The sequence below is a fragment of the Levilactobacillus humaensis genome, assembly GCF_024345185.1.
GTDB lineage: Bacteria > Bacillota > Bacilli > Lactobacillales > Lactobacillaceae > Levilactobacillus > Levilactobacillus humaensis.
Genome location: NZ_BROB01000005.1, coordinates 57,672 through 112,942, shown reverse-complemented (window position 1 = coordinate 112,942; position 55,271 = coordinate 57,672). Strand labels below are relative to the sequence as shown.

The 55,271-nt window shown below is 48.1% G+C and carries 45 protein-coding genes (1 of these 45 only partly in view); 16 read left to right on the top strand and 29 right to left on the bottom strand.

Annotated features, from left to right (window positions below):
• Window positions 1-143 precede the first annotated feature (143 nt).
• Window positions 144-593: a DUF2628 domain-containing protein gene (locus OCU14_RS02885; RefSeq protein WP_261809724.1), complete on the top strand. Its 450-nt coding sequence runs from the start codon at window positions 144-146 to the stop codon at window positions 591-593.
• A gap of 403 nt (window positions 594-996) precedes the next feature.
• On the opposite strand, the gene OCU14_RS02880 is transcribed toward OCU14_RS02885, so the two are convergent.
• Window positions 997-1,740: an SDR family oxidoreductase gene (locus OCU14_RS02880; RefSeq protein WP_261809723.1), complete on the bottom strand. Its 744-nt coding sequence runs from the start codon at window positions 1,738-1,740 to the stop codon at window positions 997-999.
• Window positions 1,741-1,930: 190 nt separating this feature from the next.
• Between OCU14_RS02880 and OCU14_RS02875 the strand changes: the two genes are divergently transcribed.
• On the top strand, window positions 1,931-2,788 hold the full coding sequence (locus OCU14_RS02875; RefSeq protein WP_261809722.1) for a DUF368 domain-containing protein: 858 nt from the start codon (window positions 1,931-1,933) through the stop codon (window positions 2,786-2,788).
• Between the two features lie 190 nt (window positions 2,789-2,978).
• Here the strand turns inward: OCU14_RS02875 and glpK are convergent, their stop codons facing one another.
• The 3 genes from glpK to OCU14_RS02860 form a co-directional block, all read right to left on the bottom strand.
• Window positions 2,979-4,493 carry a glycerol kinase GlpK gene (gene glpK, locus OCU14_RS02870; RefSeq protein ID WP_261809721.1) on the bottom strand — a complete coding sequence of 505 codons (1,515 nt, stop codon included), beginning with the start codon at window positions 4,491-4,493 and terminating at the stop codon, window positions 2,979-2,981.
• Window positions 4,494-4,630: 137 nt separating this feature from the next.
• Entirely contained in the window at window positions 4,631-5,278 is a 648-nt protein-coding gene (locus tag OCU14_RS02865; protein ID WP_261809720.1) for an endonuclease III domain-containing protein, read from the bottom strand.
• A 73-nt stretch (window positions 5,279-5,351) separates the two neighbouring features.
• Window positions 5,352-5,597 (bottom strand): hypothetical protein, encoded by a 246-nt coding sequence (locus OCU14_RS02860; protein WP_261809719.1) that lies wholly within the window; start codon window positions 5,595-5,597, stop codon window positions 5,352-5,354.
• A gap of 158 nt (window positions 5,598-5,755) precedes the next feature.
• Between OCU14_RS02860 and OCU14_RS02855 the strand changes: the two genes are divergently transcribed.
• Both OCU14_RS02855 and OCU14_RS02850 read left to right on the top strand, forming a co-directional pair.
• The gene (locus tag OCU14_RS02855; RefSeq protein WP_261809718.1) at window positions 5,756-6,490 is read left to right on the top strand and encodes a gamma-glutamyl-gamma-aminobutyrate hydrolase family protein; all 735 of its coding nucleotides are present in this window, start codon (window positions 5,756-5,758) and stop codon (window positions 6,488-6,490) included.
• Between the two features lie 78 nt (window positions 6,491-6,568).
• On the top strand, window positions 6,569-7,225 hold the full coding sequence (locus OCU14_RS02850) for a YczE/YyaS/YitT family protein (protein ID WP_261809717.1): 657 nt from the start codon (window positions 6,569-6,571) through the stop codon (window positions 7,223-7,225).
• 200 nt (window positions 7,226-7,425) lie between these two features.
• On the opposite strand, the gene OCU14_RS02845 is transcribed toward OCU14_RS02850, so the two are convergent.
• On the bottom strand, window positions 7,426-8,322 hold the full coding sequence (locus OCU14_RS02845; RefSeq protein ID WP_309296917.1) for an alpha/beta hydrolase fold domain-containing protein: 897 nt from the start codon (window positions 8,320-8,322) through the stop codon (window positions 7,426-7,428).
• Between the two features lie 613 nt (window positions 8,323-8,935).
• On the opposite strand from OCU14_RS02845, the gene OCU14_RS02840 reads away from it, so the two are divergent.
• The 3 genes from OCU14_RS02840 (at window position 8,936) to OCU14_RS02830 (ending at window position 11,981) form a co-directional block, all read left to right on the top strand.
• Window positions 8,936-9,730: a tyrosine-protein phosphatase gene (locus OCU14_RS02840; RefSeq protein ID WP_261809715.1), complete on the top strand. Its 795-nt coding sequence runs from the start codon at window positions 8,936-8,938 to the stop codon at window positions 9,728-9,730.
• A 73-nt stretch (window positions 9,731-9,803) separates the two neighbouring features.
• Complete coding sequence (locus tag OCU14_RS02835; RefSeq protein WP_261809714.1) at window positions 9,804-10,763, top strand: alpha/beta hydrolase; 960 nt, start codon at window positions 9,804-9,806, stop codon at window positions 10,761-10,763.
• A gap of 384 nt (window positions 10,764-11,147) precedes the next feature.
• Entirely contained in the window at window positions 11,148-11,981 is an 834-nt protein-coding gene (locus tag OCU14_RS02830) for a hypothetical protein (protein WP_261809713.1), read from the top strand.
• Between the two features lie 94 nt (window positions 11,982-12,075).
• Here the strand turns inward: OCU14_RS02830 and purB are convergent, their stop codons facing one another.
• The gene (gene purB, locus OCU14_RS02825; RefSeq protein ID WP_261809712.1) at window positions 12,076-13,371 is read right to left on the bottom strand and encodes an adenylosuccinate lyase; all 1,296 of its coding nucleotides are present in this window, start codon (window positions 13,369-13,371) and stop codon (window positions 12,076-12,078) included.
• A gap of 275 nt (window positions 13,372-13,646) precedes the next feature.
• Between purB and OCU14_RS02820 the strand changes: the two genes are divergently transcribed.
• The gene (locus tag OCU14_RS02820; RefSeq protein ID WP_261809711.1) at window positions 13,647-14,933 is read left to right on the top strand and encodes an adenylosuccinate synthase; all 1,287 of its coding nucleotides are present in this window, start codon (window positions 13,647-13,649) and stop codon (window positions 14,931-14,933) included.
• Between the two features lie 21 nt (window positions 14,934-14,954).
• The gene (locus tag OCU14_RS02815) at window positions 14,955-15,941 is read left to right on the top strand and encodes a GMP reductase (protein WP_261809710.1); all 987 of its coding nucleotides are present in this window, start codon (window positions 14,955-14,957) and stop codon (window positions 15,939-15,941) included.
• Between the two features lie 73 nt (window positions 15,942-16,014).
• On the opposite strand, the gene OCU14_RS02810 is transcribed toward OCU14_RS02815, so the two are convergent.
• The 3 genes from OCU14_RS02810 to OCU14_RS02800 form a co-directional block, all read right to left on the bottom strand.
• Window positions 16,015-16,449: a universal stress protein gene (locus OCU14_RS02810; protein WP_261809709.1), complete on the bottom strand. Its 435-nt coding sequence runs from the start codon at window positions 16,447-16,449 to the stop codon at window positions 16,015-16,017.
• Window positions 16,450-16,630: 181 nt separating this feature from the next.
• Window positions 16,631-17,062: a universal stress protein gene (locus tag OCU14_RS02805; protein ID WP_261809708.1), complete on the bottom strand. Its 432-nt coding sequence runs from the start codon at window positions 17,060-17,062 to the stop codon at window positions 16,631-16,633.
• Window positions 17,062-18,651: an Nramp family divalent metal transporter gene (locus tag OCU14_RS02800; RefSeq protein ID WP_261809707.1), complete on the bottom strand. Its 1,590-nt coding sequence runs from the start codon at window positions 18,649-18,651 to the stop codon at window positions 17,062-17,064. The genes OCU14_RS02805 and OCU14_RS02800 overlap by 1 nt, the downstream gene beginning before the upstream one ends.
• Window positions 18,652-19,029: 378 nt before the next feature.
• Between OCU14_RS02800 and OCU14_RS02795 the strand changes: the two genes are divergently transcribed.
• Window positions 19,030-19,683 (top strand): metal-dependent transcriptional regulator, encoded by a 654-nt coding sequence (locus tag OCU14_RS02795; RefSeq protein ID WP_261809706.1) that lies wholly within the window; start codon window positions 19,030-19,032, stop codon window positions 19,681-19,683.
• 44 nt (window positions 19,684-19,727) lie between these two features.
• Here OCU14_RS02795 and nhaC read toward each other — a convergent pair whose 3' ends face one another.
• Together nhaC and OCU14_RS02785 are read right to left on the bottom strand one after the other, a co-directional pair.
• Entirely contained in the window at window positions 19,728-21,167 is a 1,440-nt protein-coding gene (nhaC, locus tag OCU14_RS02790; RefSeq protein ID WP_261809705.1) for a Na+/H+ antiporter NhaC, read from the bottom strand.
• Window positions 21,168-21,524: 357 nt separating this feature from the next.
• Window positions 21,525-21,935 carry a GNAT family N-acetyltransferase gene (locus tag OCU14_RS02785; RefSeq protein ID WP_373875066.1) on the bottom strand — a complete coding sequence of 137 codons (411 nt, stop codon included), beginning with the start codon at window positions 21,933-21,935 and terminating at the stop codon, window positions 21,525-21,527.
• Window positions 21,936-22,404: 469 nt separating this feature from the next.
• On the opposite strand from OCU14_RS02785, the gene OCU14_RS02780 reads away from it, so the two are divergent.
• Window positions 22,405-22,794, top strand: a complete 390-nt coding sequence (locus OCU14_RS02780) for a hypothetical protein (RefSeq protein ID WP_261809703.1) — start codon at window positions 22,405-22,407, stop codon at window positions 22,792-22,794.
• Here OCU14_RS02780 and OCU14_RS02775 read toward each other — a convergent pair whose 3' ends face one another.
• Window positions 22,795-23,658 (bottom strand): aldo/keto reductase, encoded by an 864-nt coding sequence (locus OCU14_RS02775; protein WP_261809702.1) that lies wholly within the window; start codon window positions 23,656-23,658, stop codon window positions 22,795-22,797.
• A 206-nt stretch (window positions 23,659-23,864) separates the two neighbouring features.
• Here OCU14_RS02775 and OCU14_RS02770 point away from each other — a divergent pair, with 206 nt between their 5' ends.
• Window positions 23,865-24,461, top strand: a complete 597-nt coding sequence (locus OCU14_RS02770) for a hypothetical protein (protein ID WP_261809701.1) — start codon at window positions 23,865-23,867, stop codon at window positions 24,459-24,461.
• 45 nt (window positions 24,462-24,506) lie between these two features.
• On the opposite strand, the gene OCU14_RS02765 is transcribed toward OCU14_RS02770, so the two are convergent.
• A complete protein-coding gene (locus OCU14_RS02765) occupies window positions 24,507-25,337 on the bottom strand; it encodes a potassium channel family protein (RefSeq protein WP_261809700.1) in 831 nt (276 codons plus the stop codon).
• A 166-nt stretch (window positions 25,338-25,503) separates the two neighbouring features.
• Window positions 25,504-26,658, bottom strand: coding sequence for an ArgE/DapE family deacylase (locus tag OCU14_RS02760; protein ID WP_261809699.1), 1,155 nt, complete (start codon window positions 26,656-26,658; stop codon window positions 25,504-25,506).
• Window positions 26,659-26,846: 188 nt separating this feature from the next.
• On the opposite strand from OCU14_RS02760, the gene OCU14_RS02755 reads away from it, so the two are divergent.
• A complete protein-coding gene (locus tag OCU14_RS02755; RefSeq protein WP_261809698.1) occupies window positions 26,847-27,359 on the top strand; it encodes a YbhB/YbcL family Raf kinase inhibitor-like protein in 513 nt (170 codons plus the stop codon).
• A gap of 33 nt (window positions 27,360-27,392) precedes the next feature.
• Window positions 27,393-27,911, top strand: a complete 519-nt coding sequence (locus OCU14_RS02750) for a universal stress protein (RefSeq protein WP_373875065.1) — start codon at window positions 27,393-27,395, stop codon at window positions 27,909-27,911.
• A gap of 45 nt (window positions 27,912-27,956) precedes the next feature.
• Here the strand turns inward: OCU14_RS02750 and OCU14_RS02745 are convergent, their stop codons facing one another.
• The 10 genes from OCU14_RS02745 to pglZ form a co-directional block, all read right to left on the bottom strand.
• Window positions 27,957-28,331 carry an iron chaperone gene (locus OCU14_RS02745; protein WP_261809697.1) on the bottom strand — a complete coding sequence of 125 codons (375 nt, stop codon included), beginning with the start codon at window positions 28,329-28,331 and terminating at the stop codon, window positions 27,957-27,959.
• A 139-nt stretch (window positions 28,332-28,470) separates the two neighbouring features.
• Window positions 28,471-29,841, bottom strand: coding sequence for a sugar porter family MFS transporter (locus OCU14_RS02740; RefSeq protein ID WP_261809696.1), 1,371 nt, complete (start codon window positions 29,839-29,841; stop codon window positions 28,471-28,473).
• A 184-nt stretch (window positions 29,842-30,025) separates the two neighbouring features.
• The gene (locus OCU14_RS02735) at window positions 30,026-31,396 is read right to left on the bottom strand and encodes a sugar porter family MFS transporter (protein WP_261809695.1); all 1,371 of its coding nucleotides are present in this window, start codon (window positions 31,394-31,396) and stop codon (window positions 30,026-30,028) included.
• Window positions 31,397-31,606: 210 nt separating this feature from the next.
• Window positions 31,607-33,124: a xylulokinase gene (xylB, locus tag OCU14_RS02730; protein WP_261809694.1), complete on the bottom strand. Its 1,518-nt coding sequence runs from the start codon at window positions 33,122-33,124 to the stop codon at window positions 31,607-31,609.
• Window positions 33,125-33,217: 93 nt separating this feature from the next.
• A complete protein-coding gene (gene xylA / locus OCU14_RS02725) occupies window positions 33,218-34,573 on the bottom strand; it encodes a xylose isomerase (protein WP_261809693.1) in 1,356 nt (451 codons plus the stop codon).
• 163 nt (window positions 34,574-34,736) lie between these two features.
• Window positions 34,737-35,936 carry an ROK family transcriptional regulator gene (locus OCU14_RS02720; protein ID WP_261809692.1) on the bottom strand — a complete coding sequence of 400 codons (1,200 nt, stop codon included), beginning with the start codon at window positions 35,934-35,936 and terminating at the stop codon, window positions 34,737-34,739.
• Window positions 35,937-36,211: 275 nt separating this feature from the next.
• Window positions 36,212-36,631, bottom strand: coding sequence for an arsenate reductase (thioredoxin) (gene arsC, locus OCU14_RS02715; protein WP_261809691.1), 420 nt, complete (start codon window positions 36,629-36,631; stop codon window positions 36,212-36,214).
• A gap of 54 nt (window positions 36,632-36,685) precedes the next feature.
• Complete coding sequence (locus OCU14_RS02710) at window positions 36,686-38,020, bottom strand: replication-associated recombination protein A (RefSeq protein ID WP_261809690.1); 1,335 nt, start codon at window positions 38,018-38,020, stop codon at window positions 36,686-36,688.
• Between the two features lie 56 nt (window positions 38,021-38,076).
• Window positions 38,077-39,459 (bottom strand): branched-chain amino acid transport system II carrier protein, encoded by a 1,383-nt coding sequence (gene brnQ, locus OCU14_RS02705; protein ID WP_261809689.1) that lies wholly within the window; start codon window positions 39,457-39,459, stop codon window positions 38,077-38,079.
• Window positions 39,460-39,818: 359 nt separating this feature from the next.
• On the bottom strand, window positions 39,819-42,359 hold the full coding sequence (gene pglZ, locus OCU14_RS02700) for a BREX-1 system phosphatase PglZ type A (protein ID WP_261809688.1): 2,541 nt from the start codon (window positions 42,357-42,359) through the stop codon (window positions 39,819-39,821).
• Between the two features lie 117 nt (window positions 42,360-42,476).
• Between pglZ and pglX (OCU14_RS02695) the strand changes: the two genes are divergently transcribed.
• Window positions 42,477-44,531, top strand: a complete 2,055-nt coding sequence (gene pglX / locus OCU14_RS02695) for a BREX-1 system adenine-specific DNA-methyltransferase PglX (RefSeq protein ID WP_261809726.1) — start codon at window positions 42,477-42,479, stop codon at window positions 44,529-44,531.
• A gap of 54 nt (window positions 44,532-44,585) precedes the next feature.
• Window positions 44,586-45,674: a site-specific integrase gene (locus OCU14_RS02690; protein WP_261809687.1), complete on the top strand. Its 1,089-nt coding sequence runs from the start codon at window positions 44,586-44,588 to the stop codon at window positions 45,672-45,674.
• 56 nt (window positions 45,675-45,730) lie between these two features.
• On the opposite strand, the gene pglX (OCU14_RS02685) is transcribed toward OCU14_RS02690, so the two are convergent.
• From pglX (OCU14_RS02685) to OCU14_RS02665, 5 genes are all read right to left on the bottom strand, one after another.
• Entirely contained in the window at window positions 45,731-49,357 is a 3,627-nt protein-coding gene (gene pglX, locus OCU14_RS02685) for a BREX-1 system adenine-specific DNA-methyltransferase PglX (protein WP_261809686.1), read from the bottom strand.
• A 32-nt stretch (window positions 49,358-49,389) separates the two neighbouring features.
• Window positions 49,390-53,025, bottom strand: coding sequence for a BREX system P-loop protein BrxC (gene brxC, locus OCU14_RS02680; RefSeq protein WP_261809685.1), 3,636 nt, complete (start codon window positions 53,023-53,025; stop codon window positions 49,390-49,392).
• A 12-nt stretch (window positions 53,026-53,037) separates the two neighbouring features.
• Complete coding sequence (locus OCU14_RS02675; RefSeq protein WP_261809684.1) at window positions 53,038-53,616, bottom strand: DUF1788 domain-containing protein; 579 nt, start codon at window positions 53,614-53,616, stop codon at window positions 53,038-53,040.
• A gap of 1 nt (window position 53,617) precedes the next feature.
• On the bottom strand, window positions 53,618-54,211 hold the full coding sequence (locus OCU14_RS02670) for a DUF1819 family protein (RefSeq protein ID WP_261809683.1): 594 nt from the start codon (window positions 54,209-54,211) through the stop codon (window positions 53,618-53,620).
• A 382-nt stretch (window positions 54,212-54,593) separates the two neighbouring features.
• Window positions 54,594-55,271 carry the end of a GmrSD restriction endonuclease domain-containing protein gene (locus OCU14_RS02665; protein WP_261809682.1) on the bottom strand. It continues 1,098 nt past the right edge of the window, so only the last 678 of its 1,776 coding nucleotides appear in the window; its start codon lies beyond the right edge, outside the window; the stop codon is at window positions 54,594-54,596.

The window sequence follows — 55,271 nt, the reverse complement described above, 5'->3', positions numbered from 1 at the left end:
AAAGTAGACTTACTCATAGAGGTTCTCCTTTGATAGTGTTGTGGTAATTCTATTAAAGGCCTCTATGGGCTTTTTTGTCTACAAGTGTTCGGTTATATTTTACAATCTCCCGTTTTTAATTCTGTAGAAAGTTGGCAAATGACATGCAAGATCCTTTCAAGGGCTTTAACGATGATGATCAAAATAACCAAAATGATAACGGCCCTCAAGGACTGCCGTTACCGCCAAATTACGCAACCGTCGTTAACCCAGAGACGGGGAACATGCGAATTGCCAAGGTCGGCTTTTCCTGGACCATGTTCTTCTTCCCCCCGTTCCCGACGATCTTTCGGGCCGACTGGTACAACCTGCTATGTATCATGGGCATCGAACTGGGAAGTGCCATGCTCCTGACCATGGTGTTAACCCCCGCGCAACTCACTGAGTTCGTGGCGATTGGCTGGCCCATCGTCCGCAGTGTTCTCTGGGGGTCTCTGTACAACCTCATGTACTTCAAGCACCTATTCAGCCGCGGCTTTGTCCCCGCTGACGTGCGGTCCCGTGACCTACTAGGTCGGGCACACTACTGGTCCCAACCGAAAAACAAAGATTAGCTTTGAAACCCACCGTGACTCGGTGGGCTTTTTATTTGGACGGCCGATCGCGCCTGCGGTGGGTAGGGATGACGACCTGTGGGGCACGGGGCAAGCCTAGAAAACGGTCTTGCCCCTCGCTTTAAGCCCCACTAAAAACGTGGGTCTTAAAGTCGTCCCAGGCTGTAAGGCCGGGACGGCCCACCCGACCTAACAGCCTCGACACAGGTCGACATCCCTACCCTCCTCCGGCTTTAATCGTCCAAACTAAAACCATCGGCTGTTTTTAAATAGTTGCCGTTAAATTTGCTGTCTTCAATTTCCGAGCATTTTCAACTTATAGCTGTTACTATCCACTTCAAACCGCATTCAAACAAAAAGACCCGTGATCTTCTCTAGATCGCGGGTCTTTTAAAACCATAACTTAGGCTTGTTTCGTCGGGTAAATCGTAAATTCATTAACATTGACTTCGGCTGGTTGGTCGATAGCAAAGTTAACTACACGGGCAATGGCATCGGGGGTAATTCCGACAGCGTCGTACAGCTGATCCATGCCTTGCTTGGCATCCTGGTCAGTAATGGTGTGGAGAAGTTCCGTGTTGATGGCTGCTGGGTAAAGCGTGGCCGTCCGGATGTTGGTCCCCTCTTGCGCACTCTCCATGCGGATAACTTCCATCAAGTTACGAACGGCAAATTTCGTGGCCCCGTAGACCCCGGAACCCGGGAAACTCTTAATCCCAGCAACGGAAGACGTCGTCACAATTTGTCCGTGTTTCTGTTTCGTAAAGGTTGGCATAACCGCTGCGACCCCGTTGAGAACCCCGCGGAGGTTAATGTCGATCATGTCATTCCACTCCTGAACGTGAAGCGCACTGATGGGAGAGCTTGGCATGATACCGGCATTGTTGAAGATGACGTCCAGCCCGCCAAACGTGGCCTGTGCCAGGTCGACTAAGCCTTGTACCTCGGCAGCATCCCGCACATCAGTCACCTGGTAAGTGGCTTGACCACCAGCGGCCTTAATCTCATCAACTAGGGTTTGCAGGCGTTCTTCACGACGAGCACCGAGCACCACCTTGGCCCCATTGCTGGCAAGCAGCTTGGCAGTGGCCTCGCCAATGCCGGAAGAAGCGCCCGTAATTACAACTACTTTGTCTTTGACTGTCATTTATAAATCGCTCCTATCTGATTGAATAGGCACAGTCTACCTGCTTAGAGTTACTCTAAGTCAAGACAACTTACTCACTTTTTTCAAATTATCCTTAAGGTTTTGACCCAACATTCTGATTTAGTTGCCTTTTCCAGTGGGATTTGCTAATTTGAAAGCTAACGACTGACTCACATAAAAGGAGAGCCATATGCCAACAACTCGATCCGACACCCCAATGAAACGATTTTTCAAGGGCGTGATTATTGCGTTAGGTTTTATCCTCCCCGGAGTATCCGGTGGGGTTCTCGCCGCCATCCTGGGTATTTATGAACGACTACTCGGCTTCATGGCCCACTTTCGACAAAATTTCAAACGCGACTTCTGGTACTTCGTTCCGGTCGGCATCGGTGGTATCGTTGGGATTGCCTTGTTGTCGGCCCCGCTAGAATTCCTCTTAGCGCATGCCCAAGTTGTCGTCCTCTGGGGCTTCGCCGGGGCCATCATTGGGACCCTCCCGGCATTGACGCAAACGGCCAGTTCTAAGACCCCGCGCGATGGCATCGACCTGGTCTGGTTCTTCGCCACACTGATTATTAGTGGCGGGCTCTTGTGCTTCATGAGCGATCTCTTCGGTCCACTGCCCGCGAACTTCGGGGGCTTCATGGTGGCTGGTGCCCTGATTGCCTTAGGTGTCCTGGTGCCCGGACTGAGCCCCTCTAACCTGTTACTGATTCTCGGGCTCTTCACGCCCATGCTAACGGGCTTCAAGAACTTCGACCTCCTCGGCGTGTACCTGCCCATCGCCCTCGGGGGAATTCTCTCGATGGCCCTTTTCTCTAAGGGAATGGACTACCTGATCCACCGCTTTCACTCGCGCGTGTATCACTTCATTCTGGGAATCGTGGTGGCCAGTACCATCCTGATCCTAATTCCCAACAGCCACGCCGCGGAAAGTATCTCTTATGCGGGCGCGACTACCGGAACCTTGCTGGCTAGTGCGGCGGCCCTTGTGGCTGGCATTGCCTTGGGGTACTGGATGAGTCAATTGGAAGAAAAATACAAATAGATCAAATAACCGTTAGGGATCGTGTCGATCCCTAACGGTTATTTTTAATCTGCAATCTTATCTAGCTGAAACGTGCGACAAAAGGCAGCTGGCTCCGCTTAAACCTGATAACCAAATAATCCAAGACCAGGATTATCCGGTTATCAGCCTTAATGCTCGCCAGCTAACCGCCTTTCGTCGCACTCTTATTTTATAAATCAGGTTTAAAAGCTCGAGTTGCCGCCACGGCCTGTTGCCAGCCGGCGTACAACCGTGCCCGGCGATCTTCAGCCATGTTCGGCGTGAATAAACGTCCAGCACTTCGGATTTCCTTAATCTCGTCGAGACTCTGCCAGAAGCCCACCGCTAAGCCAGCCGCAATGGCGGCTCCCATGGCAGTTGTCTCTTCATCGGCCGCCCGTTGGACGGGAGTTGCCAAGATATCGGCTTGGAACTGCATCAGGTAGCGGTTCCGTGAGGCCCCACCATCGGCCATCAATTCCGAGATATCAATCCCGGTATCCTGCTTCATGGTATGGAGAACGTCTCGTGTCTGGTAGGCAATCGACTGGAGCGTTGCCTTCACGAAATCATTTCGATTGGTTCCCCGAGAGAGACCGAAGACGGCCCCTTTGGCATCAGGATCCCAGTAAGGCGCTCCGAGTCCGTTAAAGGCTGGCACCACGTAAACTTCGTCGTTATCCGTGGAAGCCATCGCCGCCTGGCGGGATTCCGGCACGTTGCTGATAATCTGCATGCTTTCGTGTAGCCAGGCCAACGCGGTACCGGCCACCAGAATTGACCCTTCGAGGGCGTAGGTAACTTCGCCATTCATCTTGTAAGCAATCGTCGTCAACAAGTTATGCTCGGAGGTTTGCGGTTCCTTCCCGGTATTCATCATGACGAAGGCCCCATCCCCATAGGTGTTCTTCACCTTACCGGGTTCGATGGCCAGTTGCCCCAAGAGTGCGGCCGATTGGTCACCGATAATACCGGCGATTGGCACCTCCACTCCGTAGAACTGGAAGTTCTGGGTCACCCCATAGACTTCGGAACTGGACTTCACCGTTGGCAACATGGCTGCTGGAATGTTGAGCCAGTTCAAAATATCCGTATCCCACTTCAACTCATGGATGTTAAAGAGCATGGTCCGGCTAGCATTACTGTAGTCGGTGACATGAATCTTTCCACCAGAGAGTTTCCAAGCTAACCAACTGTCAACGGTCCCAAATAACAGGTCACCGTTCTCAGCGCGCTCCTGGGCCCCAGGAACGTGGTCGAGAATCCAACGAACCTTGGTGGCACTGAAGTAAGCATCAACCACGAGTCCGGTCTTATCCTTGATCGCTTCGGCTTTACCCGCCGCAACCAGGTCCTTGGCCATCGACGCCGTCTGTTGACTTTGCCAACCAATGGCGTGATAGATCGGTTCGCCGGTAACCTTGTCCCAAACGATCGTGGTTTCCCGTTGGCTACTAATTCCAATGGCCTCGATGTTTTCGGGGTGAATGGAGGCGTCGATCAGGGCGCTAGCAATCACCGACAGAACACTGTTCCAAATTTCATTGGCGTCGGATTCAACCCAACCCGTATGCGGATAGTATTGGGGAACTTCCTTATAGGCCTCGATAACCTTACGGCCGGTATGATCGAAGATAAGTGCTCGGGTGCTACTAGTCCCTTGGTCAATCGCCAAGAGGTAATTTTCTGGCTGTTTTAATGCCATATGTAATGTCTCCCTCCAACTAAAACACCGCTAAAATCGAAAGCGGTTTCAATTTCAATGCACTAATCATAGCATGTTCCCCGCCAAATCCCGCAGATTTTGCCCACCCACGGCTAGATTTGGCAGATTCTTAAGCTTTAAATACTAAGATGTTGACCCGCTAAGAAGGATTGTTCGAAATCTGCTGAGGACTTAATTCGTTTACCAAATTCATCGATCAACGCATGAAATTCTTGAAAATCCGTCAGGGTAAAGGCCAGCTGTGGGAGCACCTTGCGTTGAAAGGCCGGATAGGTCTTGGGCATGGTCGCGCCCAACCACGTAAAGAGTCGGCGGGCATAGGTATCCACCATGAAAGTCCCATGATCCAGCGTGTACATCAAAATATAGTCGGCCGTTTCATTGCCAATTCCGGTGATCGCCAAGAGATCCTGGCGTAGGCTAGCCCCGTCGCGTTGGCGCAGTGCCGTTAGGTCATCGTTAGCGGTTCCCAGCCAAGCGGCCAGCGCCAAAATAGCCTCGCTCTTGCGATGGTAGAACCCACTGCTCTGAATCAATGGCACCAGGGTTTCTGGCGTATACGTCCGTAACTTAGCCGGTTCGAATTGCGTGGCGGCCTTGATCTTAATCAACGATGGTTCTACGTTACGCCAGTTCGTATTCTGAACCAGAATCGCCCCTAGCATGATTTCCACCGGCGTCTCCGCCCACGGCGTCCCTGGCCGAAGCCACGGTTGAGGCCCCATTTCTTTGGCCATCAAATGATAGAGTTCCATTAGAGTCATGTGCGGATCTCCTTTCCAAACAAAAAGGTCAGCCACCTGAGTGACCGGCCATTAACTTCTTATTCTGTGACGCTTAGCTCCGCTTGATGACCAAACGGATATCACCGTCGCCATCAGGATTGATGTCTTCATGATAATCGAAGTTGGCACTCTGGAAGTACTTCTTGATCTCTTCGTTGAGTGTTTCGATTGGCCGCACGTCTTTGTCTTGTTTCTTTAATAAAAGCGTGTATTCCCTAGAATCTTCATCGACGTTTTCAAAGCTGTATTCAACCGCTTCGGAATTCAAAATTTCTTGAATCAATTGCCGTTCTGTCATCTTGTTTACCTCGCTTTATTTTATTCCACCTCTCTACTATAAGATTAATCCGAGATTTTGTGAACTATTTCGTCAAGGTTAGGCAACACAATGATGACAAACGCCTGATCAAGTGGGTATACTGGGCGTTAAACAACTGTCTGAAAGGAAGCGACGCCATGCGCCCACGAATTGCTTTACCCGCCGACACCCTCGACGAGGCTACCAATATTATTAACGAACGAAACGCCGCCTTTGCCCCCCGACCCGCCGTCGAGGCCATCGTCAAAGCTGGTGGTTTACCGATCATTCTTCCTAGCGTCGATCCCGGCGACGTCGCGGATTACCTGCCATTATTTGATGGCGTGGCCTTTCTCGGTGGATTCGACGTCGACCCCACCTTCTACAATGAAGAACCTCACTTGCGGCTAGGCAAGACCTACCGGAAGCGTGACCTCTTTGAAATCGAACTGTTGCGCCAATCCGTCGCACAAAACAAGGCGATTCTCGGCATCTGTCGTGGTCTCCAACTGATTAACGTCGGCCTCGGTGGGACACTCTACCAGGACCTCAGCGAAGATCCAACTGCCGAGTTAAAACACAGTCAAGCCGCCATGGGTAACCAACCCAGCCACCACATCACTGTCGACCCCACTAGTATCCTAAGTGACCTGATGGGTGTGCGGCCCTACGTTAACTCCCGGCACCATCAGGCTGTCAAAGACGTGGCCCCGACGCTGACCGCCATCGCCAAGGCCGACGACCAAGTCATCGAAGCCCTGGAATCCACCAATAGCGACCAGATCGTGGCCGTGCAGTGGCATCCGGAAAACATGTACAAACATCACGAAGAATCCCGCCAGATCTTCGTCAACTTCATCCAACGCGCTGCCAAGCGTACCCCTAAATTGTAAAATTACAGTAAAGGGCTTTCACTTCGCCGCAACTTCCTCTACACTGGTAAGTAGACTGAATTAGGAGAGGGTGAGCTTGTGGCAAAGATGAAGGATTACGGCCAACGAATGCGTTTTTTAGGGCTTTCTATCCTATTGAACTCTGCCGCAAACGCGCTCACCATCTCTACTAACCTGGGAAGTGCCGTCTGGACCGGGTCATCGGTCAACCTGTCGAACTGGATTCACGTGCCACTGGGAACGACCCTTTTCCTATATGGGATTGCTGTGACGCTGTTGAATCAGGTTCTGTTAGGTAAATTCGACCGACGCCGCTTCGTGTCCAACCTGCTGTACATCCTGCCCTTTAGCTACCTGGTTGAATGGTTTGGCTACTTCTGGAACTGGCTGGGCGTCAATCAACTCAACCTGACCGGCCGCATCATTGTCGATATCATTGGCCTCTTCGGGGTTGCCTTCGCCGTGTCGATCTATCAACGATGCAATATCATCATGCATCCCAACGACGACCTGGCCTACATCCTGCGATTTAAGTACCTGCGGGGGTCGGCAGTTCTGGCCCAATGGGTAAGCTACCTACCACCTCTCACGATTATCGTGTTGTCCTACCTATTTACCGGTGACCTACACGCGATCGGCTTCGGGACAGTCTGGGCGCTCATTACCCAAGGGATCGTCATGGCCTGGGCGGACTTCCACGTCTTCCCTCGACTGAAGCACCACATTGATGTCTAACTAAATTTGATCGAAGAAGGGCCTGAGACAAAAGTCTCAGGCCCTTCTTTCGCTCCGAACGTCTATAGTCGAAACGTGTGACAAAAGGCAGTCAACTCCGCTTAACCCCGATAGACAAACAATCCAAAACCGGGATTATTCGTCTATCGACGTTAATGCTCATTGACTAACCGCCTTTTGTCACACTCTCTTTGTTTGTGTTAATTTAGTTTTCCCGTCAGTACAAACTGTTTAATCTCTTTCAACGTCCGCTTGGTCTCCGGCAAGTGCGGCCAGAGAATATAATCATGAAGCATGGACGCCATGACGTGCGCGGTAAAGGGCGTGCCCTCTGCGGCCGAGAGCTTTTGCAAGAGTCGCTCATCATCAGCCTGAAGTAACTCATTCGTGCCAAAATACAACTTGATCTTGCCTAAGTGATCGAAGTTGCCATAGATGGGACTGACCAAGGGATCCGTGACCGGATACTTACCCGCATACTCGTACCCAATCCGTTTTAAAGTTTCCAAGGTCAGAAATGGGTCGTGCTTGGCTGCGGCCGTTAAATCAGGATTCATCATGCTCAAGTCGGTCCACGGCGAAATCAAAATGGTCCCGGCCGGCATTGGCTCGTCGTGCAACGCTAATTGTTGCAGTAACGTTAACGCCAAGCCACCCCCGGCGGAATCCCCCATTAGAAAGAATTCATCGTCTGGGTACTGGGCGAGCAAATAGCTATAAACGTTCATGACAAACACCACGGTTTCCTCAACCGTGGCTTCCGGAACCAAGGGATAATCCACATAGGTTATCCGCACGTTGGCCTGTTCAATCAGAGACACCATCATTTGCCGGTGACTCGTGGTGCCCTCCATCGTATACGCCCCACCATGAAATAACATGATGTGTTGGGGTTGTGGGGCACCGGAACCCGCAGTCAAGAGACGGCCACCAAAAATAGTCCGTTCCTTAGTAACAATATTAGCCGGAAATTTTTGGGGAACAACGGCTTGGTTGCGCCGACTAGGCTGTAAAAATGCCTGCTGCATCTGTTGCTTGAGTTGACTATGCTTGGTCTTGAAGAGTAGCCATTTCCCACGCAAACTCACGACTATCACCCTTATCTTTAAACCTTCATCAATTCTCAAAACTCTCTCGTGTTATAGTGTTATACACCGCCTGCGGCCAGCAGACGCCACCCTGTGAGGCAGACCTGAAGCCTGAGAAGCGGTCTTCAGGGCAACCTTGAACCTCGAAAGATCCGAGTTTCAAAGTTGGCCGTGCTCTAAGTCGAGACAAAACCTCGACTAAGACCACCGACACGGGGTTCTGTCTGCTGGCCTCCGGCTGAGTGAGCCGACAAGTCTTGATACCTGCCAACTTAGCCGTAAGCGGTCGAGGGGTGTCATCCTATGTCGATGCTGTTAGGCCGGCGACTTATCCGGTCTTACAGCATGGGCCAGTTTTAAGACCCACGCCCCTTGTGGGGCTTGAAGCTGAGTCCGAAGACCGCCCTTTGGCTTCGGGCGTGCCTCATAGGATGACACCCCTCGACCGCTGTAGGCGATCTAATTTTTCAGCCTCATCACGGCAAAACTGACCCGAACTCATAGTGTCAGTATACAGCGTTTGGGGTCAAAGCGCCTCCCCCAGAATCAATTACTAGGTAATTTCTTGAAAAACCGGTAGAATGGGACGGGTAACAAACAATATTTGAAAGGGTGGGAACACATGACAAATAACCGAATGCTGGATGTGACCGGAGGGATTAACTTCCGCGAATTAGGAGGGTACCCCACGATTGATGGGCACACCGTTAAATGGCATAAATTAGTTCGAACCGCCGGCTTAGCGGATCTCACCCCCGCTGACCAACAACACCTCAGTGACTATGGGGTCATTACCGACGTTGATTTCCGTTCCAAGGATGAGCAACGCCAAGCCCCCGATAAGGTTCCAGCCGGTGTCACCTATCGTTTTCTGCCGGTCTTCCCAGCCGATGACGAGACCGACGCCTCTGCTAGTCAGGAAGAATTAGCTGCCCGTTTTTCTAAAAACGATCAGGCCGGCCACCTGCACATGCTGGACGTTTATCGCCAGATGATTACCTTGCAGACCGCCCAAGACGCCTATCACGACTTCTTTGCGACCCTGTTGGCTAACGATCAAACCGACCAGTCCGTCCTCTTCCACTGTACAGCGGGTAAGGATCGGACCGGAATTGGGGCCTTCTTTGCGATGAGTGCCTTAGGCGTCGATCCTCAAGTCATTCGGCAAGACTACCTGTTAACCAATCAGGCCGTCGCCCCTCGTGTGGACCGTCAGGCCGCCGAGGCCAAGGCACAAGGCTTGAACGAGACCTTTGTCACCAACATGCGCGCCTTGTATACGGTTAACGCGGACTACTTCGATGCTGCCATGAAGATCATCAACACGCAGTACGGTGGCACGCAAGACTATTTACACGATGTCCTCAATGTCTCCAACGGGGATATCAAGGATTTGAAGAAACTCTATTTAGACTAAACGAGCGCCAGGCTAACCGCAGTTTACGGGTAGTCTGGTTTTTTAACCCCCTCGCCAGAAAGGACCTGATTAGATGAAAAAGAAAACATTGACTTGGGCACTGCCCCTTGCCGGATTGGCCGCAACCTCTTTAATTGCCAGTGAACGCCTGTTTAACTTTGCCTTCAAGCGGGTCAACTACGTTCCCGAAACCTCGGCTGATAAGCAAAAATACGCGGATGCCTACTATGCCTACGTCGACTGGTTTAAGCAGGTTAAAAAGGAAAAGTGGTATCTCCACGAACACGACCCTAAAAATAGAATGGTGGCCGAATATATCCCGGCGGAAACACCGAGTCACAAGACGGTTATCATCTCCCACGGATACAAGGGAAATGGGGAAACCATGGCGAACTTCGCTCAGATGTATCACCAATTAGGCTTTAATGTTCTCCTGCCCGATGACCGTGGTCACGGGGAAAGTGCCGGCAAGTACATCAGCTTCGGCTGGCTTGACCGCTTGGATTATCTCCAATGGATCCAACAAGTCATCGATCGGGCCGACGCTAACGTCAAAATTCTCCTCTTCGGTGTCAGCATGGGTGGGGCCACGATGGAGATGCTCTCCGGCGAAACGCTACCTGCTCAGGTCAAGGCGATCATCGCCGACTGTGGTTATTCCAGTATCGAAGCGGAACTGACCTATCTCCTCAAGCGCCAATTTCATCTACCAAAATATCCGATCGAGCCGCTGGTCAGCACCATTTCCAAGCGCCGCCTCGGCTACTACTTGGGTGACGTCACGGCCACCGATCAATTAAAGAAAAACAAGCGTCCCATTCTCTTCATTCACGGGGAACAGGACGTCTATGTGCCGGTGGGGATGGCCTATGAGAATTACGCTGCCACCCATGCGCCCAAGCAACTCTGGATCGTCCGCAATGCCTCGCATGCCGAGAGCTTCTGGATCAATCCAGACCGTTACCGGGCCCATGTGACGGAGTTCTTAAAGACCTACTTTGACAACCCCATCGAAGAAAATTCACAGGTTTAGACTTCCTTTAACAAATGATCAAAAAGTCATCACAGTCTGCCCCCTTTTCTCGTCACAAAGTCCGGGTATAGTTATCATCATAGTAATTAGCCAATAACTGTTACTAGTCAAATTCTATATCCAATCCCTTTTAGATTCTCTCCCCCAAAGAGAATCTGATCATTGGTTAGGTTCCCTCAAGCCTAACCACTCCTCTAACTGAGTGTCACTCCCCCTAAGTGACCTCACTCCTCAATAAAAAACGCCGCATGCTCCTCCCCGGAGTGTGCGACGTTTTTTGCGTTCGCAGGTGGTATACTTAACTTATCAGTCGAGTAAATCGTTATTAGACGAAACTAATTAATGGCCATCTGTGTTGGACAAGCCGAGATAAGAGGCACTTCTATGAATAAATTAAAATCAACCATTCTCACCCTAACCGCCATCCTGGGATTGGGTATCATCGCACCAGCCATCCCCGCTATTAACCACCCCGTCACGGCACAGGCATCTGCCAAGGTCGTGACCGTCAAAATCAAATACTGGGCCAATGCTGATGTTGAAGTCGGCATGGAGTCCTGGTTGTATGCCACCTTCAGTAACAAGATTGCCAAAGCGATTATTGTGAAGGCGGACGTTGCCTACAACAATACCTATGCCAAGACCAAATCGCCACGAGCAGCCCTGATCGCTATGATGGCCACCATCAAGCACTACACTGGCGTAAAATTTAAAATTATTCGCAACGACTACGTCAACGGTTCAAACGCTATCGACCGGTCGAAAGCCAAAGCAGCCTTGAAGAATACCGCCACAGCGGCGCAGGTCTCGGCCGCTGTCGCTCCCGAGGTCAATCAAGCCGTTAGAAATTTCAAAGTAAAGCAGGCCGCCTATGCTTACAAAGTTTCTAAGCTGACCTCGACGAAAACCAAGTCTAATCAGGCCGTAACGGTCATGGGAACCGTCGCCGTCCACAATCGGGCCAACGCTAAAAAGTCTCACGCCAAATGGGCCCGGATCACCACCTACAAGGGCTACAAGTTCGTCCGTCTGAGTCAACAGGGAACTTTTAAGGCCACGATCAAGGCTCCTAAGGCCAAGAAGACCTGGGCCAGAGCTGGCTACTACACGAAGAAAATGAAACGCGGTCAAGTCGTTAAAAAGAACGGCAAAATTGTTTACATCTTCCATTTGCTTTCAGGTCAGAAGAAAGTCACGGTTCAACCATACAAAGCTTAGAAATAAGCGGGGGAAAATAATATAAATTCAGAGATAAAAGATAGAGACCAGGACAATTGTCCTGGTCTCTATCTTTGTCTTCATAAACTGGCTGTTAGTCTAAGCCCAGTCGTTTAAAAATCAAATCGATTCGCCGTAAGTGATAATGGTAGTCAAAGGCATCGGCGATCTGGTCCGACGTCAGCCGAGCGGTAATGTCCGCGTTGGCCTCGACCAGTGGTCGGAACTGAATCTGTTGGTCCCAAGCCTGAGCCGTCAACGGCTGAACCAGGTCATAGGCATCCTCACGACTCAACCCAGATTCAATCAGCTTCAATAGGAGTCGTTGGCTGTAAATCAGGCCATAGGTCCGGTTCATGTTGGCCAGCATGGTCTCTGGGAAAACGTCCAGGTTGGTCAAGATCCGGTTGATCCGGTGCAACATGTAGTCCAGTAACGTGGTACTTTCCGGTAAAATCATCCGTTCGGCGGAGGAATGTGAGATGTCCCGTTCATGCCAGAGGCTGACGTCTTCATAGGCCGTCACCATGGTTCCTCGCAGAACTCGTGCCAGACCAGTCACATTTTCAGAACCGATCGGGTTCCGCTTGTGTGGCATCGCCGACGATCCCTTTTGGCCGGGGTTGAAATGTTCCTCAACTTCATGAATCTCCGAACGTTGTAGGCCGCGAATCTCCGTCGCAATATTCTCCACACTCGTGCCAATCAAGGCCAAGGTCGCTACATAATCAGCATGAAGGTCCCGTGGGAGCACCTGACTGGCAATCGGCTGCGGTGTCAGCCCTAATTGGTCACAGACATAGGCTTCGACTTCGGGTGGGACGTTGGCAAACGTTCCGACGGCCCCGCTAATCTTGCCAGTCTCAACACCGGCAGCCACTCGGTCAAACCGATCCAGGTTACGCTGCATCTCCGCGTAGAAACGGGCAATCTTCAAACCAAACGTTGTCGGTTCGGCTTGAACGCCATGGGTCCGGCCAATCATGACCGTCTCCTTATATTGGCGCGCCATATTGCCAAGCGTTTCAATCAGTGTCGTCAGGCTCTGCCGAATTTGCACATTGGCCTGCTTTAGCCGTACGCCCTGTGCCGTATCCACGACGTCGGTACTCGTGACCCCAAAGTGAATCCATTTGCGTTCATCCCCAAGGGATTCGGAGACGTTGCGGGTGAAGGCGACCATATCATGGTGGGTAACGGCTTCAATTTCAGCGATCCGATCGACATCAAACGTCGCGTGTTCCCGAATCCTCTGGGCATCGGCGACTGGCACCTCGCCGACCTGAGCCCAAGCCTCATCAATGGCGACCTCGACAGCCAACCAGGATTGATATTGATTCTCTAATGACCAAATTTGGCCCATTTCCGGACGGGTATAACGTTCTAACATGCGTTTCCTCCTATATTAGAAAAGAATTAAAAGACGAACATTTATTTTATAATCAGCGTATTACTCCGCTAGCTATCATATCATATTTTGTCCCAATTTAGCCACCTTTTGACCATTATTTAAGGGGATAATTCGTTTCCTGACTGAATATTCAGAACTTTTATTGCCATTTATTTAAAAATAGTTCGTGTTTCGCTTGCTTTTTAAAACCGAACTTGGTACACTGAATCTTGCTGGGCGTTCGGCTCAGTAAAATAAAGCGATGAGGTGTTGTTATGTCATCAACAGTAGTAGTTGGTAGTCAATGGGGCGATGAAGGTAAAGGAAAGATCACGGATTTTCTGAGTGAGAAGGCTGATGTCATTGCCCGCTACCAGGGTGGTGATAACGCCGGTCATACCATCGTCTTTAATGGTCAGACCTTCAAGTTACGCTTGATTCCTTCGGGGATCTTCTACGCGGATAAATTGAGTGTCATCGGTAACGGCGTTGTCGTCAATCCCAAGTCACTGATTGAAGAACTGACTTACCTCCACGAAAATGGCGTCTCGACCGATAATCTTCGGATTTCCGATCGGGCTCACGTGATTCTGCCTTACCACATCCTGTTAGACCAGGCCCAAGAAAAAGCCAAGGAAAATAAGATTGGGACCACCAACAAGGGAATCGGCCCGGCTTATATGGACAAGGCCGAACGAATTGGGATTCGGATTGCGGATCTGCTGGATCACGACATTTTCGCCGACAAATTACGTCAAAACTTAATTGAAAAGAATAACGTGTTAACAAAACTCTATGACGTCGCACCACTCGATTTTGACGACGTCTTTGACGAGTACTACGCCTTGGGTCAACAAATCAAGGGTCACGTAACCGACACGTCCGTGGTCATCAACGATGCCATCGACGCTGGTAAGAATGTCCTGTTTGAAGGGGCCCAAGGGGTCATGCTGGATATCGACCACGGGACTTACCCCTTCGTCACGTCCTCAAACCCCGTTGCCGGTGGGGTAACCATCGGTGCCGGTGTCGGTCCAACCAAGATTGACCACGTCGTCGGCGTCTGCAAGGCCTACACATCTCGAGTTGGTGACGGCCCATTCCCAACCGAATTATTCGATGAGATCGGTGACACCATTCGAGAAACTGGTCATGAATACGGAACGGTTACGAAGCGTCCTCGCCGAATCGGTTGGTTCGACAGTGTGGTTCTCCGTCACGCCAAGCGCGTCTCCGGACTGACGACCCTGTCCCTCAACTGTCTCGACGTCCTGACCGGTCTCAAGACCGTCAAGATCTGCAAGGCTTACAGCTTAAATGGGGAAACCATTTACCACTATCCCGCTAGCCTGACCGCCTTAGCCGCCTGCGAACCCGTTTATGAAGAACTCCCAGGCTGGACTGAGGACATTACCCACTGCAAGTCTATCGAAGAACTCCCAGCCAACGCGCAGAACTACGTGAAGCGCCTGGCCGAACTCGTCGGCGTCGACATTGCGACCCTGTCTGTCGGTCCCGACCGTGAACAAACCAACGTGCTCCAACCCATTTGGAACGCCTAACCTTATCAAGGAGTGATTGCCATGCACCCAACCGAAGTATTTGACTACGAAGATATTCAACTCGTTCCCAACAAATGTGTCATCGATAGCCGTTCCGAGGCCGATACCAGTATTGAATTTGGCCCCCATCGGTTCAAGATTCCGGTCGTGCCTGCCAATATGGAGACGGTCATTAACGAACCGTTAGCCGTTTGGCTCGCGCAAAACGACTACTTCTACGTGATGCACCGTTTCCAGCCGGAAGAACGGCGCGGATTCATTGCCCGGATGCATGAAAAATCACTCTTTGCGTCCATCAGTGTCGGCGTTAAGCCCGACGAACACGCCTTTATCGACGAGCTGGCGGAAGCCGATCTGGTTCCCGAATACATCACGATCGACATCGCCCACGGGCACAGTGATTCCGTGATCCGAATGATCAAGAAGATCAAGACGACCATGCCCACGACCTTCCTGATCGCCGGTAACGTGGGGACACCCGAAGCCGTGCGGGAATTGGAAAATGCCGGGGCGGACGCTACTAAGGTCGGCATTGGACCTGGTAAGGCCTGCATCACGAAGCTCAAGACTGGTTTTGGTACCGGTGGTTGGCAATTAGCCGCTCTGCGTCTCTGTGCCAAGGCTGCCCGTAAGCCAATCATTGCCGACGGTGGGATTCGCTACAACGGCGACATCGCCAAGTCCGTGCGTTTCGGCGCCAGCATGGTCATGATTGGTTCCATGCTCGCCGGCCATGAACAATCCCCTGGTAGCCTGCTGACTATCGACGGCCGGACCTTCAAACAATACTGGGGTTCCGCTTCCGAGAAGCAAAAGGGCGCCTACCGTAATGTCGAGGGTAAGCAGATGTTGGTCCCATTCCGTGGTGACATTGCCAACACCTTGAATGCCATGCATGAAGACCTGCAGTCTTCCATCTCCTATGCTGGTGGGCGTAACCTGCTCGACATTCGCACGGTGGACTACGTCATCGTGAAAAGTTCCATCATGAACGGTGACAGTTACTAAAACTGAAGTTAACGAAATTCCCACGAAGATCCTTGCTGATCTTTGTGGGACTTTTTACGATACCGCTTGGGTATTAGTGTCGCACCACCATCACCGAAATCGGTGCATATTTTGCCATGTAGGCCGCTTGACTCCCGAAGTGGCGACTGACGCCCTTCTTAGCCAGCGACCCGATAATCAGGAGATCTGGTTTCACGTCCGGGATAACATCCTTCACGATGGTCTCGCCGGGTTCCCCTTCTGCCACCATCATGCGAACGTCAACCACCCCGGCGGATTCTGCCGCCTTCTGGTATTCGCGCACGTGTTCCTCCAGTTCGTCGAACTCGCCATGAATATAATCCTTATCCAAGGCCTCATAAATATTCATCTTGTCGGCCTCAAGTACCGACACAATCACGAGCTCGGCATCATCTCGTTTCGCCTGTTGAATCGCGTAACGAAACGCCAGCAAGGCATCTTCCGAGTCATCGACTCCCACCAAAATCCGTTTAAATATGGTTGTCATGAAAATTCCCCCTACTCCTAGTTCACTAACGGTAATCTGGCCCCTAGTTAGTCACAGTGTACCGTATCCGCGCTTAGTAGCCCCGAATTCTAGTCCTGTTGCGTCAAGCACCTAATTATCCGGGGTGCACAAAAGGCCCCCGCCATAACGAGGGCCTTTCATGAATAGAATCCATTTTATTTTAACGAACAACCATCACAGAAATCTTGGCATACTTCGCCATGTAGGCCGCCTGGCTCCCAAAATGCCGGCTGACACCCTTCTTAGCGATTGAACCGATAACCAATAAGTCTGGTTCAACGTGAGGAATCACGTTCTTCACGATAGTTTCTCCAGGTTCGCCTTCCGCAATGACCACTTTAACAGCGGTCAAACCGGCATCTTCGGCCTGCTTCTGATAGGTCTTGATGTGGGCCTTTAAGGCATCGCGTTCGCCATGGACGTAGTCACTGTCCAGTGCCTGGTAAATGTTCATTTCGTCGTTCTCCAGCACGGACACAATCACTAATTCCGCCTGATCGCGCTTGGCCTGATGGATCGCATAATCAAAGGCCAGGAGAGCATCTTCAGAATCATCAACTCCAACTAAAATCCGTTTAAAAGTCGTTGCCATTATTTGGCCTCCTTGTCTGTTGTGCCTTTAGCATCCGCAGCCAATTGGGCTTCTAAGCGTTGACTCCCCCGATGTAGTTCCCAGATCGTCCAAGCTAACAGCGCTACAATTGCGGCATCCAAACCGTAGGCAATGCTGTTCGCAATGACGGTCTGACTGGCCGTAATGCCGTCCCCGTAAAAGGCTTGAACGGAAGCTGGCATATTAATCAGGTTAAGACCCGTTAGAGAAAGGACAGAGATCCATCCCAAGACCTTAATCCACAGCGAGTTCTTGAAACGCTTCCCCATTTCAACCTTGCTGTCCGTCATCATCAAGAGCGGCAACATCGAGAATGGTAAGGCAAACGCCAGGAAGACTTGTGAATTATTCATCAGGTCATTCAGCGCCTCATGTTCATCAATGGCACTCTTGCCACTGGTCAACATGACACAGACGACCACCGGAATTACTGAAAGTAACCGGGTAACCAAGCGCCGTAACCACAGTGGCATCCGCATGTGAACGAAGCCTTCCATGATAACTTGCCCGGTCAGTGTCCCCGTAATCGTTGAGTTTTGACCTGAGGCCAGTAAGGCTACGGCAAACAGGGTTGAGAGAACCCCGGTCCGTGCAACGCTGGCCAAGACACCATTACTCATGGTGCTGGTATCAGACAAGGCTTGGAACAACCCGAAGAACGAAGGATCCTTGACAGAACCACTCTTGAACACGGCAACCCCCATGACCAAGAGAAGGGCATTGACGAAGAACGCCAGCGTCAGTTGGATGTTAGAATCCCAGCTGGTGAAGCGAACCGTTCTTGCCACGTCTTCTTCGTCGTTGTGGTCAATCTCCCGCGTTTGTGAAATAGCGGAATGTAAGTACAAGTTATGTGGCATAACCGTCGCCCCAATGATCCCTAAGGACCCACTGAGTGGCGTTTGTCCGCCAATTTGTGGCGTGGATGAGATAGTCTTCATGCTTGGAATCAAGCCACCGAAAACGCCACCCCAGTTAGGTGATGACAAGGCCACTTCGTAGGCAAAGACGACCAGGATCACCAGAATTAAACAAACCACAATGGCTTCGATCTTCCGAAAACCAATCTTGGTTAATAACAATAAGAGCAAAACATCTAAAACCGTAATAAATACCGCAATGATTAACGGAATGTGGAACAGCAGGTACAGGGCAATCGCCGCCCCAATAACTTCGGCAATATCCGTTGCCATGATGGCAAATTCCGTCATGATCCATAAGACGATCCCGAGGGATTTGCTGGTTCTGGCCCGAATAGCTTGGGCCAAGTCCATCTGACTCACGATACCAAGTTTAGCTGCCATGTATTGCAATAACATCGCAATCAAACTTGAGATCAAGATAATCGACATCAATAGGTATTGGAAGTTTTGACCACCGGTAATTGACGTTGACCAGTTACCTGGATCCATATACCCCACTGCGACTAATGCGCCAGGCCCGGAATACATAAATAATGTTTTCCAGAATCCTTTACCCTTCGGTACTTTGACTGTACCGTTGATTTCTTCGAGTGACCGCCCATTGGCGTACTCAATGAGCTTGTGCTTCTTTGGTTCATCGCTCATAACTAAAACCCCCTTCTATCTCCTACACAGATCATTGTACCTTAATGTTCAGGTAAATCAAATAGAATTTTAGGGTAACATAACATTTGTTTGTCCAGATATTAATAAAATAATATTAAGATATAGCGCTTTCATCGTGATGTCCTGACGTTTCGGCCTTCACATTTTGACACTGAATTTTAGATTAAAAGTTCGCAAAATTTAATAACCAACGCCGTTATATCAGCCATTTGGTTTTGGACAACTAACTTTTCCAAAATGAATATCACCTATTTAAAAAAAGAGTTGCTTTTTCAATCAGCAATCGTTAAAGTTTTAAGTGAGAATTATTTTTTTAGGGATACTTAAACTTTCAACAACTTGGGGGAGTTGATGAACATGTTACGCCAACAAAATAAATACCTGCGAATCATTGCAGAGTGCAACTTTGCCCGACCACGTGTCAGCAATAAACAAATCATCCGTTTCGCTCAGGTATCGCCAGCATCCGTCACGGAAATGACCCGCCACTTACAACTGGCCGGCTGGGTCCACCGTCGCCGATATACCGGCGTGACGCTGACCACCAAGGGTCAAGCTCTGGCGGGCGAACTCCTCGTGCGTTATCGGCTCTGTGAGGTCCTCTTAGCCCAACAGCTTAAGCTACCCTTACCACAGATTCCCGGACAGGCCTGGGCGATGGCGGCAACACTGACACCCGAAACCACCACGGCTTTGGCTACCTTTTTGGATCACCCACAAACCAGTCCTTTCGGTGGCAGTCTCAACCCCACCGAGCTTTTAAATGACTCACAAATGACGCGACTCAGCGAGGTTGAACCAGACACGACCGTTATCTTTCACCACTACTTAGAAACACCTGACATGGTCACCTACTTAGAACATTTGGAACTGCCATTGGGCCAACCTATTCACCTCATTAAACAAGATCCAGCGCTCAACCTACTCTACATTGACTGGGACGATCACGATACCGTGGCCCTTGACCTAGCCGCTGCAGACTACATCTATACCCAAGCATCAACCGACTAAAAAAGCTCGAGACAGTGTCTCGAGCTTTTTTTGACAATTGAATTTTAACGACCACTCGCCGCCATCGTTGCGGATGTGGCACTCTGGTCGTCTGAGGCGGGTAACCGCTTCAGACCGACACCGGTGAACCCACTCAGAATGGAGAATATTGGTGAAAGTAGACTGAAGAAACAGAATGGCAGGTAGGATAACGTGGAAACACCCAACGTGTTGGCAGCAAAGACCGCCGCAACCCCCCAAGGAACCAAGTAGTTAATCACAGTCCCACCATCTTCTAGGACCCGACTCAAGGCCAGGTTGTCCAGGCCGCGGTCGTTGAAGGTCTGCTTGAAGGCCTTCCCAGGTAGGATAACAGAGAGGTATTGTTCCCCAACGAAGATGTTAACGCCAATTCCAGAAAGAATGGCAGCCGTCACAACAGCACCAGTTCCTTTCAAACGGTTGGCCAGCGGCACCATGGCGGTCTGGATGATGTTAAACTTCATCAGCAGGCCCCCTAAGGTCAGGGTCAGGATAATCAGGGATACAGTCGACATCATGGCGCTAATCCCACCACGGGTCAGTAAGGCATCAACGCTGGCGTTGCCGGTCTTGGCAACGAAACCAGATTCGATCATCGTTGCAATACTCTTTAACGAGGTACTTGGCTTTTCAATAAAGATCATGACAACCCCTAGAACAACGTTCAGGAACAACGTCGCAATGGCCGGAATCTTTCGCCAAGCGCAGACGAACATCACAATAATTGGTAGGGCGGCCCACCAGGTAATCGTAAAGTGCGTATTTAACGTGGTAATCGTTGCATTAATCTTACCTAAAGCGTTCGTATCCGAGGCACCAGTTCCCATGAAGAAGTACAAGATGAGTGAAACAATGAAGGCTGGAATCGTCGACCACATCAAGTTCTTGATGTGCGCGAAGAGTTCGGATTCAGCAATAGCAGAAGCCAAGTTGGTTGAGTCGGACAATGGTGACGTCTTATCCCCGAAGATAGCTCCGGAGATGATAGCCCCGGCAACTAAGGCTGGATTGAAACCCATCGTGGTACCCATCCCGAAGAGGGCAATCCCAATCGTGGAAATGATGGTAAAGGCACTTCCGATAGACGTCCCGATGATGGCACAAACCAGGAAGACGGAAGGCACGAACCATTGTGCGGAGATTAAGTGGAACCCGAAGACCATCATGGAAGGAATAATCCCAGCAGCAATCCAGACACTGATTAAGGCTCCAATTAACAGGAAGATAAAGATGGGAATAATCCCCGTCTTGATTCCGTCAATAATGCCATTATGTATGTCGTCCCATTCTGCTCCTCGTAACTTGGCCCAGAGCATGACCAGGGCAATCACCAGAAGAACTGGGGTCATGGGCGAAAGTCCAAATTTAATGACGCCAAGCCCCATCACCAATAACATTACCAATAAAATCGTAAGGGCTTCGCCAAAGCTAACAGCCCGCCATGCTTTCTTGTTTTCTTTCATCAAAATCGCTCCTCTTATAATTATGCCAAATTTTTAAGTATAAAAAAATCGCCCCCGCTGCAATCATTATTGCAACAGGGACGATTAGACTTCAACCGTGGTACCACCCAGCTTGAGTGACTGGTTCTAGACCCAGTCAACTCCACTCACTAGAAGGTAACGGTTCTAGTTATTCTCCGCCTGCCGTAACAGGACATTCCACTGTATTTCGTCGTAATCACCCTGATCGGTTCGCAGCAACCACCGACTTTCTGACCCACAGATGACACGCTACTTGGTAATGGAAATTAGCGTTCGTTATTTGATTGACTTTGATGATAGCACGATGAGAAACTACCGTCAACTCTAATTTTAAATTTATTTAAACGGTGCTGGATATTCCAGCATCCCGCCGACGTGGGCCAAAGCCCCGGGGGTCAACGGTTTAATCAAGCTGTTCCCCATACGAACGGGTAACGTGTTATGAATGGCAAAATCCTCCGCCATGACGTAGCCGCGTCGGCCATAATAGGTCGTATCACCAACCACACTGACAGCGCCGAACCCGGCCTGGCGAGCCCGTGTCTCCAGCTCACTCAGAAGTTGACTGCCGATCGCCTGTCCCTGCCATTCAGGATCAACGGCTAAGGGAGCCAAGGCAACAATGGTTGTCGTATGCCAGTTGCCCCGAATCGTGACAGGACTCAATAACCCATGTGCCACCACGTGGTCAACTGAAGGCTTGGCCACAACCTCTAAGCTCGGTTGATAATCATAGGTATCGCGGATTCGGTGAATCAGATCGACTTAAGTTCCCGTACTCTCGGCAACGGGAGCGAAAGCGGCGGCAACCACTTGGTCTACCTGATCGTAATCCATCGGCTGAATGGTTTCAAAACTTAAATTCAATTCGTCACCCTCTCAATCTCTAAGCGGTTTTCATCTACATTTACTATTTTCCTGCGGTTATGGTACCTGCGGCTAAAAATAATGGCCATGTATATATTCACAGTTTTTGAATAAATCCAATTACACGATCCATTAATCAATTAATCCAATAACGGACAAGGCCAACTAGCCTCGTAACCGCCAATCGACAACCGCAAATACCCAGCCAGATCTAACAATACTGTGTTATTATACACGTCTAAGCCCTCAATGGGGAAAATTTACTAGACCACTTAATAAAATCGCTTGAAATCCACCCGGTAAACCCCGTAAACTTAGACCAAACCAAATGAGAATTGAGGAACATGATATGACACACAAACAAACTTGGGCCACCGTCTCAACCGCGATTTACGTGGTTTTCATCCTGGCCGCGGTCTTCATTGGCTTTCTAAATCCCAGCCAAATTGGCCTCGAATGGACCATCTTTTGGGTCGTCGTTGCCGCCGGTCTCTGTTACTACTTTTACTTTAAAAACGTCAGCTATCGCGAGGTCGTTTACTACGCAAAAAAACTAGGTTATCACAAGGATGACCTAGTCGCTTTAGTGCCTAAATTAAAGGAGACCCAGGAAGTTCCTGACCCGGATCATCCCCATTTCTTTAGTCCCTTCGCCGGGATTCCCTTGGCAGTGACTAATCGGATCACTGAAAAACTGGAACCCTTAGCTAAGGAACAACAGATTCCGCCTTACCGGTAATTACTTCCGGCCGTCGTAAGTCTGAGACTGCTTTAACCACGCATCGTCTGCTGGATCGGGACCGACCCGTTTGCCAGCATCGAGTGCACTGATCGCCCGCATTTCATCTTCGTCTAAACCAAAGGCAAAGATGTCGCGGTTCTGTTGGATGCGTTCCTCATGCGTTGACTTTGGAATCACAATTTCTTCCCGTTGCACATGCCAACGCAAGATAATTTGAGCGGCACTGACATCGTGGGCAGCCGCTAATTCATTAATAACTGGATCGGTCAGGGCATTGTTCCGGCCGCCACCAAGCGGACTCCAGGCTTCGTGTAAGATGCCTTGTGTCTCCAGATAGGCGTGCAAGTCCTTCTGCTGGAAGTAAGGGTGCGTCTCAATCTGATCGACCACGGGCTTAACCGTGGCTGTCTCCATCAACTTCTCAATGTGCGACCGATTGAAGTTTGAGACCCCAATATTCTTAATCTTGCCGGCCTTGTAAAGGTCTTCCATGGCCCGCCAGCTTTCAGTAAAACCAGGTGCTGGCCAGTGAATCAAGAACATATCAAGGTAGTCAAAGCCCAACTTGTCTAGAGTCCGCTGGAAGGCCGCCTTGGTCTCGTCGTAACCCCGTTCATTGTTCCAGAGCTTAGACGTCACAAAGATATCCTCGCGCTTAACGTCACTCTCGCGAATAGCCTCGCCGACCCACTGCTCGTTGCCATAATAAGCTGCGGTGTCGATGTGGCGGTAACCCGCAGCCAAGGCCCATTTAATGGCATCCTTGGTATCCTGAGCGTTATCCACTTGGAAAACACCCAATCCTAATTGGGGAATGCGGTTATTGTTATTTAAAGGTAATGCTGGAATTTCATTGTGCAAAATTAAAACCACCTTTCAAACTTTGATCCACTTCTATCATACAATACACGTTCCTTTTTCGGTGGCCAAAAGATTAGAAATGTGGCAAATGAGACGTTAACATTTTCTTCTGATCACTTTTTGAGGTACTATGGAAGGTGTGGTAGTTTGTCGTCTCGGCGGCAAGCTTGTTTTTTCACACCGTTCTGGACATGGAGGTTTTTCAGTTGAACAACCAAGAACCAAAATCACGCGTACAACGGTATAACTTTAATCAGGACCCCGAACACCCTACGCGGCAGCGACGTAAGCGTCCCCGTCGTTGGTGGCCTTGGGTTATGACGCTAATCACACTGGCGATCGCCATTCTGTTAGTCCTGGCCATCTCGCATCATAATAATTCAACGTCGAACACTGCCGCTTCTTCCAGTGACAGCGCCTCGATCGCCGCTAAGTCGTCCTCCAACTCGGAGCAGACGGCCTACGACCACTTCAAAAAGAAGTATGATGCGTACAACGATAATGGCCTTACCGTCACTCAGAAACAAAAATTACAAAACATCATCAACGACGAATCAAACGACGCCGTTCAAGACCGCGAACAACAGCTCCTCGATCAAGCATCGACCAAATCGTCCGAAACCAGTTCCTCTAAGGAAAGTAGCGGATCGAATTCCTTCGATGACGTCCACACCTTCTCCTCGGTCGCCGATGCTCAAAACTGGGCACAGGCATCCAAGAATCAGTGGCTTCAAGCCGGCTACACGACGTATACGATTACGTCCGATGGGCAAGGTAACTACAATTTACAATTCGTTCATTAGAATCTAAAACGAGTCTAGGCAGTTGCTTAGACTCGTTTTTTTTAGTCACTCGTTGCTTATAGACTTCGCTGGTGTGGGTCGCTTCGTCGTGGCTATTTTCTTAGATTTCTTGGTTGTCGACCGTTTCTTCGTCTGCTTGTTCAGCCGGTTAACGGTCGTTTGCAGGCGATCAACCTTGGACGTGAGCGAACGAATCTCTCTCATCAGCTCGGCCATATCGTCCTGTTGCTGGGTATCTTCGCTCGCGGCCACTCGGGTGTTAACGAAATCGACAATGGTACTGGTCAATAACCCAATGAAGCCAACCCCACCAACCATCAGGATAGCCGCGATGATCTTCCCAAAGGCCGTCTGCGGGGTGACATCCCCGTACCCAACGGTTGTGGCGGTCGTAATCGCCCACCAGATAGAGTTAGCCAGTGACTGCTTCTCGGTCAGTGAGAAAAGGAATGCACTGACGACAATAATCGCCACACTAATTGAAAACAGATAAATAAATCCGGTTTTATAAACGAAGCGGTGAAAGGCCTTGGTCCACTTGCCAGAGATTCCCAGCCGCCAGAAGAGGTGATGGAACCGAATGATGCGGACCAGCCGACTCAGCCGAAAGAGAGCAAAGACCGGATGCATGGGAATAATTCCCAACAGATCGAAGGCCGCGTGAATCAGGAAGATCTTGCGATTTTTAGTGGTGATCAGCCGAACAAAGTAGTCGAGGGCAAAGACGACCAGCAAACCGTTGGCGATTTCCATTTCTAAAGTGTAGTTTCCAACTTTCAGAAGCAGGAACCCCAAGTTGCCAACTGACCAGAGCGTCAGAATCGTCACGACCCAATGATAGACAATCAGCCACTGATGACGTCGTTTCTTTTCCATATGAACCCCGCTCCCCATCAATGATTTAAAGATTAATATAAGCCGTTTCGACCGAATTGCCAAGGCTTCTGATCAATCTTAACCAGTTTGCTAATTTTAATGACCCAACTGAATCGTAAAGTCCCGCAACTTCTTCCAATTTGGAGAAGCTGCGGGATTTTTTAAATTAGCCTTGCAATTGGTCAAAGAACGCCGGCACTAGTTTTTCATAAACCGTGATCGCCTGTAAGTATTCGGTAATCGAGATGTATTCATCGGCCTGATGGGACGTATCACTCCCTGGCCCCATTTCAATACTGGTAAAGTCGGCCTTGGCCCGTAAGAACTCAGCCCCGTCGTTGGCGCCACCGGATCCCACCACGTGAGCCGGTTGTTGGCAGACCTCTTCACTGATCTGCTTGGCCAACTGAACCAGTGGTGCATTGGGATCACCCGGAATTGCCTCCTCAGGATAGCTGTAGGTGAGTTTAAGGTCGACCCCGTCCTGTTGATTCAATTTGGCAATCAGGCCCTCCAGCTCGTCGTAAATGACCTGATTAGGCGTGGCCGGAATTGTCCGCATGTTAGCCATCAGTTCGGCATGTGCCGGAATCGAATTAATCTGTTCCCCACCGGAAATCAGATCGACGTTGTGTAGCAGGTGCCCTAAGACCGGATCTTCCTCAGTATGCTTCGCCATCAGTGGTCCCACAGCGTTGTAGAACTGCATGAGGTTGTCGATGGCATTGATGCCCTTTTCTGGTTCGGCACTGTGACTGCTCTTACCAGTCGACACCACCTTGTAGTCGATCACGCCGCGTGCCGTATAGACCACCTGATTCAGGCCACTGGGTTCGGCAATCACCAGACCAGCAAGTTGGTCGGCATAGCCCGCGTCGGTCAGTGTAGCTGCGCCATATTCGCCAGTTTCTTCACCCACCGTAGCTAGGAGCCGGACGCTCCCTTTAAGTGGTGTTCCTTGCTCCAGAAATTCCAGCATAGCGATCGTAATGGCTGCCAAGCCACTCTTCATGTCGGAAGCGCCGCGACCAAAGAGCTGGTCACCAACAACCTCGCCCCCAAATGGATCGTGATGCCAGGCTGAAGTGTCACCGGGAGCCACAACATCCATGTGCCCACTCAACCCCAGCTGCGGTCCAGCACCACCGATCGTCACGACTAGATTGTCTCTGCCGGGGGCGTATGGGACCTTCTCCACCTGAGCCTGCGGATACGGTGCGAACAGGCCGGCTAGGTAATCTGCGACCTCGGTCTCGTGGTCATTGACCGAAGGAATCTGAATCAGGTGCTGTAAAATTTCAATCTTCTTCTGGGGTGTCATGCGCATCTTCCTTTCACTGGATCATCATGAATCTTAGGATACGCCATTTTATCCAAATAACAATATTATTTTGTAAATTTATGAGTTAAATACTAATAATACGTATTTTTATACATTATAAATGCATATTCGCGTCACTTTTCTCCCTGCGGTATAATGAAGATAAGTTTCATTTAGGAGGGATTCGGATGAAAATTACAGTACCAACCGAACAGGGCGGCTTCCTGGCTGCCGAATATAGTAAGCAGGCCACGGGATCTGACGTCCACGGCGGCGATCCCGTCAAGTCATTCCCGATCAGCCTCACGGATGTCCCAGCTGGCACCAAGACGCTGGCACTGAGCCTCGTCGATTTTGACGCCGTGCCCGTCTGTGGTTTTCCTTGGATTCACTGGGTTGCCGCTAACTTTCCGGGCACAACGCGTGAGATTCCGGCCGACGTGTCGCGGACTGATCAGATTGCCCACGTTCACGGCCGCAACAGCAATGCCGGCTCATTAGTTGGGAACACCGATCCACAAATTTTCCAGAACTACACAGGGCCCTTCCCACCCGATGCCGATCACGATTACACCCTGACCGTCTACGCCCTAGACCAGACACTCGATCTACCGGAAGGCTTCTGGCTAAATGATCTCATGCACCACGCAGCCGACCATACCCTAGCTACCGCCACGTTCACCTTACGTGGACGCGCCTAGCGGTCACTATCGACAATAGGAGGAGGGTTCACTATGGAAATTGAACACGATTATCAACGCATCTTGGTCCCGGTCGACGGTTCCGTTCAAGCCGAACTGGCTTTGAAGAAGGCTATCACCGTGGCCCAACAGAATCACGCCAAGATTGACCTACTCAACGTCCTCCGAATTAACCACTACGGTTTCTACGCCAGCGGCTCAATGCCGGGTGACGTCATTCATGAACTAGCAACCGATGCGACGTCCTACCTAACTTCATTGGTAGAGACGACCTCAGCTGCCACCGGCTTCAAGGATCTCAGCATTCACGTTCGTTTTGGAAATCCCAAAACGGTCATTGCCCACGAGTTCGTTCGCGACCATGGGAATGACTTGATCATGCTGGGTGCTACCGGGATGAGCGCCGTTGCCCGGATGGTCGAAGGTTCTGTCACGGCGTACGTCAGCCGGATGGCCGATATCGATGTCTTCGTCGTCCGTACCTCGGCGGCTGGCACCCCGGTCGATCCCAAAAAACTCGTCAAAAAAAATCAGGAACAACCAAAATTCTAAAAAAAGACCAGGAAGATCGGGCAGTTGCCCAGTCCTCCTGGTTATTTATTTACGCCAAAATGTCGTACAGTCGGCTTTGTCCGCAATGTTAAAGGCAATGATCTGGTGGAGCAAGTCATAATCGACGTCCTGCGTCCACTTGATCCGGCCAAACTTCTTACCTGGATTGTAGTTGTCAGCAGCAATCTCCGTGGCGAAGTGTTCCATGACCGCGCCCTCTGGCGCAAAGGCCATGTGGGGTTTGGCCACACTGAAGCCAATAATGAAGGTGCCGTGATCGGTGAACATCGGCTGATTCCAAGCATACCGCTGTTCCAGCTGTGGAAATTCAGCCTGAACCCATTCCAATACGTGCCGCATCCGTGCTTGATGGTCTGGGTTCTCAATCTTATCAACGAATTCTTCGAAATCTTGAATCATGTGAACACCCCTTAACGATTTTTGAACTTGATGGTTCTTAGTATAGCACGGTGTACAGAGAGTTACCCTACCAAAACATTTGACTCTTCAGACAGCAAAAGAGCCGTCCTCACAGGAACGACCCCAAAGTTTAAAACGGTTATTTAGTTGCTAAGTCTACGGCTTCGTCACCGGCCTTGGCCCGTAACGTGGCTTCGATATCTTCCAATGAACGGTTCCGCGTCTCGAAGACCTTCTTCTGAACGAACCAGATGGAAACGAAACATAAGACACCGTAACCAATGAAGAGACTCCCAGTCCCAAAGAAATCTAACAATGATGGGAACGTCAGTGAAACAATCATGTTTGCCGTCCAGTTAATCACGGAAGCAAAGGAGTTCCCCAATCCTCGAATATTCAGTGGGAAGACTTCCCCAATCATGACCCACATCACAGGACCCCAAGTTGCGGAAAAGAACGCGATGTAGATGGTTAAGGCAATCACAGAGATAATGGCCGCCAGTTGTGACCCACCGGAGAATTTCATGCCGAAACTCATGACGAATAAGGAAATTCCCATCCCCACGGCCCCAATATTCAACATTTTCTTGCGGTCAATTTTATCCATGATAGATACGGCAACTGCCGTGACAATCACGTTGAAGATCCCGATACCAATGTGGGCCAAGAGCGCCGCACTGACACCAAAACCAACATCAGTGAAAATAGTTGGTGCGTAGTAGAGCACCGTGTTACACCCCATAACCTGTTGGAAGATCGCCAAACCAACCCCGATAATCAGGGAAGGCCGAGCCATTTTACCAAAGAGTTCGGACCAACCCCCACTGACAACTTGCGCTTGTGATTGAATTTGTTCGACCTCTCGGTTCACAACCGCCGTGTCATGTTTGTTCATGGTATCAAGAACGGCGCGGGCTTCATCAAGGCGACCCGTTCGAACTAAGAAACGGGGACTTTCTGGTAGGATCAACCCACCAAAGAAAAGCAAGGCTGCGGGAACTGCGGCAAAACCGAGCATCCAACGCCATCCGGTGTAAATGCCGGCGAACCCATAGTTCGTGATGTAGGCTAACAGAATCCCTGTCATCACCATCAATTGAAACAGACTGGCAACGGTACCCCGCTTATCGGCAGGTGCCAATTCAGCTAAGTAAGTTGGGATTAAGGCCGATGCGGCCCCCACTGCCATCCCGAGAATGACTCGTGAGACAATCAGCGTCCAGAACTCCGGCGAGAAGGCTGAACCCAAGGCACCGATGAAGAAGATGACAGCTGACAGTAAGAGTAGTTTACGACGCCCATATTTATCAGATGATGGCCCAATAATTGCAGCTCCTAGAATGGCGCCCAGTAGAACGGCACTCACAACCCATCCTTGTTGCCATGAGCCCAGGTGCATTTGCTTCTGAATAAAGAGGATGGCTCCTGAAATAACCCCAGTGTCATACCCAAAGAGCAACCCACCTAGGGCGCCGAAGAAGTAAACAAATCCCGTTGAAACTTTTCGCATTTTCTGACTTCCTTTTACCGGTTCATCGCCGTAGATTTTTTGAAGTTTTTGTAAGTTGGCTAGTTATTAGGTTAGTTGATTGTCACAACCAACCATGATATTAGAATAACACTTTCCTCAAATTATTGGAAGCGTTTTCCAAAATAAAAAGGCCGAGAATATTCTCGGCCTTGAAAAATTCATTTTATTCTGTGGCACTAACGGCGGCTGGTTCACCAGCCTTGCTCCGTAATGTTGCTTCAATTTCTTCCAGGGAACGGTTCCGTGTTTCGAAAACCTTCTTCTGAACGAACCAAATGGCAACGAAACAGAGGACCCCATAACCAATGAAAAGACTTCCAGTTCCGAAGAAGTTCAATAATGCTGGGAAGGTCAGAGAAACCACCATGTTCGCCGTCCAGTTAATCACGGACGCAAAGGAGTTCCCCAATCCGCGAATATTTAATGGGAAAACTTCCCCAATCATGACCCACATCACAGGACCCCAAGTAGCGGAGAAGAAGGCAATGTAGATCGTCAAGGCAACCACAGAGATAATCGCCGCTGCCTGTGACCCACCGGAGAACTTCATCCCGGCACTCATAACGAACAGCGAAATCCCCATCCCGACGGACCCAATATTTAGCATCTTCTTCCGGTCGACCTTGTCCATAATCATCACGGCAATGGCCGTCACAATCACGTTAAAGACCCCGATACCAATGTGTGCAAGTAACGCCGCGTTGACTCCGAAACCAACATCGGTAAAGATCGTTGGTGCGTAATACAACACCGTGTTACACCCCATCACTTGCTGGAAAATGGCTAACCCAATCCCGATTGTCAGGGATGGTCGTACCATCTTACCGAAGAGCTCACTCCAACCGCCACTCTTCATCTGAGCCTGTTCCTGAATCTGATTTAGTTCGGCTTCAACGGCCGCTGTATCATGCTTGTTCATGGTATCCAAGACCGCTTTGGCCTGGTCGACATGCCCAGTCTTCACTAAGAAACGTGGACTTTCGGGTAAAATTAATCCCCCCAAGAACAGCAATGCGGCAGGAATTGCGGCGAATCCTAACATCCAACGCCACCCGGTGTAAATGTCAGCCCAGGCATAGTTAGTGATGTAGGCTAATAGAATCCCGGTCATCACCATTAGTTGAAACAGACTGGATACCGTCCCCCGCTTGTCGGCAGGTGACAATTCTGCGAGATAGGTTGGAATTAAAGCGGAAGCCGCCCCAACTGCCATCCCTAGGACCACTCGAGAAATGATGAGTGTCCAGAACTCTGGCGCCATCCCGGAACCTAATGCCCCGACAAAGAAAATAATGGCTGATAACAAGAGGAGCTTCCGCCGCCCATATTTATCAGAGGAAGGCCCAATAATGGCGGCCCCTAGAATGGCGCCCAGTAGAACGGCACTGACGACCCATCCCTGTTGCCAAGAACCCAGGTGCATCTGCTTTTGAATAAACAAGATGGCACCAGAGATAACCCCAGTATCATAACCAAAGAGTAATCCCCCAAGGGCTCCGAAAAAATAAACAAATCCGGTCGAAACTTTACGCATAGATATCGCTCCTTATACGGCTCACGCCATAGATTCTAAAAAGTGCAGTATGTGGAAGTTGTACTGAATTGTAAGTTGGTTAAATCGTACGTTGGTTGAGCTGGACAACCAACCATGACGATAGCATAACATGATCATTTTAATAATGGAAGCGTTTTCTATAAATCTTCTAAAAAAACTCGGATCACCCGAGTTTTCTGTAAACGCATCTTAAAGAGACGTTAATTCTGTCCGCCGGTAATCCAACAACTGGGCACTGATCGCCTTCGTTTGTTGGTAAACCTGGCTGTAAATGGCGTGCATCTTGGCATACTTCGCAACGTTCTCAGGGTTTGGTTCGTAAGCCTTCCCAAAATGAACGAAGGTTTCAGCACAATCCTGAAGCGAGTCGAACCAGCCCAGACCGGTAGCCGCAATCATGGCGGCACCCATCCCGGGGCCCTGTTCGTTCTTCAGACTGACCACCTTGCGATTGAAGATATCCGCCTGGATCTGTAGCCAGAGAGGGCTCTTCGCCCCACCACCAATGGAAACGACCGTATCGAAGTCACCACCGTTCTCCTCGTAAATATCAAAGAGATCCTTAAAGGAATAGACAATGCCCTCTAAAACGGCTCTGACGAAGTCGTAGCGCTGATGGGTCCCATCGATCCCGGTAAAGCTTCCCCGGATGTCAGCGTCCGCGTAAGGGGCCCGTTCGCCGACAATGTACGGGGTGTACAGCAAGCCATTGGCGCCGACCGTCGATTTACCCGCACTTGCCACCACGTCCGTAAAGTCCTCGGCCGGGGCGAAGGTCTTCTTGAACCAACTCAACGAATAGCCCGCGGCCAGTGTTACACCCATTGAGTAGTACTTATTGGGAATGGCATGATCTTCGAATTGAACCACACCGTGATAGTTCACGTCGGCGTTGTCTTCATACTTTAAGACCACCCCGGACGTCCCGATGCTGGATAACACCATATTCGGGTGCAGAATTCCCGCACCAACAGCACCAGCAGCATTGTCAGCCGCCCCACCATAAATTTTGGTGGCTGTGGTCAGACCGGAGAACTCGGCATAGGCTGGTGTGACCGTTCCAGCGAAGTCAATCGACTGGATCAGTGGTGGACAGAGACTCAGTGGAATATCAAAGGCTTCGCAGACCTCCTGACTCCAAACGCCCTTGGCCACGTCCAATAACACCGTCCCGGTCGCGTCGGAGTAATCCATCGCCAGATTGCCCGTCATGCGGTAACGCACATAGTCTTTGGGTAAGACAAAGGTCTTGGCCTTCGACCAGATCTCGGGCTCGTTTTCCTTCACCCACAGCAACTTCGTCAGCGTGAATCCTTCTAACGGTTGGTTACGGGTGATGTCGACAAACCGGTCGCCCATCTTGGCTTCGATCTCTTCTCGTTGTGGCGTGCTCCGCGTATCGTTCCAGAGAATTGACGGCCGTAAGACCTTGTTATTTTCATCGAGCAGAACCAGCCCATGCATTTGGCCGGAGAAGCTCAGGCCCTCGATATCTTCGGCAGCCAGGTGATCATTTAGGATCAACCGGACAATGGCCACGGTCGTGCCAGATACCCAATCTTCGGGATTCTGCTCGTTGTAACCAGGTTGTTTCTGAATTAAGTCATAGTCGAAGCTTTCCTGCGCGACGATCTGTCCCGCATGGTCGACGGCCGAGACCTTAACGGCACTGGTTCCTAGGTCGACGCCAAGTACGTACTTACCCATCGGTTATTCCTCCTCAGTCGGCGGGCCTTCCCGCCTAGTCATGATTCACAAAAGAGGCGAACGAACTCTCGTCCGTCCGCCTCTTATGACGCATTATTTGCTTAACGTTTCAACGATGTAATGGTTAATCGTATCCTTAACTTGTTCCAAGTGATCGGAGTGCGTTGCACCAACCAAGTCAGCTTGGGTCTTGTCCAAGGAGTAGTCTTCCAAACTCTTCAAGTCGGCCTTGCCGCTTTCGATATCGGCACCGATACCAGACTTGTATGAACTGTAACGGTCAGCCTTCAAGTTATCCAGGAAGCCATCTTCCTTCATAGCCGCTGCGATCCGCAAGCCGGCAGCAAAGCTGTCCATACCCACGATGTGGCTTCTGAAGAGGTCATTGGCTTCAAAGGATGAACGACGAGGCTTCGCATCAAAGTTTAACCCACCACGAGGTCCGATACCACCATTTTCGATAACTTCGTACATTGCGGCCGTAGTTTCGTACAAGTTTGATGGGAATTCATCGATATCCCAACCGATTAACTTGTCCCCTTGGTTGGCATCCAAGGAACCGAGTAAACCAGCTTCACGGGCAACGCGAATTTCATGTTGGTAAGTGTGACCAGCCAAGTTGGCGTGGTTTCCTTCCAAGTTCAACTTGAAGTCCTTGTCCAGATCGTATTCCTTCATGAAGGCGATCGTGGTTGCGGCATCAAAGTCGTATTGGTGAGTCGTTGGTTCCTTAGGCTTTGGTTCTAACATCATCTGGGCATCGAAGCCGATTTCGTTAGCGTAGTCCTTAGCCAAGTGGAACAACTTAGCGGCATGTTCTTGTTCTTGCTTCATGTTCGTGTTCCAAAGTGATTCGTAACCTTCACGACCACCCCAGAAGACATAGTTTTCGGAACCGACACGCTTACCGATTTCCAAACTGTGCTTGAGTTGTGCGGCACTGTAAGCAAAGACATCAGCGAATGGTGACGTTGCGGCACCATCGACGAAACGAGGGTTGGAGAACATGTTAGACGTGTTCCAGAGAACCTTCATCCCAGTTGTTTTTTGATATTCAACGATCTTGTCAACCACTTTATCGAGGTTGGCGTTGGTTTGACGTAACGTGTCACCTTCAGGGGCTAAGTCCCGGTCATGGAAACAAAGGTAATCGACACCCAATTTGTCATAAAATTCAAAGGCAGCATCCACCTTAGCCAAGGCTAAGTCCATTGGATCTGTGTAGTTATCGTATGGCCGTTGTGCGGTCCCATCACCAAATGGGTCCACTAAACGTTGGTCGAAGGTGTGCCAGTAGGCAACAGAGAACCGTAACCAGTCCTTCATCTTCTTGCCAGCAATCACTTCTTCAGGATTATAGTATTGAAATCCAAAGCTTGACTTCTTATCTTGATGACCGACGTATTGGATCTTGTCGATCCCATTCCAGTAATTTGTTTTCGTATCCATAATTTATTAAACCCTCCTGGTTAGTTCGTTGCGACAACCAACTTACAAGATTCATTATACAGAGTTGTTTTTGTTTTGCAAGCGTTTTCTCGAAAGTCTTTTATCTTTTGGATCAAAAAAGATCTGAGAATAAGCTCTCAGACCTTTCGTTAAGCAAGTTTCGTTAGTCACTTTCAGTTTGTTCTTCGGTTGGTTGGGTGAAGTTCAGTTCATAGCCATCCAGTTCCAATACGCGATGTGTAATGAGAGAACAGCCACCCAGCACCGTGGCCAGTCGCGCATTAGGTGTGATCGCAATGCTCAAATCATTTGCCGCCAATTGTTGATACGTGGCTTTAATGGATGCCAGTAAGGCTGGCAGCTCCTCTACTAATGGTGAGTTTAAGTAAAAAGCATCTGGATCCAGGGTCCGCATTGTATTGTAAATGAGCCCGGCAATTGCTGTGGTAAAGGATCTTAGAATCTCCGTCGTTTCCGGGTCACCAGCCTGGTAGAGCTTGACGATCGCTTGGCGATTAAGATCCTTGAGTCCCTTCCGTTCTTCAACTTGACGGATAACAGCATCCTCGGAACTCACGTCTTCAGCATGTACCGGGTGTGGGTTGCCGGCGCCGTCCATCTGGATGCTAGCCACCGATCGCCCAATTTCACCCGCGTCCCCGTGCTCGCCACGAAAGAGATCGCGATGCAGGATGATTCCGGCCCCAATCCCACTGTGAATACTGATTGTAACCGCGCTATTTAAGTGCCGGGCGCCGTTGAAGTCCCGTTCGTAGATCGCCGAGAGGTTCGCTTCGTTTTCCAGAATCACCGGAACCTGATAGGCCGTCCCAAAGACTTGTTCCAAGTCAACGCCATCCATCTCAATAAATGGAGACGTCTTGACTTGGTTATCATTCACAATCCCGTGAATGGAGAAACAGATTCCCAACAGACCGTGACTCGTCTTATCGTCGTGTTGGACCTGTCCAATGTATTGATTAATTTGATCAACCATTTCATGGATGGTTTTTCCCTGCGTCTTGATACGATCGTACTGGCGAACGTGACCATCAATCCCAGTAACCAAGGCATGCAAATGGCGATACCCCAGATCAAACGTCAACGTATAGCCGTAATTCCGATTGATTTCGATTAAGGTTGGCTTACGTCCCCCAGCCGTCGACGCTTCCCCCAAACCTAATTCTGTGAGGTAACCCTCCGCCATTAAGGTGTTATAGAGTGAAGAGACTGTCGACTTGTTCAAATGCAATTGGTGCGAGATCTCAATCCGTGAGGTGGGATGATTGTTGAAAATTTGCTGTAACACGAGCCTTAAATTTTGATCATGTAATTGATTCCGATTCATGCTGCGTTGAACCATCCAATCACTCCTAAATAGTCATCTTAATTGAGACGTTTGTTCTTCACTTAAAGTGAGAACCGGATTCCCAAACCAACTGGTCGCCACGACTAGCTATGCCTAGCCAGCCTTTAGTCGACCTCAGATCGATCTCATATTGGTTTAATGAACCAACTAACATCAGTATCCCCTATAAATGAAAAGAATTCAACCACTTATTCAATCTTTTTGAAGCGTTTGCAAAAACTTTTCGTCAAAAAAAAGGAAGTCCCCATTAATGAGACTCCCTGAAAGACTTATCTTGTTTGCAATTCGTTAACCAGGTCGGCAACCCGCTGTTGAATCTCGTCGCGGACTTCACGGAAAACCACTAAGCGTTCAGCTTCACTCCCAGTCGCTTGCGCGGGATCGATGAATGGCCAGTGACGACGTTCCACAGATGGTGGCGTCATGGGACACTTGTCCCGGGCATCCCCACAGAGGGTCACGACGACATCGCTGCTCAGCAGGTATTCACCGTCAATTAACTTCGATTCCTGCTGACTGATATCAATGTTCTTTTCGGCCATGACTTTCACGGCCAGTGGATTCAAACCGTGAACTTCGACACCGGCACTGGCAACCTGCCAGTCCTTGGGCGCGAACGCCCGGGCAAGGCCCTCAGCCATTTGGCTGCGGCAGGAATTTCCGGTACAGAGAAAATAGAGTTGGGTCATGTTAAGATGCCTCACTTTCGGCTTTCGCCAGTCTTTAGTTGTTGTCGCTAATGGCTACGCGTGATCCGTCTGATCGTTGGCGTGCTCTTGACGCCAGTTCTTCACGTAATCCAGCCGTTTCTTGAAGAGACCTTCACGTCCCTGATCGGTGGGATCGTAGTACGTGTGCCCCACCAGATCGTCGGGAAGGGTCTGCATCGTGGTTAACTTATCCTTGGTATCATGGGCATACTGGTAATCCTTGCCGTAATCCAGATCCTTCATGAGCTTCGTTGGCGCATTGCGGATCTGCAGGGGAACGGGCTCGTCGCGTGTCTCCTGGACGTCCTTCTTGGCCGCTAGCCGCGCCTTATAAATGGCATTCGACTTGGGTGCCAACGATAGATAGGTCACGGCCTCGGTCAGGTGAACGTCACACTCTGGCATCCCCAGAAATTGGCAAGCCTGAAAGACATTCACGGCCACGTTCAAGGCATTGGTGTCGGCCAACCCAATATCTTCACTGGCAAAGCGAACCAGTCGCCGCGCGATATACAGCGGGTCCTCCCCACCTTCCAGCATCCGCGACATCCAGTAGATGGCCGCATCCGGATCACTGTTACGCATCGACTTATGCAGCGCGGAGATAATGTTGTAGTGTTCCTCACCCGACTTGTCATACAGCACGAACTTCTGGTTGATGAGCTGTTTCAGGTCGTCCATCGTCACCGTTACCTTGTCGCCTTGCTTATCACCGTTTAGGACCGCCATTTCCAGCGTATTTAACGCTGAGCGGGCATCCCCGTTGGCAAACTCCGCGATGGCGCGAATCTCATCGTCACCAATCGTGACCTGCCCCTTAAACCCAGCCGGATTGGCCAAGGCATTCTTCAAGAGCTGTTCAACATCGGCGGTTTGAAGTCCCTTGAGCACAAAGACCTTACACCGGGACAACAAGGCGGAATTAATTTCAAATGACGGATTCTCGGTCGTGGCCCCAATCAGCACAATACTCCCCCGCTCAACGTAGGGCAGGAAGGCATCCTGTTGGGCCTTGTTAAACCGGTGGATTTCATCGACGAAGACGATCGTCTTTTCCCCCACCGAGAGGTCACTGGCCGCCTGTTTCATAATCTTTTTAATCTGACTAATGCCACTGTTAACAGCACTAAACTGTAGAAATTTAGCCTGCGTCTGCCGGGCAATAATCTCGGCCAACGTTGTCTTGCCGACACCTGGCGGGCCCCAGAAAATCATCGACGAGACCTGGTCGTTTTCAATTAACTCGCGGAGAATCTTGCCGGGACCCAGCAGGTGGGTCTGCCCAACAAATTCCGCCAATGACCGCGGGCGTACCCGACTGGCCAACGGCGACTGTTGCTGATTTGCAAATAGAGATTCCTGCTCCACGAGACTCACCACCCTTTTAGGTCAATGATAACCCGTTTAGCTTGCGAAAAAAAGCGTTAGCGATCCTGATCCGGTGCCGTCATGGGTTCCAACGCCCACCGTAGCCGACCCCAGGCGATGCCTAAGGCAAATCCCAGGAAGGTCGGCACTAGCCAGCCTAACCCAAGACTGGCAAATGGTACGACTGAATGGTAAACGGCCAAGGCGGCGTGGACCGGCGCCAACTGTGTCACGACGGCCGGAGCACTGTTGAGCATGTCCAGAACGGCCGGCACGACCGTAAAGGCAATCGTGAGTTTGTAGACGATGCCGGCGTACGGCCGATTAGCCACGGTCAAGGCGACCAAAATCAGGGCTAAAGACAATGGATAAAGGAGCATCAACACCGGTAAGGACCAGGCAATGATGGTATCGAGACCGGCGTTAGCGACCAGGAAAGAAACCAGCGTCGTGACCCGTAACCAAGCGAGATAGCTGACCCGCGGAAAGAGTTTGTGGAAGTCCTGGGCAAACGACGTGACCAACCCCAGCGCCGTGGTGAAGACGCCCAGGGTCACCAAGACCCCGAGAAATAGCGTGCCAAAATTACTAAAGTAGTGCCCGACAATCTGCGACAGGGCCACCCCACCATTAGCGGATAGGCTGAGGCGACTGAGGCTGAAGGCCCCCAGTAATACCAAGCCGAAGTAGATGAGGATCTCTAGGCCAATACTCAAGGCCCCTGCCTGAGCAGTCAACTTGGTAAGCTCACGGTCATGATAGCCCAGTCCCCGAACGGCGTGGACAAAGGTCACACTCAGCGCCAACAATGCCACAGCATCGACAGTGTTGTAGCCCTCGAGGAAGCCGTGAACCGTCGCATGCGTTTGATAGGTCAGCGTGGCGGCGTGTTGGAGGTTCCCCATTGGATTGAGAAAGGCCACGACGAAGATGACCGCCAGCATTAGCAGGAAGCCAGCATTGAGGTACTTTCCTACGACCTTTACCAGATTATTCTGGTGCGTGGCCAGAATATAGGCAGCGCCGAAGAAGAGGGCCGTGAAAATTAGCATCCCCACCGTATTGAAACGGGTGGGTAGAAAGGGCTGAACCGCCATCTCATAGGCCGTGGCCGCCGTCCTGGGGGTCCCGAAGAATGGTCCGATGGTCAGGTGAACCAGAACTAGGAAGAGGGCGGCGTAATGCCGACCCACGGGTTTAGCGAGGTCGAAGAGGCCATCACTCTTAGTCACCACCACCGCCAAAATTGCCAATAGCGGAAATAGTGAGCCAGAAATGGCAAATCCTAACGCCGCTAAGAACCAGTTGTGCCCGGCCATTTGCCCGAGATGTACTGGGAAAATTAAGTTACCAGACCCAAAGAACATGCCAAAAATCAGGGAACTCACCACGAATAATTGACCCCAACTTTTCTTGGGGGTGACGTCTGCATTTTCCATATTGATGCCTCCATAGCTAGTCATTTATCTCCATAACATCAAAAAGAGCCCCTCTCCCATCACGGGAAAAGGGCTCTACGAGTAGAACGGTACCACCTTTTATGTTGCGGTCACCCGCAACGCTTATCGCGGACTAACATCCGCTAGCCAGATAATGGTGGCCACCACGCGTACCTACTGATTCAGTCGCGAACTCGGAAATGATTTTCACCGGCGGTAGTTGATCACTTTCCACTTACCGTGACTCACTTGGCAACGCCCCGTCGGTTACTTTTTTCCTCAACGTTTTTGAAGTATTGAGACTGATTATAGGCGTGTGAAGGTTACAGGTCAATGGGTATTTTAATCATTTTCTAATTTTAAAAATTAAAGTCGTTAAGATCAGCGATATCCATCGTAAACGGAATTTCCGTTTTCTCGTGACTGCGTTGATTTTCAATCACCAAGGAATAAGTCTTGGTCTTGTCGTAAGTTCTATCAGCTAAGATCAACTGAATACTTTGCATGCGGTCCTTGACTGATTCTGCCCGACTATTGGCATTAATCGTCTGTTGGCCAGAGATTTGTTGGCCTTGATCGTTAACAAAGTACAAGGTAAATTCAGCCGGAATAACCGTCGCACTGATCGGTTCTGCTTGACGTAAAACTAGCGGCACTGTCAATGCCGTAATCTGCCGATTCATACTGAAGAGTTCCAACGTCACATCCTGTGCCGCTGAACGATTAGAAGTCGTCTTCACCTCTAGCAATGGCACAACCATTTCTTGCAATGAGGAACCACCGTGAACATAGTTAAATGACCCGACTGCCCTAAAAACATTCGCTGTCTTGGGATAATAAACATACCGTTCATCAGACCTATTCGCTAGAATATCACTTAGTCTTTGTCGACCAACCCCTGGTAAATTAAAGTCTCGTGGCGTTACTAAGTAACGTTGAGATTTCACATCGTTCTCGTCGGTCTCAACTTCGATCTTGTCAGTTGCCTCTAAGCGATCGTGGCGATAGAGATACCCATGATCAGCCGTCACATAGATATGCGCAATTCCCAATGTTCGTAACCGCGTAATCAACTGATGAATCTCAGTTATGGCATCATCGGTTGCCTTGAAGACATCATCTTCTGTCTTCTGATTGTCACCAACCGCATCGACCTTATTATGGTAAATGTACACAACCTCTTGCCCAGCAAACTTCGTCCGCAGGTCCTTAGACATTTCCCCTTCCAGATCTTTCAAACTGTAAGTGGCACTCTTAGGATTATGATGCTGTAAAATGGCTTGACGTTGTTGTTGATTTCCAGTCTTCTGGCCATCAACAATCAATTCCTTCTGCTGCGCTTGTAATTCCAATTTTTGATTTGGAAGCAGCAGAGGCATCCCCATATAAGTCACGGAAGGCAAACCTGTCACTAAGTAATCCATCGATAGTGAGGTCACTTGGTCTTCTCGGCTCAAACGTTTCTCTAGCTCCTTAGCCGCCTCAAATCGGAAAGCATCGGAAATGATCACGACAATTCGATTCCGCTTAGGTGCGATGTAGAATCGATAAAAATTACGCTGTAAGTGTTGGGGGTTAACCTCAGTCATATCAAAGGTTTCATTCCACGCATAAATGGACTTATCTAGATAGTTATTTACATAAATGGACTCGATTAACGTCTTTGTTTTTAAGAAGGCCTCCGGTTGCCCAGCCAATTGGTAGTCATAGGTGAATTTACGATAATCAGTATCCATGCGATAGTCTTGTGCCACATAGCGGTCTATCATCGCCTGCTGCCCCTCAGCGGGCGCCTGATGGCCTTTCCGGACAATATTCCAGGCCTTACGCATCATGCGATAGAGCCGTGAAAAACGTAGCTGACTGCCATAGTGTGTGTTCAGTCGCTGTCGGGTGACCGCCGCTATTGTCTGGTCATTCAACCGGCTGTCCAAGTCCTCAAGCTGTAACCGCTCCTGAATCCACAACAAGATCAGTTGGTCGAAACGTGGAAACATGTCAGACTTGGCCAAATCATCGACCTTAGTGTTTCTAAAGATCCGGTCACCATCTACCTGTTGCCAGACCAAGTCGGCAATGCTATCGAAAGTATCCTCACTAGACTCTTTCGTTTCGCTCCGATTACCAAACTGCTGAACGAAGGTCTGGACATTCGCCGCGTATTCACTGAGATCATACTTCTTCAAGCTGACTGGAATTGGCTTTTCCATCTGCTGATAAGCCATGGTTACGTAGAGATCTGCAACCAAGTCCTCAAGTTCTGGCGTTTCCCCCGTATATCCGAAACGAACGGCGACCTCTTCCCAGAACGATTGCAAGACCCCATACCGGGAAAACTCCTTTAGAACAGGATTGTCTTTAACGCCTTTAACCAGTAGTTCCTGTAAGAGATCAAAGAAATCCACGATCGGTTGATTCAAAGGCGTCAGAGCGGCCATAATCGCTAACTCTGGTTTAGCCTTATAACTGTCAACGTCATACCGAGAAAAGACGGCTCGCCGGCGGGCATTGGCAAAAAAACTAGCATACTGCTTGATGAAGGGCTTTAAACTCTCTGGCAACCCTAACTCCTTGCGTAAGATTTCCTTGGAATCGGCTGTAAAAGTACCAGAGTACAGCACGATGTTTCGCAAATGATCTTCCTCAAGTGCCGGTTCGGCAGTTGGCGAATAGACCAACGCCTTCGTCTGATAAGACAAAGCCAATAGCCGTTGCTTCGTCGCCAGCTGGTGACCTGGGTCCATGACGATAACATCGGCAATCCCCGTCAAGGCTTCCTGAATCTCATCAATACTCGTCGCAAAATCACCGTTGTCGTCGTACCAGAAAACAAATTGATTTTGATCGGTGAATCGCTTTTTCAAAGTTTTAATTATTTGATTAATGTCGACGTCTGCCACGGTGCTTACTCCTTCTTTACTCGTTTTATGATATAGCCTAATCATAACGTAAACACGTACGGCATGCAGTAGAATTTATGAAATTAATCGTTCACTCCCAACTATCACGATGGTGTTATTCAGCATTTGATTACCGATGTGAGCGAGGATGATTTTAACGTGGCCGTTGGTGGTCAGGTGGAGATTATTGGGTGGCTGTATCAGTACTATAATACGGAACCACATGATCAGGTTGTGAATATAATCGGGGGTCCAGTTAAAAAGGCTGATATCCCTGCAGCAACTCAGCTTTTTACAACAGATTGGGTTGTTAAATACATGGTCGATAATTCCTTGGGAAAATTCTGGCTAGAAAGACACCCTGATAGTAACTTAGGTGATTACCTGAAATTCTTATTGCCAGGTGACATTGAAGTTGTAGATGATAGCGGCGTAGTTGAAGATCTCAAGATCATTGATAACGCTATGGGATCGGGGCACATCTTGGTCTATGCTTTTGACGTTCTCATGACTATCTATGCCGAACAAGGGTACTCAGTTCGTGATGCGGCAACTCTCATTCTACAAAATAATTTGTATGGCCTAGAGATTGATAAACGAGCTTACCAATTAGCCTACTTTGCCCTAATGATGAAGGCCAGACAATATAATCGTCGTGCTCTGCGTTCTGATCAAGCAACGCCTAATGTCTTTGTATTTGAAGACACCGATGACATCTCAGAAGAGTTCATTGAACAGCTCGATAGTAGCGCTCAGTCCGAGTTGGCTGATATTGTTGACCGCTTCCGCAATGCCCGTGAACTAGGTTCAATTATTCATTTCGACAATCCAACTTTGTATGACTTTGCTAAATTACAGTCGGCAGTTGATGCTGTACCATTAGATGACTTAGACCTTTTTGGATTTCAAATGATGAAGGCCAAGCTGTCACGCGTATTAAAAATAGCCGAGGTACTTTGCCGTTCCTACGATATTGTGGTGACCAATCCACCTTATATGAACAAGATGGAACCAGCGCTAAAGAAATACGTTAAGAAGTACTATGCAGATTATTCTGGTGACCTATTCTCTATCTTTATATTCAACAATAGTCGCCTAATTAAGCCAGGCGGATACGCTGCTTTCATGACGCCATTTGTCTGGATGTTCATTAAAACTTATGAGAAGTTACGAAAATATTTAATTGAAAACGAAAAAATCGATAGCCTGATTCAGATGGAATACTCTGCTTTTGAAGAAGCAACTGTACCCATAAATACGTTTGTATTAAAGAACGTGCAGACTGACAAGATTGGCACTTACGTGAAGCTTTCGGCCTTCAAAGGCGGTATGGATGTGCAAAAGGACAAGGTTTTAGAAGCCATTGCTAATCCTGAAACCAACTACCTTTATCGAACTAACCAAGCGAACTTTGCGAAGATTCCGGGAATGCCGATTGCTTATTGGGCTAGTGAGAACTTAATTCATGATTTTGAGGTTGGTACACGGATTGATAGGTTTGTTGACCCAAGAGAAGGATTATCAACTGCCGACAATAATAGGTTCTTAAGACTCTGGCATGAAGTTAAATATAATGCCATAAATTTCAATGCAACATCTCTGGATACAGCCATTGAATCTCGTAAAAAATGGTTTCCAGAAAGTAAAGGAGGCGCATACCGTAAATGGTTTGGAAATTACGATTTTATTGTCAATTGGCAAGATAATGGTGAAGAAGTACGTAACTTTACTTGGCCTAATGGAAAGAGAAGATCTGTAGTTAGAAATTCGCAATACTATTTTAAAAAGGCACTTACCTGGTCTGATATTACTAGTGGTCAATTTAGTGTTCGATTCAGGGAACAAGGTAGTATTCACGACACATCAGGACCCTCTGCATTTGCCAAAAATTCGCAGAGTAACTTAATTTACTTATTGGGCTTACTAAATTCAAAAGTGGCCGATTATATTTTTAAGATTTTAAATCCTACTATTCACTTGAAACCGGGATACTTTGCTGCTCTTCCAGTACTTGACTTAAATAGCTTTAATGATGAGTACGTTGAAAATTCGATTGCACTAGCTAAAGACGATTGGGACTCTTTCGAAACATCTTGGGACTTTCTTCACCATCCGATGCTAACTCACATCGCTGACGATAACCTATCACACTGTCGTTCTCCCGTTGGCTAACAAGCTCATCTGTGACAAACTTGTGCCAATTAAAGATTAATGGAGGAAAAATAAATGGTTAGTTATCGAAAACGTGGCAATGCCTGGCAATACGAAATTTCCTACAAGGACCATAATGGTCAATATAAAAAGCTTCGAAAATCGGGCTTCTTGCTTAAATCTGAAGCCATCCTAGCAGCTAGTAAGATTCAAACAGAACACCCTAATCTGACAACAGTGAAATCTGGCAGTGAATCCCTAGTATCCTACTACCAGCGCTGGATTAGCGTTTATAAAAAGCACGCGGTCACACCTATTACTTACAATAAATATGAAAATACAGCCCAACACGCTATTGAACTTTTTGGGAACCTCAAACTAAAAGATCTGACCAAATTGCTCTATCAAGAACGTCTGAACAAGTTTGCTGAAACCCATGCCCGCCGAACCGTGTCGTGCTTCCATAAGCAGCTTAGAGCCTGTATTCTCGAAGCATTAGACGAAAAAATCATTACAACAGATCCAACTCGAAAGGCTGTGATCACAGGACACGAGCGTCCTAAGATTGCTAAGACCTTAAACTATGCTGATTGGGCAAAACTGCTAGCTAATCTTGATACTTCACAAATTGGTGAAATGATTATTTATTTGGCCGCAGTCACTGGCATGCGGTACGGTGAAATCGTAGGTTTAACCCCAAATGATATCGATCTGGATCAACATATTATAAGTGTTAATAAGGCTTGGGATTACAAATATAAGACTGGATTCATGAAGACAAAAACTCCCTCTTCTATTCGTGAAATCACCATCGATAGTGTAACCGTCCGCCAACTTAAGAACTTTGAAAGCGGACGCTCCCTCAGTGCTAATCAACCCATATTTATGAACACTAAGAATCACATCCTCGTCAGTGCCGAGATTAATAAGCTCCTAACAGATAAACTCACCACGTTAGGAATTCCGAGAATCACCTTTCACGGGCTACGTCACACCCATGCTTCAATCCTTTTATACAAAGGCGTTAGCGTTCTTTCCGTTTCTCGTAGACTAGGTCATAGCAACATCACGACTACACAATCAACCTATCTACACATCATCAAAGAACTTGAATCGCAAGACCAGGATAAGATTATTTCTATCCTGGAAAACACCTCAAAATAGTTGGCACATAACTTGGCACAAAGGGGGTCTCTCAGCACTGAGAGACCCCCTCTTGTTTACTTCAATTTAGATAAAATCACACTACCAGCTTGTAATTTATCATAGTTCACCACAACACCATCATCCAAATCAAGTTTGATTTTTTGGTTCGCAATATGCTGAATTAAAGGATCATATTTTCTAATTTCAGTTAATTGTTGTTCCAGATGTTTAAGTGCCTTTTCATAACGTTTCTTTTGACTAGCTACCGTTTCATTACCAGCCAATTGGGTCAACTGGTCAATTCGCAATTCATACTTTCCTTGTAACGGATGAAGATAATTTGTTCGAACCATGGCCAATTCATCTGAATCATATCGATGGAGATACATCAACGCTTTAAATCCATTGTGCCGACCACTATTGAATTCCCAATAGATAGGCCGCTTCTGATAGATCTTTTTGTGATCTTTGAAGAAGTCTTCTACGAAATACCGTCGAATAGCAGCTTCATCTGAATCTGCCTTTTTCCCAATAACTGAAGCAATATAACTCAAGTTTTCTTCGACCGTTACTGCTCCAAACGTAGCAGTAAGAAACGCCTTCAACCGATTCATAATATCACGTGAATCGCCAAAATAGTCCGAATCATTCAACATGAGAATATTATCTTCGTTTGGCACAAAGGAATGATACTTGCTCTCATCCCACTCACCACCAGCAAAAGTTAGGCCCTCTGTATCTAAAGAATAGCGGCCAAAGACGACACCTACAAAGTACGATAAGAATGATTTAATATCACGTACTTCATCGGCTAAACGTACTGAAACATCCTTATCTGCCACTTCTGGCGTCAATTCTTCATTCAAGCCATACAGATCGATGAAGATTCGATTCAGCTCTTCTTCATTGGCTTTCAATTGATCAAAGCGGTCCAGTGCCTCTTCCTGCCATAAATTAAAGGCATTTTCCAGCTTCCCATCAACGGCATTTCGCTTATCGTCAGCGATGTGAGTTAAGAGAGGATGTCTTTGAAAGTCCCACGAGGCTTCGAACATATCCCACTCATCTTTTGATCTTTCAATATTATTATTAATTATTAAGAGAGTTTTTTCTTCAGAAGACAGAATCACCGGTATTGCATCAAAGTTTCCAATTTGAAGATTGATGGTTGGATTTAGCAACTTAGTTAAATAGTTTCCAATTTTAGAATTCATAATTCCTAGAACATATTTAAGATCACTATTTTTATTGGTAAATGCTGACATACCAGATACGTCGTGTATGCTTCCTTGCAACCGAAGTCGCATACTAAATCTTCCACTTGTTATTAGTGGCCAAGTTATCGCTTCATGAAAGTAATAACCTGTATTTTGAGGGCGCGATCGGATTTTCCCATTTGGACCACTGAAATGACGAATTTCATTTCCATCGTTTTCCCAGTTCACCACATAGTCGTAGTTGCCATACCATTTGCGATAGGATCCGCCCTTATTGTAGGGGAACCATTTCTTCCCAGATTCCTTAGCATCTTCAATAGACCTAGCATCAAATTTTATTTCCCTGTATGTAACTTCAAACCATTCCCGAAGAAACCGGTTGTTGCTTGCAGTGGCCAGTCCTTGACGTGGCGTAACAATTGAATCCATTCTTGTACCGATTTCAAAATCATGTAGTAAATTTTCACTAGCCCAATAAGCAATCGGCATTCCCGGAATCTTCGCAAAGTTCGCTTGGTTAGTTCGATAAAGGTAATCTACTTGGTCATTTTGAACCGCATTCAAGTAAGCCGATTCTTTCTTCTGCTGAGAATCAAAATTGACCAACCGTTCATACGTTCCAATATAATTTAGTATTGTCTGGTGTTTGAAAACAAAAGTCGTTGATTGAACGACTTCGCCACCAATTTCTTCAAAAGCCCGTGTACCCAGATGGGCCATGTTGATTAGAGTGTCTTCTTTTAACGTCTGTCGTAATTTTTCAAAACTAGAAAGAAACATCCAAGCATGTTGAGTAATCATCGCGTAGTAACCGCTACTAATAGTCAAGGATCGCAGTCGCTCCATAAAGACAGCAAATAAATCTGCTTTACTATTAGGAAACTGTTTTTTAACGTACTTTCCCAATACAGAGTCCATTTTTCCAGATCCCATATAAGGCGGGTTCATGGCCCCAATCGTAAATTTCCGATCCAATATTTTGCCAACTGCAATGATCTCATGCAATTTTTCCTGATTTTCAAGTAACATAACAGAATTTAAACTCAACTGGCCTGCAGGGACTGTTGCATTTGCTATAGGCTCAATTGTCGCCCAGTTCACTGGTTCTTTGAATTGAATTAGTGAGCCATACTCATTACCGAAGCGGAACTTATCCAAGACATCATTCAAAGTCCTTTCTTCGTCCTCGTTCGTCAGTAATTCCTGAAAATCTGTGCTGGTTAAATCCTCTGATTCAGGAATATCGAACACATTGGGACGGATACCAAGCGTTAGGAATCGCCGATTGGTTGCGCGTGCCTTCATCATCAAGGAAAAGTAGGCTAGTTGAAAAGCTCGGGTATCGATGTCCAGACCGTACAGGTTATTCTGAATGATGAGCTTGGCAGAATCTCTACGTGAATAGCCCTCACGTTCATAGATTTGCATGAAGACTTCGAAAGCATAGATCAGGATGTGACCTGACCCCATTGCAGCATCGATCAGCGTAACCTTCTCAATGTTTTCAGTTGACAGGCCGGCTGAATCAGACTGAATCGAAACTTGTTCTGTCTGTTTGGCAGCGGGCATGAAGTAACGCCAACCAAAATCATTTGCGATTTCTTTGTCGGATCGTTGATCACCTTTAGCTTGTAGGACATCAATCCAATAACGTCCCAGTGAATTGTCTACCATGTACTTTACAATCCAGTCAGGGGTGAAGAGCTGGGTCACAGCAGGGATATCTGATTCAAGATATTTTTTCTTCTTGAACGCCTGATCTTTCGGTTCCGTATTATAGTACTGATACAGCCATCCAATAATCTCTACCTGACCACCAACGGCCACGTTAAAATCATCCTCGCTCACATCGGTAATCAAATGCTGAATAACACCATCGTGATAGTTGGGAGTGAACAATAATTCGGCATAATCATTGGTATTTTCGAATAAATAGGGCAGGTTCTTATTCAAAGCATTGGCCTGTTTAATAAATAACATACGATACTCGGCATCCATATCTGTCGGTTGTTCAGTATCTAAAGCCTTATTGATCAGATCGCGTTCCGTGGAGGAAAAGCCGCCCAAGTCACTTTCGACATCCAGCGCATGAACCATGATATCTGGCTCATTCCGATTCTCAGTACTGGATAAAACTCGTGTCCGACTCGGTAGATAGTCGTTCACTTCCATAAAACGAATCGCAATAATCCGGTTAAACCACGTATAGGCAACCTCTTCCACCAAATCATGAAAAGCCATCTTAAAATCATTTTTCGTTGCCCGTCGTTCTAGTTCATCAACAAAGCGTTGTCGCTTAACGATGTCATGACCTGTAATACCGTCCAGTTCATCCTTATAGTATTCAACTTCAGACGTTGAAATCGGTAGCTTATCTGCCACACCCGCTTCAGAGATCCCCAACGAGGCTGCTTTAAGTTTAATGCCCTCAATGAGTGAGAGGCGCGCGTTAACTGCAAATTTCTTAATTGCTGTTTTATCCATAATCTCTTCCTTCACTCTGACTGGGAACTTAATTACAGTTCAAAATTAATTTTGCCGTTTTCTTCTAGCTGCTGCTTAAGAGCAGTTCTCAGGCTCTCAATCTGAACATCAATGTCCGTCGAGTTATTCAAGTCCCACGACTGATTGATTCCTAACGCTCTAGCGCTGACTGTCTTTCGTTGCGTGATGACTGGTTCAACTGGATCGGAACCACCATCATCCTCCACATCATCATTTTCTTTTCCAATGACTGGTGGTATTACATGAATCACCTTTTTATTGCGATTGCGTTCTTTCAGCAATCGGTCCATGCCATGAACTAAACGCATCCGGACAGAACCCGCCTGTTGTGGAATAATAAACAACCCATTCAAGGTCGTCGCGTTCTGCGCATCATTCAGCAAACTTGCAAACTCGCGACGGATCTGGTCACCGAACTCCTCTGTGAGGTGTTCATCTGCACAATATTTTTCTGTCGCAACCTGTTCAGTTTGAATGTCTTGTTGTGCTCGACTCAGGCCAGCATCAAACTCAGCACTGAATGCCTCACGGAATTCCACAACCAAGTCTTTCAACGGCTTAATATTCCCTTGTGGCCGTTTCTTCATCAACTCATCAATTTTAACGATTAAGTCCTTAACCGCTGTTCCAGTGACAAACTTTTGGGAGCGATCATAGACGACTTGTTGCGTGTGCCCCGATTCCCAGATCTCTTGTTGCGTCTTACTCTGATAGAATTCGTTGATGCCACCCTCATCCATATCATCATGCCAATCTAGTAAATCATCATGTTTTTGGCTCACTAAATCATAGAATCGGTCCGTGTCGGTTTGTGCCAATAAAAGATTCATTAGGTCTCGCCCGGTCTCCAACACATCCTGTCCAGGATAGTAACTCGGTTTTTGCAGATAAATGTCTAAAGCCTTGCGCGCATTATTCAAGCTGTCTTGCAGCTCACGCATCAGCGTGTCATCTTCATTGTCGCTAAAGGTTTGCTTCTTAAACAGCTCTAGGGCAACATCTCTCAGGTCTTTCTTTTTGCTCTCACTCACGGCATGCCGCGGTTCCATTTGAACAGCATCCAAATATTGTCGTTTCAAGAAGTACTTCGCCATCTCATTGGCCGGCACTCTTGCCTGTAGACTCAAAGCTTCGCCGTTAACGTAAACTTTTAGCTTAGCATCAGCGAAAAGTTTGGCGACGAGCCATCTCGTATCAATTTCACGATAACCATACGGAATCTTGCTGAAACGCTCCAATACTGACTTAAACGAAATCTTACTGTGTCCAGAATAGTCACGACTAACACGTTCTAACACCGCCTGAAGGGCCCGCTCATTTTCAGCCGTCTTAACTAATTCACTGCTGTCTTTGAACAACGCCACGACGTCATTCTCTTGTTTAACGACATCGATATAACTTAAGTTCCGATAGATTTCATCGATTAATTGTTCTTCCGCCTGCCCTAGACTGGTAAAGAAATCTTTCTTACCAGCATCGAGTCGATCGCCTTGAACGTAAATATTTGCCTGTTGGAGAACGTCTAATAATTCCTTGGCTACGCGTTCCTTCAACGCACCCAATTCCGTCTTCTTAACGTTCACAATCCGCTGCGAACGAGCATCTTGGGATTGTTCCTGCGGATTCAGGATAAACTTCTGTATCCGTAAGATCTGTTGCTGATCATCGATGTATTGCGATTCCCCTGGTAAATCAATAATGATTTGAGGCTGTTCCGGTGAGTTAGACTGCCGCCGCAACTCACTATCATCCCGGTTATCATCATTCGCTGCCGTAACGATCTTCAAATTGATGTCTTGATTGGTTTTACCCACTGGTCGATTATCAATCCATTGATTAAAGACAAAGGTATACTGTTGATTCAACTTAGGGTACGTGTACCGCCGTGAAATGGCAGCTGCGCTGAAGAGATAATCCCCAATTGCTTGAGAAATCTCTCCAGAGTCCACTCCCTGTCGCTGAATTTGCTTGCTAATGTCCTGTTCAGCATCGGTTAAGAACTCATACCCTTTGCTGGTCTTCTCGACGATGTTCTGCTCTTGCAGGACCTGTAAGGCTTGCTTAACCTTAGCCTCCAACTCAATCCGGTCAGTATCGATTGAATCGATCATAAGCGTCACTAAGTTATTCAAAGTCCCATCGAAGTCCTGAACATATTTGATCATGAATAATGTTTCTAGAACCTGAACGGCAAAGGGATTGTCCTCACCACTAGGATTAATCAATTCATTGTTCTGTGCCCGCTGAATCACAATCATGTGCGTGTGATCCAGGAAGTGGCTGAGCCCCTGGAAGAAGATGCTAAATGGTACCAATGCCCGCGTATCTTCATTCTCTAACCGTCGCGCAGATTCCTGGAAGACCGCCAACATTGAACGTTCCCCATTGGCTAAATGCTTGCCATCAGAACCGTTCTCGCGAATGGCCGTCAATGTATCTTGTAAGAGAACCACTTGATAGGGCACAAACGGATAAAGATCGGCAAACATTTTAGCATCGTCATACCGTTTCCGTTCTTCCTTACCGTCAAAGCTAATCAGATTATTGATGACATGTTGATTCTCATCAAAGGTAGCCTCCAACAGCTTCTCACTAGATGCCGTTTTCGCCAGTAACCGCTTCTGAATAACTTCATCCACGTTGGCAGAAGACATGGCAATCCGAGTATTGAACCGCCCTTGAATCTTAGAAAAGTCTTGTCCATTGATATTCTTAGTCACCTTGTCGATGGCTTGTTGACTGGTCACAATTACCCAGGCTTTACCATGTGTATAGGTTCCCAAATCCTCAACAATACTTTGGAGGTTCAACATCCGCTGTTGACTAGACCCGATATATTGCCCAACTTCATCCACCAAGAACGCCATGTGGTAATTTTCACCTTGGCTCTCGATATGCTGGTTGACCAATTTGGCAAAGCTCTCCACACTAATGGGGTATTCCTTCTTGAGTTGATCAACGAACCCATTGGCATCTGCTTCCGACATGAATCCAATCGCAACTAATGCGTCTCGGATAGTCCCTTTCAAAAAGGCATAAGCGTTCCGTGCATCCAGCCAGTCACGATTTTGCCGATCTAATTCCTTGAATTTTTCTTGGAATTCTGTGTACTTTCCCTGAGCAATCAGGTCACGTTCCAAGTCAGCAATCCAAAAGTCAGCTCCGAACAAGCCTAACTGCTCGTTGAAGACCTGTAGAAAGACGTTTAAGATAGCGTCTTTTTGGGATTTATTCCCATTTTTGGCCTTGGAATCAATGTTAAATAGCATGACTTCATTGGGAATGGACGCAGCTAACTTCATGTTTGCCAACGTTTCTTGATCGTGGACCTTGGCGTCATCAATAAAATAGTCTAGAGCCGACTTCCCAGCTACCTCTCGATTTTCCAAAAGGTAAGCCAAAATTTTTAAGAAGTGAGACTTCCCAGACCCAAAGAATCCAGAAATCCAGACCCCCATGTTCGTCGTATCATGCTGGATACCTTCAGCGTATGCCGAGAAGAAATCCTTAAAATGGCCGTCCAGTTCTTTGGTTACCACATATTCTTCAAGCTCCTGTTTTACATTGGCATCTTGTTCATCACCAATAGTAATAACGCCCTTGATATTCCGATCAATCGATTTTTCAAAAATGTCTTTAATCTTCATAGCGGTTCTCCCCTAATTGATTTGAAATGCTCGGTAGTAGTTATCCTCTTTGGATTCGCCAAACATACTGAGACTTAGACTGTCATAGGTTCCCGGATAAAAGAAGACAACCGGAATACCGGTTACAACTTGATGCATGGTATTCAAAACTTTATGAGCCCGAATTAGCGGAAAAATATCCCCAATTCCCGTGACAAAGACGATGACTGGTTCTTCAGGTAAATGCTCTTGCATGTACTGAACCAGCAGGTTCTCGGTGCTTGTCATTTCCAAGGCATTGTTCAGTTGCTCCGTCAGGTAGTCGATACCGTCACTGGCTTCCATCTCTAGAACATCTTCTTTAATTCCCATACTATCCAATAATTCCCACATGATCTGGTAAAGATTAAATTCAACAATATCCATACCGACCGTTTCACGGTTCAATTGTTGGCACATGTTGCTAACCTCTTCAGTGACCAACGGCTGATCCTGTGGGTCAAAAGCTAAAATATAATACGACACTTCATTCGACAAACCGCGACTCTGCTGAAAGGCTGGATCTGCAACCTTTTCTCGTAAATGTTTGAGCTTTTCTGCTGTTTTTGTCATGCTATCTCCCCAAAAATGCCGCTAACTGGCGGGTCTGCCCTTTTGTATGTAATAAAATCTCTAACCGCGTATCCAATAGTGGTCGCTTCACTTGATCATAATCATCTTGTTCCTCAAGTAATCCTGCCTCACGTAAAAACGTCTTAAATGTCCCGGCTAATCGCTTGATAGTCTGCTCAGTCCAGGAAGCCACCTTGGGACTTTCAACCTGCTTCTGGTTAAAGAATGCCTCGATCTCATAACCATAGAGCTTCGCATCCCCCAAAATTAATTCATTTCGGTAGACCTCGTACAAAAAATCATCAAATAATGAATCCAGTTGCAGGATAGCCGACAAATTTATCAGCTTCTGATTAGTCAGATCTAGTGATGGAAACAGATCAAAGTAATCTTCATCAAGAACAGTTACTCGCCGCTTCAGTGTCTGAACCATTCTTAACGAGCGTGAAGTTGTTTGCTGCTGAAAGTAGTTTTCTTCTAAAGCTAAATACCGAATATCCGCATCCGTATTCCCTTGATCGCGTAGATTCAGATATTGCGAAAATTCATTAAACCAAAAAGAATGTGCCACCATAGCCGCGCTATATTGTTTCATCAACTAGTCCTCCCATCATAATCATTTAAAGAAAGCCATCCGATTAACGGCCCTCTTGTCTGACTCTAACTCATCTATCTGAAACCCAATCCGAACAATCCGCAATTAACGTGAAACCTTCACTAATTATATAAGATTAAAGACTCGGGCGCGATAGATTCAACGAAATATACTGCTTTTCCGATCGAATCGGGTAAAAGGATTCTTGTGAAATCTCTTTTTCCAAGATCCCTCTACTCATACAAACGAAATTTTCCACTAATTTTTCGCATTAATTCTGATAATCGCTACAATTCCCTATTGCTTCACTTATGACAGCATTTACAGACATGTCCAATAAAATAGAGCATACTGGCTCAATAGCCGATATGCTCTACGCTGATTATAAACTTTCAAAATAGTGACGAATCTTTTGTGCCATTAGCTGCCGTCTCATTTGTAAAAACTTATCATAATTCGACGCATCAAATTGGCAAACTTCTTCTGGAATCGCATTTTCTCTAAAATTATCCGAAGTCGCAAACTCAGTAATTTGGGAATCTGCTAAATAATCACGGGGAATCTGGTCACTGATCTGTAGGTTCCGTGGTTGGGTAATCTGCGTATAATTTGCCACCTGATTATACTGTTTCTGGGTCAAGCCTTCACGCTTGAGATAAGCCCGTGGAAAGATATGATGGACGTTGCCTTGCTGATTCAAAACACTTTCCACAGTGTGGTCTTTCTCCAACCAAGCTAGATCCCCATTCTTAACCTGAGTCATTTCAAAGACCCGCCAAGCGTTCGATTGGGTTGAGGAGGTCATGAGTTGTTGCGGCAACGTTACTGTCCAGAAGTCCTCGGAAAGATTTTGTCGTAAAACATCTTTCAATACCGTTAGTGGATCTTCTTTAATGAATCGCGTAATATCTTGCCAGCTTTGCGATTCACTTGATCCCCCATAACGATGGGTCAAAGCCGACATAATAATCCATTTTTTAACAATCATCTCAATTTGCGAGTTGGTCATTGATGATTGATCCTGTCGTTTCAGTAAGAGATACAATGAGTACCCGAAATT

What these genes read in the sequence shown, in the direction of transcription:
- OCU14_RS02885 (WP_261809724.1), top strand. Translation starts at nt 144, where the DNA reads ATGCAAGATCCTTTCAAGGGCTTTAACGATGATGATCAAAATAACCAA.
- OCU14_RS02880 (WP_261809723.1), bottom strand. Translation starts at nt 1,740, where the DNA reads ATGACAGTCAAAGACAAAGTAGTTGTAATTACGGGCGCTTCTTCCGGC.
- OCU14_RS02875 (WP_261809722.1), top strand. Translation starts at nt 1,931, where the DNA reads ATGCCAACAACTCGATCCGACACCCCAATGAAACGATTTTTCAAGGGC.
- glpK (WP_261809721.1), bottom strand. Translation starts at nt 4,493, where the DNA reads ATGGCATTAAAACAGCCAGAAAATTACCTCTTGGCGATTGACCAAGGG.
- OCU14_RS02865 (WP_261809720.1), bottom strand. Translation starts at nt 5,278, where the DNA reads ATGACTCTAATGGAACTCTATCATTTGATGGCCAAAGAAATGGGGCCT.
- OCU14_RS02860 (WP_261809719.1), bottom strand. Translation starts at nt 5,597, where the DNA reads ATGACAGAACGGCAATTGATTCAAGAAATTTTGAATTCCGAAGCGGTT.
- OCU14_RS02855 (WP_261809718.1), top strand. Translation starts at nt 5,756, where the DNA reads ATGCGCCCACGAATTGCTTTACCCGCCGACACCCTCGACGAGGCTACC.
- OCU14_RS02840 (WP_261809715.1), top strand. Translation starts at nt 8,936, where the DNA reads ATGACAAATAACCGAATGCTGGATGTGACCGGAGGGATTAACTTCCGC.
- OCU14_RS02835 (WP_261809714.1), top strand. Translation starts at nt 9,804, where the DNA reads ATGAAAAAGAAAACATTGACTTGGGCACTGCCCCTTGCCGGATTGGCC.
- OCU14_RS02830 (WP_261809713.1), top strand. Translation starts at nt 11,148, where the DNA reads ATGAATAAATTAAAATCAACCATTCTCACCCTAACCGCCATCCTGGGA.
- purB (WP_261809712.1), bottom strand. Translation starts at nt 13,371, where the DNA reads ATGTTAGAACGTTATACCCGTCCGGAAATGGGCCAAATTTGGTCATTA.
- OCU14_RS02820 (WP_261809711.1), top strand. Translation starts at nt 13,647, where the DNA reads ATGTCATCAACAGTAGTAGTTGGTAGTCAATGGGGCGATGAAGGTAAA.
- OCU14_RS02815 (WP_261809710.1), top strand. Translation starts at nt 14,955, where the DNA reads ATGCACCCAACCGAAGTATTTGACTACGAAGATATTCAACTCGTTCCC.
- OCU14_RS02810 (WP_261809709.1), bottom strand. Translation starts at nt 16,449, where the DNA reads ATGACAACCATATTTAAACGGATTTTGGTGGGAGTCGATGACTCGGAA.
- OCU14_RS02805 (WP_261809708.1), bottom strand. Translation starts at nt 17,062, where the DNA reads ATGGCAACGACTTTTAAACGGATTTTAGTTGGAGTTGATGATTCTGAA.
- OCU14_RS02800 (WP_261809707.1), bottom strand. Translation starts at nt 18,651, where the DNA reads ATGAGCGATGAACCAAAGAAGCACAAGCTCATTGAGTACGCCAATGGG.
- OCU14_RS02795 (WP_261809706.1), top strand. Translation starts at nt 19,030, where the DNA reads ATGTTACGCCAACAAAATAAATACCTGCGAATCATTGCAGAGTGCAAC.
- nhaC (WP_261809705.1), bottom strand. Translation starts at nt 21,167, where the DNA reads ATGAAAGAAAACAAGAAAGCATGGCGGGCTGTTAGCTTTGGCGAAGCC.
- OCU14_RS02780 (WP_261809703.1), top strand. Translation starts at nt 22,405, where the DNA reads ATGACACACAAACAAACTTGGGCCACCGTCTCAACCGCGATTTACGTG.
- OCU14_RS02765 (WP_261809700.1), bottom strand. Translation starts at nt 25,337, where the DNA reads ATGGAAAAGAAACGACGTCATCAGTGGCTGATTGTCTATCATTGGGTC.
- OCU14_RS02760 (WP_261809699.1), bottom strand. Translation starts at nt 26,658, where the DNA reads ATGACACCCCAGAAGAAGATTGAAATTTTACAGCACCTGATTCAGATT.
- OCU14_RS02755 (WP_261809698.1), top strand. Translation starts at nt 26,847, where the DNA reads ATGAAAATTACAGTACCAACCGAACAGGGCGGCTTCCTGGCTGCCGAA.
- OCU14_RS02750 (WP_373875065.1), top strand. Translation starts at nt 27,393, where the DNA reads ATGGAAATTGAACACGATTATCAACGCATCTTGGTCCCGGTCGACGGT.
- OCU14_RS02745 (WP_261809697.1), bottom strand. Translation starts at nt 28,331, where the DNA reads ATGATTCAAGATTTCGAAGAATTCGTTGATAAGATTGAGAACCCAGAC.
- OCU14_RS02740 (WP_261809696.1), bottom strand. Translation starts at nt 29,841, where the DNA reads ATGCGAAAAGTTTCAACGGGATTTGTTTACTTCTTCGGCGCCCTAGGT.
- OCU14_RS02735 (WP_261809695.1), bottom strand. Translation starts at nt 31,396, where the DNA reads ATGCGTAAAGTTTCGACCGGATTTGTTTATTTTTTCGGAGCCCTTGGG.
- xylB (WP_261809694.1), bottom strand. Translation starts at nt 33,124, where the DNA reads ATGGGTAAGTACGTACTTGGCGTCGACCTAGGAACCAGTGCCGTTAAG.
- xylA (WP_261809693.1), bottom strand. Translation starts at nt 34,573, where the DNA reads ATGGATACGAAAACAAATTACTGGAATGGGATCGACAAGATCCAATAC.
- OCU14_RS02720 (WP_261809692.1), bottom strand. Translation starts at nt 35,936, where the DNA reads ATGGTTCAACGCAGCATGAATCGGAATCAATTACATGATCAAAATTTA.
- arsC (WP_261809691.1), bottom strand. Translation starts at nt 36,631, where the DNA reads ATGACCCAACTCTATTTTCTCTGTACCGGAAATTCCTGCCGCAGCCAA.
- brnQ (WP_261809689.1), bottom strand. Translation starts at nt 39,459, where the DNA reads ATGGAAAATGCAGACGTCACCCCCAAGAAAAGTTGGGGTCAATTATTC.
- OCU14_RS02690 (WP_261809687.1), top strand. Translation starts at nt 44,586, where the DNA reads ATGGTTAGTTATCGAAAACGTGGCAATGCCTGGCAATACGAAATTTCC.
- pglX (WP_261809686.1), bottom strand. Translation starts at nt 49,357, where the DNA reads ATGGATAAAACAGCAATTAAGAAATTTGCAGTTAACGCGCGCCTCTCA.
- brxC (WP_261809685.1), bottom strand. Translation starts at nt 53,025, where the DNA reads ATGAAGATTAAAGACATTTTTGAAAAATCGATTGATCGGAATATCAAG.
- OCU14_RS02675 (WP_261809684.1), bottom strand. Translation starts at nt 53,616, where the DNA reads ATGACAAAAACAGCAGAAAAGCTCAAACATTTACGAGAAAAGGTTGCA.
- OCU14_RS02670 (WP_261809683.1), bottom strand. Translation starts at nt 54,211, where the DNA reads ATGAAACAATATAGCGCGGCTATGGTGGCACATTCTTTTTGGTTTAAT.